Origin of the sequence: Clostridium algoriphilum, from assembly GCF_020443705.1 — a bacterium.
Classification (GTDB): domain Bacteria; phylum Bacillota; class Clostridia; order Clostridiales; family Clostridiaceae; genus Clostridium_AD; species Clostridium_AD algoriphilum.
This window is the reverse complement of sequence record NZ_JAIZZK010000028.1, coordinates 1-49320: the sequence shown is the minus strand read 5'-3', so window position 1 is coordinate 49320 and position 49320 is coordinate 1. Positions and strand designations below refer to the sequence as shown.

General features: G+C 29.7%; 47 protein-coding genes and 1 riboswitch. Of the genes, 36 read left to right on the top strand and 11 right to left on the bottom strand.

Going from position 1 to position 49320, the window contains the following annotated elements; translation table 11 throughout:
* The first annotated feature begins 133 nt into the window (after positions 1-133).
* Positions 134-874, top strand: a complete 741-nt coding sequence (locus tag LGK95_RS17250; RefSeq protein WP_226126153.1) for a carbonic anhydrase — start codon at positions 134-136, stop codon at positions 872-874.
* Positions 875-980: 106 nt separating this feature from the next.
* Here the strand turns inward: LGK95_RS17250 and LGK95_RS17245 are convergent, their stop codons facing one another.
* Positions 981-2180: a hypothetical protein gene (locus LGK95_RS17245; protein WP_226126152.1), complete on the bottom strand. Its 1200-nt coding sequence runs from the start codon at positions 2178-2180 to the stop codon at positions 981-983.
* A gap of 559 nt (positions 2181-2739) precedes the next feature.
* Complete coding sequence (locus tag LGK95_RS17240; protein WP_226126151.1) at positions 2740-2958, bottom strand: hypothetical protein; 219 nt, start codon at positions 2956-2958, stop codon at positions 2740-2742.
* Between the two features lie 615 nt (positions 2959-3573).
* Here LGK95_RS17240 and LGK95_RS17235 point away from each other — a divergent pair.
* From LGK95_RS17235 to treC, 6 genes are all read left to right on the top strand, one after another.
* Positions 3574-3951, top strand: a complete 378-nt coding sequence (locus LGK95_RS17235; RefSeq protein WP_226126150.1) for a GntR family transcriptional regulator — start codon at positions 3574-3576, stop codon at positions 3949-3951.
* Positions 3944-4639, top strand: a complete 696-nt coding sequence (locus tag LGK95_RS17230; protein WP_226126149.1) for an ABC transporter ATP-binding protein — start codon at positions 3944-3946, stop codon at positions 4637-4639. Before LGK95_RS17235 ends, LGK95_RS17230 begins: the two co-directional genes overlap by 8 nt.
* Complete coding sequence (locus tag LGK95_RS17225; protein WP_226126148.1) at positions 4639-5394, top strand: hypothetical protein; 756 nt, start codon at positions 4639-4641, stop codon at positions 5392-5394. Before LGK95_RS17230 ends, LGK95_RS17225 begins: the two co-directional genes overlap by 1 nt.
* Before the next feature lie 310 nt (positions 5395-5704).
* Entirely contained in the window at positions 5705-6415 is a 711-nt protein-coding gene (gene treR / locus LGK95_RS17220) for a trehalose operon repressor (RefSeq protein WP_226126147.1), read from the top strand.
* A gap of 231 nt (positions 6416-6646) precedes the next feature.
* Positions 6647-8083 (top strand): PTS system trehalose-specific EIIBC component, encoded by a 1437-nt coding sequence (treP, locus tag LGK95_RS17215; protein WP_226126146.1) that lies wholly within the window; start codon positions 6647-6649, stop codon positions 8081-8083.
* A 90-nt stretch (positions 8084-8173) separates the two neighbouring features.
* Complete coding sequence (gene treC / locus LGK95_RS17210) at positions 8174-9832, top strand: alpha,alpha-phosphotrehalase (RefSeq protein WP_226126143.1); 1659 nt, start codon at positions 8174-8176, stop codon at positions 9830-9832.
* Positions 9833-9896: 64 nt separating this feature from the next.
* Here treC and LGK95_RS17205 read toward each other — a convergent pair whose 3' ends face one another.
* Both LGK95_RS17205 and LGK95_RS17200 read right to left on the bottom strand, forming a co-directional pair.
* Positions 9897-10586 carry a response regulator gene (locus LGK95_RS17205; protein WP_226126141.1) on the bottom strand — a complete coding sequence of 230 codons (690 nt, stop codon included), beginning with the start codon at positions 10584-10586 and terminating at the stop codon, positions 9897-9899.
* Positions 10586-12163 carry an ATP-binding protein gene (locus tag LGK95_RS17200; protein WP_226126139.1) on the bottom strand — a complete coding sequence of 526 codons (1578 nt, stop codon included), beginning with the start codon at positions 12161-12163 and terminating at the stop codon, positions 10586-10588. Before LGK95_RS17200 ends, LGK95_RS17205 begins: the two co-directional genes overlap by 1 nt.
* 285 nt (positions 12164-12448) lie before the next feature.
* On the opposite strand from LGK95_RS17200, the gene LGK95_RS17195 reads away from it, so the two are divergent.
* Entirely contained in the window at positions 12449-13447 is a 999-nt protein-coding gene (locus LGK95_RS17195; protein WP_226126137.1) for a 2-keto-3-deoxygluconate permease, read from the top strand.
* Between the two features lie 709 nt (positions 13448-14156).
* On the opposite strand, the gene LGK95_RS17190 is transcribed toward LGK95_RS17195, so the two are convergent.
* The 4 genes from LGK95_RS17190 to LGK95_RS17175 all read right to left on the bottom strand — a co-directional run bounded on the left by LGK95_RS17190 (position 14157) and on the right by LGK95_RS17175 (position 17031).
* The gene (locus LGK95_RS17190) at positions 14157-14648 is read right to left on the bottom strand and encodes a flavodoxin domain-containing protein (RefSeq protein ID WP_226126135.1); all 492 of its coding nucleotides are present in this window, start codon (positions 14646-14648) and stop codon (positions 14157-14159) included.
* 68 nt (positions 14649-14716) lie between these two features.
* Entirely contained in the window at positions 14717-15154 is a 438-nt protein-coding gene (locus LGK95_RS17185) for a hypothetical protein (RefSeq protein ID WP_226126133.1), read from the bottom strand.
* A gap of 299 nt (positions 15155-15453) precedes the next feature.
* Positions 15454-16131: a VTT domain-containing protein gene (locus LGK95_RS17180; RefSeq protein ID WP_226126132.1), complete on the bottom strand. Its 678-nt coding sequence runs from the start codon at positions 16129-16131 to the stop codon at positions 15454-15456.
* A 384-nt stretch (positions 16132-16515) separates the two neighbouring features.
* Positions 16516-17031 (bottom strand): hypothetical protein, encoded by a 516-nt coding sequence (locus tag LGK95_RS17175; protein ID WP_226126130.1) that lies wholly within the window; start codon positions 17029-17031, stop codon positions 16516-16518.
* Between the two features lie 513 nt (positions 17032-17544).
* Between LGK95_RS17175 and LGK95_RS17170 the strand changes: the two genes are divergently transcribed.
* The 14 genes from LGK95_RS17170 (at position 17545) to LGK95_RS17105 (ending at position 33036) form a co-directional block, all read left to right on the top strand.
* Entirely contained in the window at positions 17545-18453 is a 909-nt protein-coding gene (locus tag LGK95_RS17170; RefSeq protein ID WP_226126128.1) for a carbon-nitrogen hydrolase family protein, read from the top strand.
* A 369-nt stretch (positions 18454-18822) separates the two neighbouring features.
* The gene (locus tag LGK95_RS17165) at positions 18823-20238 is read left to right on the top strand and encodes an APC family permease (RefSeq protein ID WP_226126127.1); all 1416 of its coding nucleotides are present in this window, start codon (positions 18823-18825) and stop codon (positions 20236-20238) included.
* A 436-nt stretch (positions 20239-20674) separates the two neighbouring features.
* Entirely contained in the window at positions 20675-21226 is a 552-nt protein-coding gene (locus LGK95_RS17160) for a hypothetical protein (protein ID WP_226126125.1), read from the top strand.
* A gap of 653 nt (positions 21227-21879) precedes the next feature.
* Positions 21880-23568, top strand: coding sequence for a GspE/PulE family protein (locus LGK95_RS17155; protein WP_226126123.1), 1689 nt, complete (start codon positions 21880-21882; stop codon positions 23566-23568).
* A 13-nt stretch (positions 23569-23581) separates the two neighbouring features.
* Positions 23582-24790: a type II secretion system F family protein gene (locus LGK95_RS17150; RefSeq protein ID WP_226126121.1), complete on the top strand. Its 1209-nt coding sequence runs from the start codon at positions 23582-23584 to the stop codon at positions 24788-24790.
* A 126-nt stretch (positions 24791-24916) separates the two neighbouring features.
* Positions 24917-25357 carry a type II secretion system protein gene (locus LGK95_RS22695; RefSeq protein WP_319001937.1) on the top strand — a complete coding sequence of 147 codons (441 nt, stop codon included), beginning with the start codon at positions 24917-24919 and terminating at the stop codon, positions 25355-25357.
* Positions 25358-25485: 128 nt separating this feature from the next.
* Positions 25486-26541 carry a pilus assembly protein PilM gene (pilM, locus tag LGK95_RS17140; protein ID WP_226126119.1) on the top strand — a complete coding sequence of 352 codons (1056 nt, stop codon included), beginning with the start codon at positions 25486-25488 and terminating at the stop codon, positions 26539-26541.
* A gap of 9 nt (positions 26542-26550) precedes the next feature.
* Positions 26551-27123 (top strand): PilN domain-containing protein, encoded by a 573-nt coding sequence (locus LGK95_RS17135; protein ID WP_226126113.1) that lies wholly within the window; start codon positions 26551-26553, stop codon positions 27121-27123.
* Positions 27110-28474 (top strand): hypothetical protein, encoded by a 1365-nt coding sequence (locus LGK95_RS17130; RefSeq protein WP_226126111.1) that lies wholly within the window; start codon positions 27110-27112, stop codon positions 28472-28474. The genes LGK95_RS17135 and LGK95_RS17130 overlap by 14 nt, the downstream gene beginning before the upstream one ends.
* 64 nt (positions 28475-28538) lie before the next feature.
* A complete protein-coding gene (locus LGK95_RS17125) occupies positions 28539-29465 on the top strand; it encodes a PilX N-terminal domain-containing pilus assembly protein (RefSeq protein WP_226126110.1) in 927 nt (308 codons plus the stop codon).
* A 23-nt stretch (positions 29466-29488) separates the two neighbouring features.
* Complete coding sequence (locus LGK95_RS17120; protein ID WP_226126105.1) at positions 29489-29857, top strand: prepilin-type N-terminal cleavage/methylation domain-containing protein; 369 nt, start codon at positions 29489-29491, stop codon at positions 29855-29857.
* 40 nt (positions 29858-29897) lie between these two features.
* Positions 29898-31277: an Ig-like domain-containing protein gene (locus LGK95_RS17115; RefSeq protein WP_226126104.1), complete on the top strand. Its 1380-nt coding sequence runs from the start codon at positions 29898-29900 to the stop codon at positions 31275-31277.
* 133 nt (positions 31278-31410) lie between these two features.
* On the top strand, positions 31411-31938 hold the full coding sequence (locus tag LGK95_RS17110) for a DUF3267 domain-containing protein (protein ID WP_226126102.1): 528 nt from the start codon (positions 31411-31413) through the stop codon (positions 31936-31938).
* Positions 31939-32085: 147 nt separating this feature from the next.
* Positions 32086-33036, top strand: coding sequence for an SIR2 family protein (locus tag LGK95_RS17105; protein WP_226126100.1), 951 nt, complete (start codon positions 32086-32088; stop codon positions 33034-33036).
* Positions 33037-33125: 89 nt separating this feature from the next.
* Here LGK95_RS17105 and LGK95_RS17100 read toward each other — a convergent pair whose 3' ends face one another.
* The 3 genes from LGK95_RS17100 to LGK95_RS17090 form a co-directional block, all read right to left on the bottom strand.
* Positions 33126-33386 carry a hypothetical protein gene (locus tag LGK95_RS17100; RefSeq protein WP_226126094.1) on the bottom strand — a complete coding sequence of 87 codons (261 nt, stop codon included), beginning with the start codon at positions 33384-33386 and terminating at the stop codon, positions 33126-33128.
* 68 nt (positions 33387-33454) lie between these two features.
* Complete coding sequence (locus LGK95_RS17095; RefSeq protein ID WP_226126093.1) at positions 33455-33826, bottom strand: SHOCT-like domain-containing protein; 372 nt, start codon at positions 33824-33826, stop codon at positions 33455-33457.
* Between the two features lie 22 nt (positions 33827-33848).
* Positions 33849-34214, bottom strand: a complete 366-nt coding sequence (locus LGK95_RS17090; protein WP_226126091.1) for a DUF2089 domain-containing protein — start codon at positions 34212-34214, stop codon at positions 33849-33851.
* A gap of 383 nt (positions 34215-34597) precedes the next feature.
* Positions 34598-34681: riboswitch (cyclic di-GMP riboswitch) on the top strand.
* Positions 34682-34752: 71 nt separating this feature from the next.
* On the opposite strand from LGK95_RS17090, the gene LGK95_RS17085 reads away from it, so the two are divergent.
* The 14 genes from LGK95_RS17085 to LGK95_RS17020 all read left to right on the top strand — a co-directional run bounded on the left by LGK95_RS17085 (position 34753) and on the right by LGK95_RS17020 (position 49236).
* On the top strand, positions 34753-35322 hold the full coding sequence (locus LGK95_RS17085; RefSeq protein ID WP_226126089.1) for a sugar transferase: 570 nt from the start codon (positions 34753-34755) through the stop codon (positions 35320-35322).
* A gap of 127 nt (positions 35323-35449) precedes the next feature.
* Positions 35450-36046, top strand: coding sequence for a nucleotide sugar dehydrogenase (locus LGK95_RS17080; protein WP_226126088.1), 597 nt, complete (start codon positions 35450-35452; stop codon positions 36044-36046).
* Positions 35928-36272, top strand: coding sequence for a glycosyltransferase (locus LGK95_RS17075; RefSeq protein ID WP_226126086.1), 345 nt, complete (start codon positions 35928-35930; stop codon positions 36270-36272). Before LGK95_RS17080 ends, LGK95_RS17075 begins: the two co-directional genes overlap by 119 nt.
* Complete coding sequence (locus LGK95_RS17070) at positions 36197-36508, top strand: glycosyltransferase (protein ID WP_319001938.1); 312 nt, start codon at positions 36197-36199, stop codon at positions 36506-36508. Before LGK95_RS17075 ends, LGK95_RS17070 begins: the two co-directional genes overlap by 76 nt.
* 176 nt (positions 36509-36684) lie before the next feature.
* Complete coding sequence (locus LGK95_RS17065; RefSeq protein WP_226126084.1) at positions 36685-37830, top strand: glycosyltransferase; 1146 nt, start codon at positions 36685-36687, stop codon at positions 37828-37830.
* Positions 37831-38034: 204 nt separating this feature from the next.
* Complete coding sequence (locus LGK95_RS17060) at positions 38035-38850, top strand: glycosyltransferase family protein (RefSeq protein WP_226126083.1); 816 nt, start codon at positions 38035-38037, stop codon at positions 38848-38850.
* A 257-nt stretch (positions 38851-39107) separates the two neighbouring features.
* Positions 39108-40889, top strand: a complete 1782-nt coding sequence (gene pelF, locus LGK95_RS17055; RefSeq protein WP_226126081.1) for a GT4 family glycosyltransferase PelF — start codon at positions 39108-39110, stop codon at positions 40887-40889.
* A 1-nt stretch (position 40890) separates the two neighbouring features.
* Entirely contained in the window at positions 40891-41322 is a 432-nt protein-coding gene (locus LGK95_RS17050; protein ID WP_226126080.1) for a hypothetical protein, read from the top strand.
* Positions 41323-41324: 2 nt separating this feature from the next.
* Positions 41325-42929, top strand: coding sequence for a hypothetical protein (locus LGK95_RS17045; protein WP_226126078.1), 1605 nt, complete (start codon positions 41325-41327; stop codon positions 42927-42929).
* Between the two features lie 11 nt (positions 42930-42940).
* On the top strand, positions 42941-44905 hold the full coding sequence (locus tag LGK95_RS17040) for a glycosyltransferase family protein (protein WP_226126076.1): 1965 nt from the start codon (positions 42941-42943) through the stop codon (positions 44903-44905).
* Complete coding sequence (locus LGK95_RS17035; RefSeq protein WP_226126074.1) at positions 44906-46090, top strand: carboxylate--amine ligase; 1185 nt, start codon at positions 44906-44908, stop codon at positions 46088-46090. It begins immediately after the preceding gene.
* A gap of 9 nt (positions 46091-46099) precedes the next feature.
* On the top strand, positions 46100-46948 hold the full coding sequence (locus tag LGK95_RS17030) for a polysaccharide deacetylase family protein (protein ID WP_226126073.1): 849 nt from the start codon (positions 46100-46102) through the stop codon (positions 46946-46948).
* 20 nt (positions 46949-46968) lie between these two features.
* Complete coding sequence (gene murJ, locus LGK95_RS17025) at positions 46969-48492, top strand: murein biosynthesis integral membrane protein MurJ (RefSeq protein WP_226126072.1); 1524 nt, start codon at positions 46969-46971, stop codon at positions 48490-48492.
* An 18-nt stretch (positions 48493-48510) separates the two neighbouring features.
* Positions 48511-49236, top strand: coding sequence for a glycosyltransferase family 2 protein (locus LGK95_RS17020; RefSeq protein WP_226126070.1), 726 nt, complete (start codon positions 48511-48513; stop codon positions 49234-49236).
* The last annotated feature ends 84 nt before the right edge of the window (positions 49237-49320 follow it).

Sequence of the window (49320 nt, the reverse complement as noted above, 5' to 3'; positions counted from 1 at the left end):
CAATTATAACAAATAGAGGGGGTCATTGTTTTTTTTATTATAAAAGTAGCTTAAACCCTTGCTAATGCAAGGATTCAAATAAATAAAACAAAGATAGTGTTAACACTATCATAAAAACAAAGGAGACGATATTATGAAAAAAACATTATCACGTATTTCAATTATTGTATTTATGGTAACATTAAGTATTGTAAGTGGTTTAAATGGAAGTATCATTGGCATGGGTGAACCTGTTAATGCAATTAAAACACAGCAAGTTAAAGTAAGCGAACTACCGGAGATAAAAAGACCAGATGCTTCACTTGCGTTATTAAAAGCGGGTAATGAAAGATATCAACAAAACAAACTATCGCAAGTTGATTTAAGTAGTGCAAAGCGAGAAACGTTAGTAAACAGTCAAAATCCATCTGCAGTTGTTATTACTTGCTCAGATTCTCGTGTACCACCTGAACTTATTTTTAATCAGGGACTTGGTGATTTGTTTGTTATTCGTGTAGCAGGAAATGTCATGGATAAAATTGAAGTCGGAAGTGTTGAGTATGCGGTAGAACACTTAAACACTTCACTTATAATTGTAATGGGACATGAACATTGTGGCGCTGTAGGAGCGGCGGTGGAATCAAATGGGAAAAAAGGACAGGGGAATATTGGAGCTATAATAAATAAGATAGAACCATCTATAAAAAAGATAAAGTCTCAAAATTTGCAGGGTGAAGAGTTAATTGAAGCAGTAAGCATTGAAAATATTAATAACTCTACGCGTGATATAAAAAAATCAAAAGTAATTAAAGAAGAATTAAAAAATGGCAAAATAAAAATAGTAGAAGCGAAATATATGTTAAATACAGGTAAGGTTGAATGGCTAAATAATTAATTAGAACTAATGGGACATTTGAAAACGTTTATATTTTAGGCTTTTTAATTAAACTGTAAAAAGTGACTATAGAACTTATAGTCACTTTTAATTTTGATATAATGCATTAGTTAGTTGGCTGTAGCACAACTAGGTTATTTCCTAGTTTAGGGTTTTTCCAATTAAGAACTAAACACGAATCTAATTTAGGATCATACATATTAACTGCTTCATCACTCATGAACATTTTTAAGTTAAAGGCTGCATATATGAAAGCTGCCTTTTTTTTATTCACACTGGCATATTTTCTCATATTAATTAATCCAGAAGCTGTGCCGGCTAGATTAAACGAAGGATCATATAAGCTGTTACGACTGTCAGAAACAATTAACTTCACATTTTCACGAAGTTTGGATACTAATTGTCTTAAAAGACTCATACCACGTCCTTGGGGAAGATCTACTTCTGTTATCCCATAACTTAAACTTTCACATACTTTACTCCAAAGTTCTCTATCACATTCTTTATCGATTTCTAAGCAATCTCCAAGGGTTATGGACTCAAGGTATCTTAGATCGTGGAACACATTACAATTTGCTATTAGGTCACAAAAATCAATTATAACAGGCTTATCTTCAGTTATTATAATATTATCTCCCTGAAAATCTCCATGCGCATATGCCGTAAGACACATTACAGTTAAACTATTCCACATATTTTCATTGTTAAAATAATAATATGGGTTAGGTAACAACATATCCGTTCCATCTAGAGATATCCATTTTATATTTTTGTCTATCCCTATTGATTCAAAAGCTTGTACATATTTTTTATCCATATATCTGTATGAAAGTTCATTTTTGACTATTTCCATAGGAGACATGTACTTTTTAACATGCTCTTTGTTCCATGTAAATAAAAACTTAGTTATTGTTGATATTATGTTATTTTTAAGTTTATCTTCATTTAAAATTTTGTCCAAAAACGTCTCACTATTATATATATCATCTCCAGCTAAATCATATAAATTAACATACAATATAGCTTTGCTTTTATCATGGATTTTATAACTAGATATAAGTTTGGCAATGTACTTTTGCATATTGTTTTCTGAAGCTAGTCCATAGGCTTTTTGAAATACTTCTGCGTCATCATTTTTAGTTACTTTTAAAATACCTACTTTATTAGCAGTCCCATATTCAACCATAAATACACCTGCTTCAGACCTTCCACTTTTAAATGTTTTTAATACTTGAAAAGGAGCAATTTTATCTTTAGATTCTTCACCTATCTTATTGATTTGATTTATTACATCTACAATCTTCATATGTTATCTCTAGTGCGCCTAAGTACTACAAGTACCACACACTAAAATTATCACTTCCTTTTTTCTATACTCTTTTCTTAATAAATTCTATTAAATATATTATATTATAATCATTAAGAATACACAAATCATTACTGATAAAAATTTAAAATTAATGAGTTGTTATTTTTATTGGGTAAATTAGGAAATAATAATTTTACAAAAAATAGTAGAATGTGTTCTCGAAAGTTTAAAAGCAGAATTGATTAAATACATCAACGCTGCTTTTATGTTAGTGTTCTTATTAATGACAGTGATGATGATGGTGGTGATGATGGTGATGATGATGATGATGATGATGATGATGATGGTGTTTATGGTGTTTCTTTTCACACTTTGACATGAAATCGCTCCTTAACATTCGTCAATATATGATATGTATCTTAATTCAATGTGACACTAAAAGTCTGCTATATATACAAGATTATTTATATTTCAACTTATTAAGAATAGTTAGTGGGGTACTTAAGTAATGCCAATAATCATTCATATCTATAAAAATAGAGTACATATGTACTCTCTATATTGGTTTAAAAGAAAAGGATGAGAAGTTTAATGCAGACGGGTTTATTACAGTTAAAGCTAGACCAAATCCAATAATTATAACTAGACTTGCTATTATTAATTTTCTTTGAGCTTTTTCTTTAATATCAGATTTTAGCTCTTTTATTGCATTCATTCTAGCCTTAGCAGCATGAAGTTCTTCTATATTAAATCCATTACTTTCATTTTTTTTCATATTACATTGCTCCTTTATGTAGCTGTATAATACATAATATGAAATAATAGTTTAAATAATACATGAAATTATTGCACATATAATATATTTTATAATATATGATAACTGTAGAAATATTACATTATTAATTAGAACTGCTACATTTTAATTATGAGGGAAAATAACATCAATGTAATTTAATGATTGACGTAACTAAGGCACCCCAAAGGGTGCCTTAGTTACGTGAAATTCTATAGGTATAGTGCTTTACATAAAACAGAAAAAAGAAGTCTGCGGAACCACAAATAGTTTGAAGTTCTTGTTTATTTATATCAACACCTCCTTATGGTGATATCTACAAAATAAAAATACTGCATTTAGGGGGAACCCAATGCAGCATTTTATTACTAATCAATCTAATCTTATTATTATGTTAAGGTTGGTGTATTTAAATTATAGACCATTTGTACAAATTTTATTCACTTCTTTTAGTAAATAGTGGATTTTTATACTTTTGAAGGATATTAACATAAATAGCATAATTGTCTATTTTTATATTGACACTCCTAATATTCTTGTGTACTATTAACATAGGTTACTAGAACATTAATGTAATTTCTGAAAGGAGCTAAAACCATGGATAAGGAATTTAATGATAAAACCCCTATATATTTACAAATTATGGACATAATAAAAATGGACATAGTTACAGGAAAGCTAAAAGCAAAAAATAAATTACCATCGGTAAGAGAAATGGCAACTAATTTGAATGTTAATCCAAATACACTTCAAAGATCCTACCAAGAGCTCGAAAGACTTGGAATTGTATATACTCAAAGAGGCACCGGAACATTCGTAGGGGAGGAAAAAAATATGGTGGATGATTTAAAAAATGATATGGCAAAGGAAGTTATAGATTCATTTATACTTAGAATGAAAAGCTTAGGCTTTACATCTAATGAAATAATAAAATTTGTTTCAAATGAAACTAAGGGGGTAAAACAAAATGGATAACATACTAGAATCTAAGAAAATATGTAAGTCATATATGAATAAGAAAGCTTTACGTGGTGTGGATCTTAATATATTACCAGGAAAAATTGTAGGACTTCTTGGTCCGAATGGTAGCGGTAAGACTACATTTTTAAAAATAGCTGCAGGCATACTCCATCCATCTTCAGGAGAAATATTGGTAGATGGCCATAAACCGGGTGTTTATACAAAGTCAGTAGTTTCTTATTTACCAGATAATGAGTACCTTTTTAAGTGGATGAAAGTAAAGGATGCAGTGATGTATTTCAAGGACTTTTATACTGATTTTGATGTAAAGAAGTCAAAGGAATTGCTTGAATTTATGAATCTTGATGAAAATAGTCCTGTAAAAAGTTTATCAAAGGGAATGAAGGAAAAGTTAAAGCTTACATTAGTACTTTCAAGAACTGCTAAACTTTATATACTTGATGAACCACTTGGTGGAGTAGACCCTACAGCTCGAGAAAAAATATTAAATGCTATAGTCAGTAACTTTAGTGAAAATAGTTCCATGATAATTACTACACATCTGGTAAATGATATAGAACGAATTTTTGATGATGTAGCATTTATATCTGATGGAGAGATAATATTAAAGGGTAATGCAGAAGAGTTACGAATGACAAGAGAAAAATCAATTGATGAATTGTATAGGGAGGTATTTCAATAATGTTTAAGCTTGTAAAATATGAATTAAGAGCAAATTTTATGACCATAGTTGGTATTTGTATAACAGTTATAATTGCTAACCTGCTTCTTATGACGAAGAAGGGAAACTGGGACATAGCAGTACCCGCATTGTCTACCTGCTTAATTATTGGAGCAGCAATAGTAATATTTATATCATCATTACAAATCATGAGTAAGTATTTGTACGAAAACACAGGATACCTCCTATTTACACTTCCACAATCTGGAATGTCAATAATGGCATCAAGGCTTATAACCTCTTTAATACAAATATCATTTGTTGTTTTAGTATCTGGTTTAATGAGCTATTTGACTTTGACAGACAAAATATCCTTCAGTTTTCTAAAAAATATTAAAATTAATCAAGTAATATATTATTCCATGAGCTATATATTTATGATTATTTCGTTCCTAAGTATTATCTACTTTTGTATGGTTATTGGGAAAGTGGCTTTAAAAGGTAAAAAATTAGGTAAAATAGGTTCTTTTGTAATTTTTATAGTATTATCTATGGTAATAAGTTGGCTATCATTTAAACTTACAACGATGCTGCCTCAAACACTTAACCTTAGTAATTTTTCAATATCTTCCAATGATATATTGAGTTCTGATTTCTCAGTTTCAGGTGGGGCATTAAATATTAATATAGCAAGTACCATATTTGATATTCTAACTTTTGTTGGCTTTTTCATGTATACTTCCTATCTTATTGATAATAAATTGGATCTTTCATAAGTTTATAAAATTCTAACATATTATAAATTTAATATAGGAATAGATTGTAAAAACACTTCTAAATTTTTAGGAGTGTTTTTGTTATAAGTGAGTTTATATTTAACACTTGAAAATCTATATTGTAAAAGGTTTTGGTTAGCACCATAAGAGGGCTACTTCTTGAACAACTTATGTGTTTTATGTTAAATGAGAAAATAAATCTTATTATAACTTTAACAGGAGTATTTTCACCTAAGTTTGGATGGAAAAAGATTTAGTATTTTTATGATATAATAGTTTTTACGAAGAGTTTATGTTATGGAGGACTAAAATGAAAAAACTATATACAGATATATATGATAATATAAAAAATGAAATTCATAAAGGAAGTTATAAAGCAGGAGAAAAACTTCCGTCAGAAAATGATTTTTGTAAAGAGTATGGTGTAAGTAGAGGTACTGTTAGAAAGGCTTTAGAGATGCTAGCAGAGGAAGGACTTGTTAATAGTCTTCATGGAAAGGGTGTATTTGTATTAGAAAATAATTTTATTACTTTTTCTGTTGGTGGCCTAGTTAGTTTTAAGGAAGCTAGTAAAATTAATAATAAAATATTTGTGACATCGGTACCTAAATTTGAAGAAGTTATAATTGATGAAGCTCTAAGCAAAAAAAGTAATTTACCTAGAGGGGAAAAAGCTTATAAAATATATAGAGTACGATGTTTAGAAGATGATCGAATAATTTTTGACATCAATTATTTTTTAAAGGATGTAGTGCAAGGATTAACTAAAGAAATTGCAGAGAAATCTATTTATGAATATATTGAAGGAAAATTAAGTATAAAAATAGGATTTGCGAATAAAATAATTCAAGTTGAAACTGCAACTACTACGGATAAATTAAATTTAGATATGAAATTTTATGATTTTGTTGTGGTTGTAAAAAATTATGTGCACTTAAATGATGGAAGCCAATTTGAATATACTGAATCTCGTCATCGCCCAGACCGTTTTGTATTTTCTGATTTTGCTCGTCGCCGATAAGGCGATTTTTTTTATGTTTTACGTGTCAGGTTAAGAAAATTTAAAATCGTTTACATTATTTTCGGAAAACTATTGACTAACTTGTATAGACAAGGTAATATAAAGATATAGGAAACTTGTATATACAAGTTCTGATAAGTATATAAATAACTAGTGTATATATGTAGTTATTAATTTTTAGGAGTGAAAAAAGTAAAATCTAAGGAATTACAATTATAAGGGGGATTTTATATGAGCAAGTTTTCAGAAGACTCAAAACAGTTATTGGAATGTATAGGTGGAAAAGAAAATATTATAGCGGTATCTCATTGTGCAACCCGTATGAGATTTGTATTAAAGGATGATAAAAAAGCAGATACTAAAAAGATTAAAAGTATTAAATCTGTAAAAGGAACTTTCGAACAAGCTGGTCAATTTCAAGTTATTATAGGAAATGAAGTGCCTGATTTTTATAATGAGTTTGTAAAAATTTCAGGAGTTGATGGGGTTAGTAAAGACAAAGCAAAGGTTGCAGCGAAAGGCAATATGAAGTTTGTTCAAAGAATGCTTGCTAATTTAGCGGAGATATTTACACCTCTTATTCCAGCACTTGTAGTTGGAGGGTTAATATTAGGTTTTCGGAATGTAATCGGTGACATTAAATTTCTAGAAGATGGAACTAAAACAATAACTCAGATATATCCATTTTGGGCAGGGGTTCATTCATTCTTGTGGTTAATTGGTGAAGCTATATTTAACTTCTTACCAGTAGGAATAACCTGGTCTATTTCTAAAAAGATGGGAACAACGCAAATACTCGGAATTGTATTAGGTCTTACTCTAGTATCCCCTCAGCTATTAAATGCTTATGATGTAGCAAGTACTGTTGCGGATAAGATTCCATTTTGGGATTTTGGAACTTTCCACATTCAAATGATAGGTTATCAAGCACAAGTTATACCAGCAATTTTAGCAGGATTTCTTTTGGCAATACTGGAGAAGAATGTACGCAAAATTGTACCAGAGTATATATCTATGATAGTAGTACCATTTCTAGCATTAGTGCCAACTGTAATAATAGCACATACTGTTTTAGGTCCAATAGGTTGGGCAATAGGTTCAGCTATTTCAAGTGTAGTGTATAATAGTTTAACTTCTGCCTTAGGGTGGTTATTTGCAGCAGTTTTTGGATTCCTTTATGCACCCCTCGTAATAACAGGATTACATCATATGACCAATGCTATTGATTTACAACTTATGGCTCAATTTGGCGGAACAAATCTATGGCCAATGATTGCACTGTCAAATATAGCTCAAGGTTCTGCAGTTGTAGCAATGATATTTATAAATAAGAAGATTAAACCAGAAGAAGAACAAGTATCAATTCCAGCAGCTATTTCCTGTTACCTTGGAGTAACAGAGCCAGCTATGTTTGGTATTAATTTAAAGTATGTATATCCTTTCCTAGCAGCTATGGCAGGGTCATCAATTGCAGCTGTAATATCAGTGGCATCAGGAGTTATGGCAAACTCAATTGGTGTTGGTGGAATTCCAGGCATACTGTCTATTAAGCCTAAATATATGTTGATTTTTTCATTAGCAATGATTGTGGCGGTTGTTGTTCCATTTATATTAACTCTCATTCTTTCAAAAACCAAGTTTGCAGCAAAGTTTACACCAGAGGATTAGTAGTAGAAAAATGACAAAATTAAAATGCATATAAAAGGGGATTCAATCCAATTCTTTTATATGCATTCATTAAAAGGAGCATCAGCATTTATGAAAGATTTTAAGAAAAGCGTAGTTTATCAAATATATCCTAAATCATTTAACGATTCAAGTGGAGATGGAAATGGTGATTTAAAAGGAGTTACTCAAAAATTAAATTACCTAAAAGAGCTAGGAGTGGACTACATATGGTTAACTCCATTTTATAGTTCTCCACAAATAGATAATGGTTACGATGTAGCAGATTATTGTAGCATTGATAGCAGGTTTGGATCTATGGAAGATTTTGAGGAAATGATTCTAGAAGCTAAAAAATTGGGAATTGATGTTATGCTAGACATGGTATTTAATCATACGTCTACAGAGCATAAATGGTTTAAGAAGGCTTTGAGTGGTGATAAAAAATATAAGGATTACTATGTATTTAAAGAACCCAAAAATGGGGATAAGCCAACTAATTGGATTTCTAAGTTTGGTGGTACAACTTGGGAATATGTAAAAGAATTTAATGAATACTATTTGCATTTGTTCCATAAAACTCAGGCAGACCTTAACTGGAAAAATGAAGAGTTAAAACAAGAAGTGTTTGATATTGTTAATTTTTGGATGGAAAAAGGTGTGAAAGGCTTTCGTTTTGATGTGATTAATTTAATTTCAAAACCGGAAAAATATGAAGATGATTTCGCGGGAGATGGTCGCCGTTTTTATACAGATGGTCCTAAAATCCATGAATATTTAAAAGAACTAAATAAAAAAACATTTGGAAAATGTGAAGATATTATTACGGTTGGAGAAATGTCTTCAACAACTATAGAAAATTGCAGCAAATATTCAAATCCAAAGGAAAAAGAACTATCAATGGTATTTAATTTTCATCATCTAAAAGTTGATTATAAAAATGGTGAAAAATGGAGTTTAATGGATTTTGATTTTAACCAGTTAAAACAAATTCTTAATGAATGGCAAGTTGGAATTGAGAAAAGTAATGGGTGGAATGCTGTATTTTGGTGTAATCATGATCAGCCACGTATTGTGTCTCGCTTTGGAGATGATAAAAAATTCCATAAACAATCCGCAAAGATGCTTGCAACAACAATACATATGTTGAGAGGTACACCTTATATTTATCAAGGTGAGGAATTTGGTATGACAAACCCATACTTTGATAAAATTGAGTTATACAAAGATGTAGAATCAATTAATTATTATAATATTTTAAGAGAAAAGGGTGTAGATGATAAAGAAATAATTAAAATTCTTCAATCAAAATCAAGAGATAACTCGCGCACTCCAATTCAGTGGAATGATAAGAAGAATGCTGGTTTCACAACAGGAACGCCCCATATATCAATATGTAAAAATTACAAAGAAATAAATGCTGAGAATGCGTTAAATGACGAAAATTCTATTTTTTATCATTATAAAAAGCTTATAGAACTTAGAAAAAAATATGATGTAATTGCATATGGCGATTTTAAGATTATATTAAAAGAAGATTCTCAGATATTTGCTTATGTTCGTTCATGGAAGTCTGAGAGACTTTTAGTTATAAATAATTTTTATGGGAAAGAAGCTACTTTTAAACTACCTAAAGATTTATTGCTTAATGGACAATCAACTATCTTAATATCAAATTATAAGGATACATTAAATAATATTCAAAAATTAACACTAAGACCATATGAATCTATTGTTTTTCATATAAAATAGAAGTTGGGAAAAAAGGGGTATCATAATAACTTTATAAAAAGTTATTATGATACCTTAATTAATTCTACGGATTTATCTTATATTTGTGTTGAGGTCTTCCTATCTTACCATATTCAATTAACATATGAACTTTTCCTTCTTTATTCATATATTCCAAGTATTTTCTGCAAGTAACTCTTGCTATTCCTAAAGTTTCACCTAATTCTTCAGCAGTAGTATAATTTTCCCCTATTTTTTCAACTTGTTGCCAAATTGTCTCGTAAGTATATCTATTTAATCCCTTTGTTATATCTTGATTGGCATTATTAAAATCTTCTAAGTTTTTGCTACTTGAAATATACTTGTCCAATTCATTTTGTTCAATTTCATTCCCTCTTTTAAAGTTATAGTATCTATCTTTAAATCTAAGAAGTGATTCTTCAAACCTTTCTAAAGTAAATGGTTTAATTAAATAATCTCTTGCTCCATATCTAAAGGCCTCTTGAATTCTATTAATGGTCTTATCTGCAGTGATTAAAATAACATCTGCATTTATTTCTTCGACTCGAAGCCATTTTAAAAAGTCAATTCCATTTTCCTTAGGAAGATAGATATCAAGTAGGATTAAATTTGGTTTATAATACTCCATAAATTTTTTTGCTTCTGTAAGATTGCTAGCGGCCTTAGCTAACGCAAAACCTTCCACTTTTTTTAAAAATTTTATATTAATATCAAGGACCATAGGGTCATCTTCGATAATCATTACTTGTATCATTAGTTCCAACTCCTTTTCATTGGTATACTTATATCCCAACTTGTCCCATTGTCTACACTAAACTCAATTTGTCCCTGCATTTCATCAATGATTTTTTTCACAAGATACATACCAATTCCGCGCTGACCAATTTTAGTAGAAGTACCAATGTCATATATGTTGTTTCTTATATCAATGGCAATCCCTGGTCCATTGTCCTTTATTTTAATTTTTAAATAATTTTCTATTTCGTAAATCTTAAAGTAGACAGTCCCGCTACCTGCGCTACTTACGACCTCAAAAGAATTTTCAATTAGATTTCCAATAACAGAACCCAATTCATCCTCTCTCATATCTTGTGGTAATTTATTTAGGCGACAATCAGAATCAATTTCAAATTTTATTCTGTCCTCTTCTGCTTTATTATATTTTGAAAATAGCAATGCTGCAATTGATACATTTTTAATCTTATCTGTAAGAATACTACTGATTTCTTTCCGATTTTTAGAGATATCTGATATGAATGATACAGCTTCAGTGTATTCACCAAGCTGTATCATTCCAGATATAGTATGGAGTTTATTCATAAATTCATGGTTTTGTGCTCTAAGGGACCAAGTCATTTTTTTTATTCCTGTAAGTTCTTCTGCCATTTTTTTAATTTCCGTTAAATCTCTAAAATTCATTACAACACCAATTACTTCATTTTTATTATTTTTAAGCGGATTATACTTGCATAAAATAGTTAAACCTGGTCTTACTTTCATTTCTATATTTTCATAATATTTTCCTGCCTTTAGAACTTCAGAAATCCTATTTTCATAAGAAAGGTTTGTAATATTCTTTCCGATATCTTCATTTGAAAGTTTTAAAATATCTCCCGCTGCTTTATTAAATAATGTTACTCTTCCTTTTTTATCAACAGCTAGAATCCCTTCTTTAACACTTTCAAGCACAGCTTCCTTTTCCTTTAAAATCCACGCGATTTCTATTGGTTCTAGACCGAAAATGCTTTTTTTTATATTTGAGGATAGCATAGTTGCTGCAATTACTCCTATTAATAATCCTAATATTATAAAAGGTATAAATTCGTCCATCTTTAAATAAATCTCATTATAAACTTCATTTATGGGGCTACCTATAGCTACAGCTCCAATTTGCTTTCCATCTTTAAATATGGGAGTAAATACTCTAAGAGAGGGCCCCAAACTTCCTTTTGCTTCAGAAACATATTCTTCCCCTTTTGTGAGAACACGTTTTTCATCTCCACCCTCAAATTTTTTACCTATTTTTAATTTTGTAGGATGTGAATATCTTATACCTTTCATATCCATTACTACAATAAATTCAACTTTAGTTTTACGTCTTATACCTTCTATCTGATTATCTAGTTTTTTTTCATTAATTTCATTGTTTTCTGTTAAGTAATTTTGTACAAGATAGCTCATTGAGACAGAATTTGCAATATTTAAAAGGTTGTGACCAAATTGATCTTTAAGTATTATTTTCATCTGATTAAAAGAAAGCATGGATATACTTCCAATAGTCAAAATTAAAATTCCTATTACAGTGGTTGTAATTTTTGTTTTTAATTTCATATATTTCTCCTCTTAAACTTTAAGACTTTAGGATACATTTACAGAAATTATACCATATTTACTTTTTAATATTTACTTGTTAAAAATACTGCAAAGTTTTTTTAATGACCACAATGTTTTTTTTACTTTTTAAATATTTAAACATAATTAATTTGTTGTTAAGATGAAATTAGTAAATAAGTATAAGAGATAACTGATGAAAACGTCTACAAATATAATGCAGAAGAAAATATATCTAAAAACAAAAGTATATCGCTAAATTATAAAAAATAGGAGGTTTTAATAATGCAAATACCAATTTTAAAAACAATGAAAAAGGCTCCAGGCGGGCTCATGGTAGCGCCATTAATATTGGGTGCACTTATCAATACATTTTTTCCTCATGCATTAACAATAGGTGGTTTTACACAAGCGCTATTTAAAGATGGAGCTCAAGGCTTAATTGGAATGTTCCTTTTCTGTATGGGATCTCAAATTTCTATTAAACAGGCAGGCGCTCCAATAAAAAGAGGTTTTGTTGCTGTAATAACTAAATTTACTATTGGTGCTGTTATAGCAATTTCCATTGGGAAAATGTTTGGCATAGCCGGGGTATTTGGTATAACACCAATGGTTTGGATGTCTGCATTTTCCAGTGTAAACACTGGTCTTTATGTAGCAATAGCTGACCAATTTGGTACTAAAGACGATGTAGGAGCAGGTGCAGTAATAGCATTAAGTGGGGGTGCATTCTTTACTATGATAGCACTTGGTGCAAGTGGCCTTGCAAATATTCCTATATTATCTATGATGGCGGTTATAATCCCAGTTATCGTCGGTTTTATCCTTGGTAATTTAGATGAGGATATGAAAAAATTCTTAGGGCAAGGTAGACATGCTTTAATACCATTCTTTTCTTTTGCGTTAGGTGCTGGAATGAATTTCCAAAACATAGTGAAAGCTGGAATTCCGGGAATAGTACTAGGAATAGCTGTTGTTGTAATCACTGGATTCGCAGGATACTTTATGCAATGTGCATTTGGTTATAAAGCAGGTGTTTCAGCAGCAATAGGAAACACTGCTGGAAATCAATTAGCTACTCCTTTAGCTATAGTCGCTGCAGATGTAAGCCTAAAACCTTATTTAGCAATTGCTACAGCACAAATCGCAACTGCAATTATTGTTTCAGCTATTTTATGTCCATTACTTGTGGGTTATTTAGATAAAAAGGTAAAGGCAAAATTAATATTAAAGGCAAAAGTGAAAAAAACTTATGATGATCTTGAAGCTCAAAGAGCAGTTTAAATATAAAGTTTTGAATTTTTTAGATTTTCAAATATCTTTAAAGAAGTTGAAGCGAAATGTTTCAGCTTTTTTATTGTCTAAATTAAGAATTTGTAGGAAAGATAGCCTTTAAATAAATAAATATAAAAATTATCTGAATATTCAAAAAAACACCTTTACAAGTTCTGATTACCGTGTTATTATGTATACAAGAAGAAGTTATTCTTCCTACAAATCCTAATTCATTAATCAAATTATAAAAACAATTTTTGGTTTAAGAAGTACATGGATTTAAAAGGATTTAAAAGGATTTAAAAAGATTTAAAAAGATTTAAGTTTAAACATTTAAAAAGATTTAAGTTTAAAGATTTGAGATTTGAGATTTGAGATTTAAGATTTAAGATTTAAGATTTAAGATTTAAGATTTAAGATTTAAGATTTAAGATTTAAGATTTAAAGATTAAGTATGATATTTGAATTGTTTTAATTATAGTCATTGAAAAAAATCAGTATAATGTTAATGTAATTTAAACAACCACAATAGAAGGGAAGGTGCGTTATTACAGATATAAAGAATGAATTAGGGTTTGTTTAGCAGTCAATTTATATTATTTATATAAATTGGCTGCTATAGTTTTTTGTAAAATTATTTTTTAACTTTACAAGTAATTAATGTGTAAGAATAAATTTAACTTAAAAAGTTAATTCTAAAAGAAAAGGGTTAATCACTTTACAAGTGACTAACCTTATTAATATTTTTTGCAAAAGCATCGATTTTTGTTTCTGATAACTCATGGATGCTTGTTTTTACACCTTTAAGTTTATTAATAACAAATTTTTCAAAAAAGTTTAATTTGTTCATATCTAATTCAAAGCCAAAAACCTCTTTGACTATTGCATGATCAAAGAGAGTGGCTGGAAAAGCAAATATTAGTTCCTTACTTACTAGGGCTTTATCTTTTTCACCAGCACAGATGAATAATCCAATTTGTTTTTTTAAAAGAAGTGGTAGGTTGATAAGTATAAAGGTTGAAAGCTTCTTTTGAATTTTACCCATGTAAATAGAACCACCTAAGATTATGATGTCATACTCTTCAAGTTGCGTAGCTGGTTCTAGCATAATATTTACTAGATTCACGTCACCTGTTAGTTTAGATTTTAATATATTGACTGCGTTTTCAGTTGTACCATGTTTGGTCGCATAAACTATTAATGTTTTCATATGGAGTCCCCCCTTATATAAATATAGATTCATCTATATCTCTCATAATTAATTATATCTCTCTACATTTATTTTCTTATGTCTTTATACATATCTAAAATGAGATTTGTAGGAAATAGACGTTTCTCAAACAAAATGATAATTGACAAATCAGCTTGAATTAACCCGATGATAAAAAATAAAACGTGTAGGAAAATAATTGCATTTAGCATTATACATTGTACAACAATCCAAATGACTAAAGCGCAACTAATAATACAACTTATATATCCTTGGAATCTTAAATTATAATGAAATAAAAAAGCACTAATAATATTTCCAAGCCCAATTATAATAAACAAGATAATTCCTGGTATTAAATAATTAGTAAATGGTGAATTTTTTAAAAACTCAACTGACATCCCAAATGGTTCTGTAGGATTAATAATAGCTACCAGTCCTCCAGCCATAGCTCCTATGCCTACAAATAAATGTAGTACAAACAATAAACGAGATACTATTTTCATAGCTATTCATCCTCCATGTCATAATAAAATCGATCTATAAAATAAATATTAAATATATTATATAGTAATTCCTTTTATTAGTATATTCAGCTGATGTTCAATTAAGTTGTCTTTCTGATTCTTATCTAAATCTTCTTGTGTAATGATGCGAATTATTAAACCGAAAACTGAAGACCACAGCACTTGTGCAGTAAGCTCTATATAGCTTTGCGAACTACTAAGCATTATGGTTTTAAATTCTAATGGAGTGCTATAAAAAGAGAAATAATTAGGAGGTAACCTGGAGAAGAGAAATAGTATTAGATTTCTGTACTAGGCATATCATTTTCGTTATTTTCTTCTTTTTTTTGCCTTTCATTTATAAATACTATAATTCCAGGAATTAATGAAACAATCATCATAGTTATTAACGCAAAAGAGAAATGATTTTTTATAAAAGATAGATTACCAGAGAAGTATCCTCCACCTAAGAATAGACTCACCCATAGTCCACCGCCAATCATGTTATTAGGTATAAATCTCAAATAATTCATTTGTCCTATACCAGCTACAAAAGGGGCAAGTGTTCTAACTATAGGAATAAATCTTGCTAATACTATTGTCATTTTACCATGCTTATCATAGAATTTTTGTGATCTCTTTAAATGTTCTTTGTTTATAAACCTTACTTTATTTTTCAATAATATTCTATTTCCAATATGCCTACCAATATAATAATTAGTAGTATCCCCAAGTACTGATGCAAAATATCCTACTACTAGAAGAGTAATAACATTCATTGATCCAATACCTGCTAGTGCTCCGGCAGCAAATAATATAGAGTCACCTGGCAAAAAAGGTGTAACAACCAAGCCTGTTTCAAAGAATATAATAAAAAAAAGAATAACATACGATAATATCCCATACTGATGTACTATTAAAGTTAAATATGTATCAATATGTATTATTGCACTTATAAAGTTTATTAAGATACCCATACTTTTCTCCTTTGTAGTAGATTATATTTTAGCACTTTTTTAATATACTGTTAGTGTAATTATAACAACAAATTATTGTATTAGTATCAAATAGTTATGTAAAGATTATGTTATTAATATTAATTCATAGTAATATAATGAGAATCTTTAATGTTAATTATGTACAAATATTTATCATTTAACCATATTTTTTTCTATTTTAAAAAGTTGTGCACTTTAACAACTTATTAATTAAGCATTTTAATATAAAATGGATTTAATTGGAGAAATATAATGTTGTGCATGAATACATTTACTAAAAATTCAATACAAGATATTATAATCGTGTACTCCTACAAAGTTGTGAAACTAAAAAAAGTACTCATCAAATAATGAGTACTTTTTTTATTTATAAAATAATCTTTTGAATAATCCTTTTTTCTTATGAAGAGCTTCTTCAGCTTCTGTTTTAGCCCTTTGTCTTTCAAGAGATTGAGTTAAAGTGTTAACTAATTGAATATCATGTTCTTTAATAGTTTCGGGTAAGGATAACACCATTTTATTTTTTTCCTGTTCTTGTTTAAAAAGGACCTGTGTATTCTCTAATAATTTATTAATATTATAGAGTTGTCCGTCTTTTACAGTTAATTGCTGTTTAATAAACTCAATATTATTTTTTAGTATTTCAATCATATCTTCTTTTATCACAGTAACCGCTGTAGCTGCCACTTCTGATTCTGCTTCAGCATTCTGATTATATTTTAGACTTTGTTTGATTGCTTCTAAGCCTTTCTCGTCTACACATGTTTTACCATTATGGGATATTATAAAAGGTGTTATTTCAGGTAATTTCATTTTAGCATAAGCAGTTACTTTACTAATCTTTAAATGTTTTGCAATTTTAAATGCATCATAAATCATTATATGCGCCTCCTAATTATCTATAGATAGTATTCTCCATATATTTCCATATTCCTCTTTTATTTAGAAAATATTTTATTAATTTTAATAATAATTTTGTAAAATTATATAAAAACTTAATTAAATATTAATGAGTAGCATTGGAATGTGCTGATATTATTGAATTTACAGGAGTTAAGCATTAAAAAGGTTATTGTTAAATTTAACAATAATATTATAAAAGTAAAAATTATATATAATTTTCTAGATAATTAATAAAAGCTCTATGTTTATAAAAAGTTAAATAAGTATAATTTTTAAGGTTAAGTTAATTTTTACACTTAAAATGAAAGATAATAAAAGCCTATTGCATTTTATAAACAGCACATATTTAGCAATGTTGATATTTGGTCTTTTATTAGCTTTTTATTTAATATTAAACTATAAATTAACTGTTTATTGAATTATTATGTTTGTGATATTTGTCATTATTTTGTATATTAATTGACAAATTGTTGATTTTACTTTATCATTATGAAAAACGACGGTGTAATATTATTACGTTATTCTATGGAAGAGATTTTTATATTATTAATAGGTTACTTTAATGAATGGAGCGGCATTTTTATGAAATTTAATGTATCTTGTGTTCAAATGAAGCCTGAAAGATATGATGTTAAAAGAAACATCAAAACAATGTGTGGGTTTATAGATAAGGTTATGGAGGAGAACGCAAATACAAATTTAATAGTTTTCCCTGAGCTTATAACTTCTGGTTATGAATGTCATGAAGAGTTTCATAAGATAGCAGAGGTTGCATGTGAATCCGATAGTATAAAGATAATTGGACAAGCAGCAAAGAAATATAAAACAAATATTATATTTGGTTTCCCGGAAAGGGATGCTGAAAATAAAGAAGTATTATATAACTCTGCAGCTTTTGTCAATGAGAAGGGAGAATTAGGAGGCACATACAGAAAAGTGCATTTGTTCGATACTGAGAAGAAATATTTTACACCAGGTAGAGATTATCCGGTTTTTGATACTTCCTTTGGAAAAATTGGAGTTATGATATGTTGGGACACTGCATTTCCTGAAGTGGCTCGTATTTATGCATTAAAAGATGTTGATTTGTTGGTTGTAAGTACTAATTGGGAAAAGCCTTACTCGGATGATTGGGATCTTGTAACTAGCGCAAGAGCCTTTGATAACTGCGTGTATCTTGCAGCTGCCAATCGAATAGGTAACGACGATAAGCTTAGCTTTTTCGGCCATAGCAGAATAGTTAGTCCTTTGGGTAAGTCAATAGCTGAATTAAATGAAGAAATTGAAGGAGTTATTTCGGCAGAACTTGATTTACAAGTACCTTTGAAATTAAGAGAAGAATATTATACTTTCTTTAAGGATAGAAGACCTGACACTTATGATTTGCTAGTAAAGTAAGCCTTTTAAATGCTAGAGGTTTAAAATAATAATACAAAAATGTTATTACTGACGATTAATAATGAAATGAAAAACATTTTAGGGAGCAATTCATGTGAAAAAAACTCATTCTATGGTTATAAAAAAATTAGCATCCGTTGGAAAATGTCCAGAATAGGGGGGCAATCCACTAATAATATAGCCATAGTTCGTTAAATGGATATTCATATAACGAACTTTATAAATAATAGTACGATATTTTACATTTACATTGTTTTTGATACAGTTGAAACGGAGAAAGAAAGCATATGGAGCAATACTTATTAATTGTTTCTATATGGCTATTATTACATATTAAAATTTATTCGATTTTTAAGGAGGAAGCTTTTAATGAAAGAACAAAATCAAGACCGTCAAATGGAAGAACAAAATCAAGACGGTCAACAGGTATTTAAACGTACTTTAAAATTACATCACTTAACTTTATTTGGTCTAGCTTATTTGGCACCAATGATTATATATGGAATTTATGGTGTCATTTCTACAGAGACCCATGGCGTCGAATCAGCTGCCTATCTTGTAGCATTAGTGGCTATGACTTTCACTGCTCTTAGTTACTGTCACATGGTAAAGGCATATCCTGTAGCGGGGTCCGCATATACTTATACGCGTAAATCAATCAGCCCCCACGTGGGATTCATGGTGGGCTGGGCAGTCATGTTGGATTATGTTTTCATTCCAATGGCAATTTGGCTCATTGGAGCTGCCTATTTTAACGCAGCTTTCCCAAGTATCCCGTCATGGGCGTTCGTTTTAGCCTTTATCTTCATCACGACTGCAATCAACATCATTGGGATCAAGATTGGCGCACAGGTAAACGTAGTAATGGTATTGCTACAACTTTTGGTCATTGCAGCTTTTGTCGCTTTCAGCGTTAAAGCTGTGATGCATGGCATGGGCACAGGAACCGTGTTATCAATCAGTCCTTTTTACAACAAAAATGTTCCGTTTAGCTTTGTAATGGCCGGTGCGGCTATTGCTTGTTATTCATTCCTGGGATTTGACGCTGTTACGACTCTAGTTGAAGAGGCCGTGGATCCATTAAAGAATATTCCTAGGGCCATCATGTTAACTACATTGATCGGAGGTTTGATTTTCGTAGTGGCATCATATACTACCCATATTGCGCACCCTGGCTATGCTTATAACAATGTAGGATATGCTGGATTTGAGATTGCCAAACAAGTTGCACCACCTATATTCTCTACTATTTTCATGATCGGCATGATTATCGCCCAATTTGCTTCGGGTATTTCGGCTCAAGCTAGTGGTGCTCGATTGATGTATGCGATGGGGAGAGATAATGTACTGCCTAAAAAAATATTTGGCGTACTGAGCGACAGGTTTAATACCCCGGTCACCAACATTATCATCACGGGCGTGATTGCATTGCTTGCGCTTAAACTCACTGTCGCCACCTCTACTTCATTTATCAATTTTGGTGCCTTTATGGCCTTCACGTTTGTGAATATTTCGGTAATTGTCCATTACTTCATCAAGGGAAATAGACGTTCATTTAAGGATACTGTTCTGTTTTTGATTTTTCCGCTTATTGGTGCGATTTGTTGTTTCTATCTATTGACGAACTTAGATAAAGATGCTTTAATTTTGGGATTCGGTTGGGCCGCATGCGGTTTCATCTATTTAATATTCCTGACTAAAGGGTTTAAAGTAAGCCCTCCGGGTGAGTTATCAATAGAAGAAATAAGAGCACAATGTGATGATAAAATAAAACAAGCGATGTAATAGCAACGAAGGAAAAATTGAAACGAAAATAGATAATATACAGGAAAATCTGAGATAGTTTCGTTTACATCGGGATTCTATTGAAGAACAAATTTAACTATTAAATGACAAGTACAATAAAACATGAGCCACATGATGGATAGTAATTCTATTCCATTCATGTGGCTTTTAAACGTAAACTTCCGAAGAGCTTATTAATGTGTATATAAATAAAAGAATAGTTAATATAATCTGAAACAGTGGTAGAAATAAAGTCTGTGCAGTTAATTAAGAATTATTTTTTATAATGGCCTGTCTTAGTTTAAGTTAATTGCACAAATTTCCTCCTAACTAACTATATTAATTATAAAGCGTTATATTTATTATAATAAATGCATTTAAGTATTAAAGTTTAGAAAGTTAGTTTACTATTGTGATAATATAGGGGGAAATTAAAATGGGATTTTTAGAGGAATTGAGGAGTGCAACAATAGAATCTATAAGTAAGGCTGCAACAAATGCTTTTTGCACGGTAGTTGTTTCTTCACAAGATGATGCAAAAATAAATGATATTAAGACTGAGCTGACAGCAATTGATGGTGAACTTGATGTTGCATATAAACAAATAGGAGAAAAATATTTTAAATATATTTCAGAAACCAAAGAATCACCAGTAATTGAGGTTGAAGACATACTTAATCTTATGGAGCCAAAACAAGAAAAAAGAAATGAAATGAAAGCACAATTAGCTGAATTAGAAAAGAAGGTAAAGGATCAAGTAATTCTACAGGAAAAAGAGAAATTTGAAAATGAATTTAAACGTCAAAAAGATGCTCTTGATAGAGCAAAATCTATAGATGTCATATCAGAAGATGAATACAATTCAAAGCTTAAAGAATACACTAAAAAACTAGAAAACTTCCAAGCTATAAGGAATGTTAAGAAACAATATGAACTTGGAATAATTAGTTATAATGAGTTACAAATGAAGTTACGAGAATTAACTTAGATTTTGACCTTAATAATTATAGACTACTGTTAATATATTTAAAAAAATGAAGATTAGTGTATACAGAATATCTAAAACATAAATTAAGTCAATAATAATAAAATAGTAGCTAGCATCATTGAGTAAACATAATTATATTGTATTCAATGATGCTAGTTTTTATTAGTTGGTATACTAAAATTGAATAGTATGAAAAACAATCTCATTTAAATTATATTTTTATTGAAATTCAAATTTTCTCTTTTAAAGGATTGGTTTTAATAAACAATTTGTAATAATTTAGACTATTGTGAGGATAGTTACAAAGCATTTTATACCCCCCTTAAAAATGACTGTAAGTCAGCCTCTCACTATCTTTAGATGGAATCAATAATATTTTAAAACATTATTGCATAGCATTAATAAATGCTATATAATGTATAATGAAGATGTTAATGGAAAATTCATATATTATAAAAACTCCGTTATGAGTGAGAAATATGCGTCCTCAAAATAAACACAAATTAGGAGATATTCTTGTTCAGATCAGAAAATAACTGAAAAACAATTGTAGTCAGTTTTGAATAAACAAAAAATATCTCTGGCAAGCGTACATATAAATACTTAAAATATATAAGAGGAAACAATGTGTAGTTAATAAAGGGGCACAGATAATGAAGAGTATGGCAAAAAAAAGATTAGGAGATTTATTAGTTGAATCAAAAAAGATAACTCAAGAACAACTTAAGAAAGCGCTTATAAAGCAGCAAGGTGGTGGGAAAAGGCTAGGACAACTTCTTATTGAAGATGGTACATTAAGTGAAGAAGATATTTTAGAGGTTCTAGAGCAGCAATTAGTTACAAAAAGAGTATATTTGGATATGGAAGATATTGAGCAAAAAGTTGTTCAATTAATTCCAGAAAGTATATCGAAAAAATATAACTTAGTTGCTTTTGGTATGGAAAACAATAAATTGAAGGTTGCTATGTCTGATCCACTAAATATATTTGCAATAGATGATGCTAAGATCTCTTCAGGTTTTGACGTTAAAGTATATATTGCATCAACAAAAGATATTAATAATACAATTAATAAATATTATACTAATCAAAATGCTAAGAAAGCCGCTGAGGATTTATCAAAGGCTCAAGGAACAAATGAAAGTAAGGAAGCTGACAAAGCACAATTAGATGATATAAAAAGTGCGCCAGCGGTGAGACTTGTTGATTCTATCATAAATGATGCAATAAAGCTTAAAGCTAGTGATATTCACATAGAACCTTTTGAAAATCACATAAAAATAAGGTTTAGAATTGATGGTACTTTAAAAGAGATATCAAGATACAAAAAAGATATATTTAGTGCATTTATAACTCGTATAAAAATACTTGCAGAATTGAATATTGCAGAAAAAAGAATTCCACAGGATGGTAGAATTTTAACAATTGTAGATGATAAAAAAGTAGACTTACGAGTATCAACTTTGCCGACAATTCACGGTGAAAAAATTGTTATCCGGGTGCTAGATAGAGAAAACTTCTTAGTAGGTAAAGAGAAACTAGGAATGAATGAAGATGATCTAGGTAAAGTACAAAGAATTCTTAAAAATCCATATGGAATTATTCTAGTTACAGGACCTACAGGTAGTGGAAAATCAACAACACTATATACATTATTAAGTGAACTTAATGACAACACTAAGAATATCATAACAGTTGAAGACCCTGTAGAGTACGTAGTTGATGGAATAAACCAGGTAAACGTAAATCCCAAAGCAGGGCTAACTTTTGCATCAGGGTTAAGGTCAATTTTAAGACAAGATCCTGATGTTGTTATGATAGGTGAGATAAGGGACAATGAGACAGCAGAAATTGCTACAAGAGCATCTATAACAGGACATATAGTATTAAGCACAATTCACACTAATGATGCACCTTCAGCAATTGTAAGGCTTATAGATATGGAGATACAACCCTACCTAGTAGCTAGTGCAGTAACAGCAATAATCTCACAAAGACTTGTAAAAAAAATATGTCCAATGTGCAAAGAAACTTACGTAGCAACTGAACTCGATAAAGAAATCTTAGGTATTCATTCAAATGAAGAATTATTGCTTAAAAAAGGCAAAGGCTGTGGGCACTGTAGTAACAGCGGATACTCAGGAAGAATAGGCGTATACGAAATAATAGAAGTAACCCGCACACACAGAGAGTACATCATGCGTAACGCTAGTGTAGATGAAATAAGAGACTTAAGTATAGAAAAAGGAATGATAACGCTAAAAACATCATGTACTGGCCTAGTGTTAAAGGGAGTTACAACGGTAGAAGAGCTGGTTAAAATAGCATTTTCGAAAGAATAAGGGAGGTGAGTATGTGCCTACATTTAAGTATAGGGTTATGAACCATCAAGGCCAAAAAATAGAAGGAACATTTAAGGCTAATAGTAAAAATGAAGTGTTAGATATGATAGAGGATAATAATTACTACCCTATAGAAATTAAAGAAACATTAGAACGTGAGCATCAGGATTTATTTGAATCATTTGAAAAAGTTAAAACAAAGGATTTATATATTTTCTGTAGACAGTTCCACACCATGATAAACGCAGGTGCTAACATTTCCAATGCATTAAATGTTTTAAAAAAGGAAACAGAAAATAAGAAAATGAAAAAAAGCTTAAATGAAATATATGAGGATGTACAGAAGGGAGTCTCACTTTCAGTAGCCCTTGGAAAGCATAAAGATGTGTATCCTGAATTACTTATAAATATGATTACCACTGGGGAAGTCAGTGGTAATCTAGATATAATAATGAGTAGAATGGCATCCCATTTTGAAAAAGAAAATAAAATAAACAACCAACTTAAAACTGCTATGGTTTATCCAACAGTGCTCGCAGGGTTAGCAGTGGTTGTAGTAATTTTTCTCTTAGCTTTTATAATGCCTACATTCACAGGGATGTTTACAAGCTCGGGGGTAGAGTTACCGGCTCCTACCAGGATAGTTATGGGATTGAGTCAATTTATACAAACTAAATGGTATATTTTACTTGTAGTTATAGGTGGAGGGATTTATGGCATAAAGAAATATGCTAAAACTCAAGCAGGTAGATTGTCACTAGATGGATTAAAGTTAAAATTGCCAATTATTAAAGATATTACAGAAAAAGCAATAGTATCTAGATTTACTAGAACTTTATCTACAGTAATTGCCAGTGGAGTACCTTTGGTACAGGCACTAGAGGTAGTTCAAAAAGTAGTTGGAAATAAAGTAGCAGAAAAAAGCTTAGAAGTAATTAAGCAAAAAGTACTAAAAGGTGTATCTTTAGGTGAAGCAATAGGAGAAGAAAGAATATTTCCAATAATGCTGCACTCTATGATAAAAATAGGTGAAGAATCTGGTTCACTAGACGATATATTGGATAAGACTGCAAATTTTTATGATGAAGAATTGGAAACATCACTAAAGAAAATGACTACAATGATAGAACCACTTATGATAGTAGTAATGGGAGTTGTTATAGGATTTATAGTTATTGCTATGATGTTGCCGATATTAGATATGTCTCAGACAGTTCAGTAATAGTTTGATTAATATGATAAAACTACAAAATATGTGCATGAGAATTATAAATATTAGTAATATCAAAATTTTGTAGTTAAGTCGTTATTATATATTTAAAATCTAATTTATTAGGGGGAATTATTAATGGAAATGAATTTAATGAAAATGGATGTAATTAAGAAAAAGAAAAAAAAGGGGTTTACGTTGATTGAGCTTATTGTTGTTATTGCGATTATAGGGATATTGGCATTGATTGCAGTTCCTAAATTATCTGGTTTTCAAGATAAAGCAAGAAGAACTCAAGTGGTTACTGATTCACACCAAATTACCACAGCTATTGAGTCAATATTAACTGAAGCTCCAACGGGTACTATTACTGCAGTTACAAGTGCACTTACTATTACCGCTGGTTCTTCAGATCAAGTTTTAAAAATGGCAGGTGTTGACCCAGCTACTTCTCCTAATACTAAAACATTAACATATGGTGTGGATGGTGGTTTCGTTCTAACAGAATTAATAAATGGAATAACTTATACTGCTAATAGAACAAAAGGATCAGCAGCAATTATTACTCAGGATAAATAAAATCTGTAATGAATCTGGGTAGAAAACAAGAACTTCCAGTTATGGTTACTACCTCAGGGTAAGTACAATAACTGGAAGTTCCTATTAAATATCTCAACTAAATAAACTAAAAAAAGAGGTGACTATTAATGTTCAACTCAAAAGTCTTATCTTTAGATATAGGTTCAAAAAATACAAAAATAGTTCTAGGAAGCCAAAGTAAAAAAAATGTTATTATAGAAAAAGCTATCACGATGATTACTCCAGAAGGTTGTTATAATGATGGAAATATTATAGATATAACTAAGTTAAAAAGTGAAATTTTAGATGTTTTGCAAGTTGAAAATATAAAATGTAGAAATATTATAATCACTACAAAAAGCACATCAGTTATAAATAGAGACATTGATGTTCCCATAGCTAAAAAGGAAGACATGGATGCTATTATTAAGTTCCAGATGGAAAGATATTTACCAATTGTGTTTGATGATTATATAACGCAATATACAGTATTAGAAGAGTTTGAAGACGAGGGTATAAAACAAGCTAAGGTTACAGTAGTGGTGTATCCTAAAATTATGGCGGAGGGATATTATAATTTAATAAAGGAATTAAAGGGTAATGCAGTAGCATTAGATATAAGTTCAAATAGCATTAATAAGTTATTTATAGAAGGTGTAAAAGTTAACGATGAAAATTACAGTTTAGAAGATACTGTTGCAGTTATAGATTTAGGATATGATTTTACAAATGTAAATATTATTTCAGATGGAAATGTGCAGTTTACTAGAATTATTAATTATGGTGGCGCTCATATAGATATAGATATTTCTAAACAGTTATCTATTTCAGAAGAAGAAGCAGAGAATCAAAAGCTTAAATGTTGTAATTTAGAGAGAGAATCTTTAAGTGATAAGCAGAGTTCAATAGTGAACGATATTGCAAAAGCACAAGTAAGAAATTGGATTCAAGAAATAGAAAAATTGCTTAATTATTATAAAAGTAAAGAACAAGGAAATAAAATAGATAAAATATATATTTACGGAGGAAGTTCAAGTCTTAAAGGTATAGAAACATATATAAAAGACACAATGAACTTACCTGTTACTCAAATACAGAACTTAAGTAATGTAAAATGTTCTAAAATAGATGTAAAATCGAGCATATATTTAAACGCTATTGGAGCGATAATAAGACTAAGGTAGGTGAAACTTATGAACGATTTAAACTTTTTTGATCCTTATATAGGAAGTAGAAAAGATTTTAAAAAAGAATATTTTTATGCTGTTGTATTATCTATAGGTTTAGTCTTATTCATTACGTTTACATACGTCTTTAATTATTTTAATATAAGGGAGTTAAATTCTGAAATTAAGTATACACAGCAAAATTTAAATTCGAAAGAAAATATTGTTGAATTAAAAGAAATAGAAAATGAGGATAAAAAGTTGGCAATAATGAATCAGTATTACGGTATAGTTTCAAATATTAGCGATGGTCTTAATGATAATAATTTTGTAGGTAACAAAGCAATAAATGAAATAAATTCCTGCGTTCCTAAAGGCTTGTATTTTAAAGTGATGACTTTGAATGCGAGTGGAGTGCAACTTCAAGCTGAAGCAAAAGATAGAGAATCTATAGCAGTATTTGAGCGCAGTTTGAAAAATTTAGATATTATAAAAGAAGTTAATATTACAAGCATAAATTCATCTTCTACAGACAATAAAATTTTAACTTTTAGTGCTAATTGTATTCTAAAGGAAGTTGATAATTATGAAAGTAACTAAAAGGGAACAAATGTTAATAGGAGCTTTATTATTAGTTTTATTAGGCTATGGGTTTTACCAATTTATTTACATAAAACAAAATCAACAGATAACTGAATTAAAAGCGAGTAGAGATACATCTTCACAAAAATGGGAGCAAGTTAAAGCAAAAATTGCATCAAAAGATCAAAAAATTGAACAGAACAAAATTTTAAATTCTAAAATACTTAGTAAAACAGATATGCTGTTTCCATCAATTAAACAGGAAGAAATCATAGTTATTTTAGACAAAATGATTAAAGAAAGTAATATTCAAACAGACGTATTAGGGTTCTCAGAAGTAAGTAGTGAAAATGCAACGACCGTAGATGCGAGCAAAACTGCAAATAATGTGGTCAATAGTACAAATGCTACCAATGAATTGGACAAGTTAGTAGGCGACTTTAATGGTACTTCTACAAAAGATTCTACTAGTGTAAACACAAACACCAGTAATTCTACTGCGAATACTGGTACGAGCACTAATAACTCAAAGCTTATTGGTGCATATAAAATGGAAGTTACACTTAACTTTAAGGGTACGTACGATGAACTTATAAGTTTTATAGAGAAAGTAGAAAATTATAATGAAAAGATAGTTATTAATAATATAAATATAACCGGAGCTCAGGGTAGCAATATATCAGGAACTCTTTTATTAGATTTTTATGGCGTTCCTAAACTTAATAATAAAGATGACTTTAAGTGGGATTATAAAGCACCTAGTGGCAATGGGAATCCCTTTGTTGGGTCATCTTCTTCAATACAGGTTAACAGTGCAGTAGTAACAAATAAAGTTGCAAACACGGTCTCAACAAGTGTAAACACGGTAACAAAAAGTGTAAACACGGTAACAAAAAGTGCAAGTAAGGTGGCAAAAGTTGAAGTTAAAAGTGACTTTAATTTGTATGCAAAACCTAAAATATCTAATAATTTGCACACTATAATAATTAAAAAGGCAAAAGAAGAGTCAATGAAATCATATATTTATGCAAACAATGCAGGAATAGAGTTAGTAGAGTTTTATTTCACGAAAATTGGATCTAAGTATTATTATAAATATAAAACAAGTATAGAATCATATCCCAAAAATTTTAATAATTCTATTGAATTTGTACCTAATGGAGGAAATATAGTTCTAGATATGGTTTCACAAAAAAGAGGCTCAAGTTCAGATTTATCAGGAGTAAATATTAAAATTACAAATGATACTGATAAAACTGTTGTTGTGAACATTTCAGGTGATGATAAAAATAAACCGAGGGTGAATATACTAAAAGAAAAAGGTGATATTTCGGTTGTTAGAAATTACATTAATTATATTAGTAAGTGAATAGAAATAGTTAGAACTTTGAGGTGACTTTATTGTTAATATGTTTTGAAAGGAGACATAACTTATGATACCAAAAAAAAATAAGGGGTCTGCCCTGATTGTTGTTATTATGGTTATGGCTGTTATGACTATACTTGGTGCGACCATATTAAATATTAGCCTTTCACAAACAAAGCAAGCATCTTATGAAGATAAAAGAATACAAGCTCATTACCTTGCACGTTCAGGTGCAGAAGCAACTTTAAGTGCATGGAAAAATGCTACGAGTAATAATAAACCAAATGGAAGTTGCAGCACTATCTATTTAAATAATTTAAACCAATTTGTCAATGTTGAGTCATCAAATATGATTGGCAAATTCGATGTTATAATAACAAAGCCAGACGGTGTTACTACCATAATCACTTCTGTGGGTAATGTTGGAAACGTTATACAAACAACAACTGTTACCATTACAACTGTTATCACTGAGATTACGTATACTCCAGGTCCTACAGTTTCTGGAGACAGTTTAAAATGGTATGACTCAAAAAGTGGGCAAGCAAGTGTAGGTAATCATACAACTGGGGATAGGGGAGTAACTGTATTGGTTAGCAATCCAGGATTAAAGCTTGTTCATGGGCTTGTAGATTACCAAGCAGATACAATAAACTTCACAACTGATATTTGGAACTTTAAATATCCATTAACATTAAATGCAGGTATGGTAATTTTTAATACTACAATAGATACTAATAGGAATGGTAGTAATGATGGACGTTTGATTTTGCAGGTTCTACCATCAGCTGGGGTAACTAGAGCTGATCAAATTGATAAAACTGTAAAATGGGGTCGAATAGAATATAATTCACAATGGTATTATTTTCAAAATAATACAACAATATTAACTGATAATGCTTTCAACAGTTTAGAGAAAATACCTATCACAGATCCTAACTTTCCTGGTTCATCTAAACAACAAATTTCAAGTTACTCAATAAAATGGAGTTAAGTAATGAAAAAGAGGTTGAGAAAATGAGTAAATATAAAAATTATTTGCAGAATGAAAAAGGTTTTACATTAATAGAGCTCATTATTTCAATAGCTATATTGGCTATAGTAACTACAGCTTTTCTCACAATGTTCACAAGTGGTATAGTTGGCATCTCAAATTCAGGTAAAAAAAGTTTTGATCATTATACAGCACAAAGTCAAATAGAAAGTAACATTAACGATTTAGAAGATCTACCTAGTAATGTAACAACCACGGCCCCCGGTACTAGCAATATTAGTTTGATCTTTCCAGGGAGTCCTAATATTTTTGTAATAAGTGGACGTCAGATTGATGTAAGATATACTTATGGGAGAATAACTAAGATATTAACTACCTTTATTACCAACTAACAAAGCGTGATCTGTTTTACTTAAAGGGAGGTGGGTCTAATTGAGTAATGATAAAAAAGAATTAGATTTTAAGGGTGGATTTACACTTATTGAATTAATTGTGACTATGGCAATAATTGGAATTGTATTAATGATGGCTTATTCTATTGGGGACTTTGGTAGCAAATCTTTTAATAATGGTTCTGAAAAATCAGACATACAATCAAATATCAGACTTATGGCTAATTATATAACAAAAGAACTTAGGTACAGTAGTAATGCAGTGATATTACCAGCGTTTCCTGACACTCCGGATCCTAGTAAAAAATATATTTATGTTGATAAAGGAATACTTAAGCAACATGACAATGGTGAAACAACAAATATATTAGGAGACACTTCAAATAATATTACTGCTACATTGCAATTTCATATTCAAAATTCCAAAACTGTATATTTTAATATTCAAGAGACTTTAAAAAATCAGACATTCCAATTAGGTTCTTCAATATTATTATTGAATATAGGTGATTATGCTTTGGTTAATGCGACTGGGGCAGTAATTTCGTATACAACTGAACCTAATATTACCAATATTAATGCTAAGCCTGTACAAGCAATAAGTATAACGGCACCACTAGGTTCAAATAGTATATCAATTAATGGTGGGATGTTGCAGCTTACAAGTAACTTGACACCAACTGATTCGTCTATTAAAACAGTAACTTGGTCTGTAAATGACAGTACTTTAGCTACGATAGATAGAAATGGTTTGTTAAAAACGGTTACAAATGATACAGGAAAAAGTATTATAGTAACTGCAACTGCACAGGATGGAAGTGGAGTTAGCACAAATTACACAGTGATAACGGCAGCGGCAGACTTATCGCCCCAAAAAGTAACGGCGTTGACAATTGATTCTGATTATAGTTGCATTTTCAATGATGGTGGAACCCTTCAAATGAGGGTAAATAGTATAACACCAGTGGATGCTGCAGATCCAACTGTAACTTGGTCAATTGACCAACCTAATTCAATAGCAGTAATTGATCAAAATACAGGGTTGTTAACTGTAAAAACAACAAATTCAGATTTAATTGTTGTAGTTACTGTAACAACAAATGACGGTTCAAAGGTAACTAATACAAAGAATATTACTGTTATACCTAAAGCAACCAGTATATATATTACAAATACTATTATAGATAAAGGGAGTTTTCAGCTTAGTTGTTATTTAAATCCGGGTGGCAATCTTGCAACAGTGTCCACAGGAGTAAAACAAATAACATGGAGTATTCCTGTCAGTAAACATGTAAGTATTGATAGTAATGGAAAAGTAACATTTCATGATAGTTCCGTCAAAAGTTTAAATGTTACAGTCATAGTAACATTTAATGATGGAACAACTAAAACAGTTACTAGATATATAACGAACTTATAAAGATATAACAGTTTAAAAAAGATAATGAGAATAATGTGTAATGCCTTCAAGCTTAATTCATAATTCTCTTTAATTAGAAAAAATCAGTTTAACAACCCAAAGACATGTCAATACTTCTAAATGAGGTGATGGCATGTCTTTTAAAATTACGTGGAAAACACATGTAATATGTACGTTAGTAGCTTTTGCAATTGCACAGCTCCTGGGGAGTATCGCAAGTGACATAGTAGAAAATTTTATTATAAAACCATTTATTTTTTATCCAACTAAAAATCTAATCGTTAATTTTTACATATATGTGTTACTTCTCATGATTCCAATATCTATTGTTCATGAGGGTATACATGGACTTGTATATAAAGCTTTTGGTGGCAAGGTTAAGTATGGATTTAAAGGGATTTATGCATATACGCAAGAGATATCAGAGATGCCAATAGATCGTGTTAAATTTCTAATTATACTTTTATCACCACTGGCAGTAATGTCTATATTGACCTTATTTCTACCTTTGTGGCTAGGTGGTATGATATTCTTTCTTAATTTATTAGGTGCTTCAGGGGACATATATATGTCGTTTAAGCTTATAAAGTATGACTCTAATAGTAAAATAGTTGATAGAATATATGGCTTTGATGTAGTTCAGGAAAGTCATGTATTTTAAGAAAGCCATGGATTGCAATAGCAGTTCATGGCAGTTTTATGTTTATGCTATATGGTTGTGAATTTAATTATAATAAATTAGAAATATATACATATAATTAGGGGTAAAGTATAATGATAATATCAATAAAAATGGGGTTATGTATAAATGAGAAAATATAAAAAGGTTATTGTTCTTGGAGCAGGATTTTCAAAATCATTATGTAGTTCGATGCCATTAATTAAAGATTTACTCGAGAATATGGAAGAAACTAGTTTGCTCAAAAGTTTTGTGATGGGGGCAAAAGCAAAACTACGTGACTATTTTGATGTAGAAAACTGTGTTAGTTATATATTATCAAGAGAAATATTTTTTAATGATAAAGAAGATATAGAATTTTATTCTTTAAGAAAAGAAATGTTAAAACACATATATACTGAAATGAAAGATTGTGAGCCTGATGCAGATAAAATGGACATTATGGGAAAGTTTTTATATTATTGTGATAAAGAGAACATACTACTTGTTACATTCAACTATGATTTGTTCATTGAAAAGATTTGTAAAAATTTATGCGAACGTGGCAGATTTGTAGTAAAGTACGGTATAAAATTAAATGAAGATCCGTATCAAGAAGAAATAAAAACTGATTCTGGAGATCTTAATGAGAAAAAGATAGAACTTTTAAAACTTCATGGATCTTTTAATTGGTTTAGTATGAGTAAATCAGACAATGCAGATATTGATGATGTTATATCACTCGGACAAAGTGATACTAATATTTTTATTGAGGATGTACCGTTTTTTGTTCCAATGTCCAATACTAAGCATAAATACTTTGCAGGTAATTTCTATAAACTTTTATGGAAAAAGATGAAATATTATATAGATAATGCTGAAGAATTAGATTTTATAGGTTATGGATTCCCTAAAACGGATTTTGATAATTTAATGTTATTTAGTTCCTATAAAGAAAAAGTGAAAAACATTGTAATATCAAAAACGTCAGAAGATAAAGAAACTAAAAAAAGGTTAGAAAAAATTTTTAGTAGTGCCCAGGTACACACAGATGGAGCAATTAAATATATTGAAAGAATAACAAAAGTAAAACATAATTAAACCGTGTAAAATAGATTAATGAGTACAGTGGTCAAAGCTCGAATGTACTCATTAATAAGCAGAGGGCATAAGTTTCATAGGCATAATCGCTACATAATTATTGTTACATCTGGTCCATCCCCAACCTTTACGTCCACAATTTTTAATCCTTTATAAGCTCTTAATACATCAATGCTTCTGCTAAGTTGTTTGAAATCAACACAATCAATATATTGGAGGTGACTTTCTGGAATAAATCTTCTGGAAACTAATAATCCAAAGCCACAAAGTCTGATAGCTGCTTTTACAAGGCCTAGTGGTGCAGGTATTTTCAGAGTTCGACCATTATTAAGCTTTACATATATCTTCAACTCTCAATCTTCCTTTCATTAATATATTGGGCGGCTTAAGCCTACTTTTGTCATTCAATTAAATAATGTTATTCTATAGAAACCTCAATTATATCTCCATTACCACTTTTTACTTCTACTATTTTACCTTCAAGACCTGAATCAATAGCTTCCATAATCATTTTTATATCTATTCCGTCTTCATCTGAAATACCTGGTATCTTAATATTGTTAACAGCATTTCCTATAGCTTTTAAGAATTTCACTGGAACATTCACATTTACAGTGTCCTTTGTAGCGGATAGAACTCTAACCTTTAGCATCTTGTCTAGATTTTTTGCTGTAATTATTGGTTGTGCATTAGCGGATTTGTTAATAGCGTCAATAAGTTCACTAGCTTTATCTACATCTATTTTACCCTCTTCTACCATTTTTAAAATTCTTTTAACTTCTTCTTTCATTCCTAATCCATCCTTTCAAATTTTAATTGTTTTTCATCATATTTACAGCTTGCTCAGCTGATATTTCACCTTTTTCAAGCATATCAATAATTTCTTTGCTATTCACTGTTGATTTTTTCACTTCTGTATAACCAAGGGCAGAAACTACCTCATCTAGCTTAGCTCTTACAGTCGGATAGGAGATGCCGAGTTCTTTTTCCACATCTTTAATATTACCCCTACATTTTAAAAAGACTTCCATAAAATTAAGATGTTCTTCTGCTAAGCATTCAAACTTAGAAAACTCAAATTCATTCTCAATGACAGTACCACATTTATTACATTTAAGTTTAGTAATCTTTAGTTTTGAACTACATATAGGACATTTGCTTATAACTCTATAACCCATGATCAATCTCTCCTTTTATATATTTTTATTATAATACCATACTTTGAATAAATCAATAGTGTGATTAAATAATTTAATTTTTATTGTGATTAATATTAACTTAATTAAAACGAATATTAATTATTTTAATATTTAATTTTAATGAATTAATAAAATGATTATCTGTATAATGAAGAAATTAGCCCTTAAAAACATTATGTCACAAGTGCTGAAACCTAACATAAGATACTGGTATAACACAATAAAATACTTGGAAGCAATGAACCATATTCTTTATTGGTCACTTTGAATATGTGGAGCTAGTAGTGAACCCACTCCTTTTTTATAGAGAAATCTATTGAATGGAGTTTTATTATTTTATAGCAATAATAATATAATCTTATTTCAAGTGGGAAGTTTATGATGTGTACTCTGATTTGGTCACCGTCGAGTACACGGAGACAATGGTGAAACCGGCCCAATCTAATTTATTAGATTGGGCCTTTAATTTTATAGATAATTTAGTAGGGTTTATTAAGCTGAAACAGGGAGGATATCTATGAGGAATATGGAAAATTTAATGGATATAAAATATTTAAGAAAAAAGGAACAATCAAATTATATATATAGATTTGCAAAAAGGTGTTTCGATGTAATAAGTTCTGTAGCTGGAATTATGCTGCTTTCACCTCTTTATTTAATAATTGGGATTCTTGTAAAATTAGATTCTAAAGGGACGATATTCTTTGCGCATGAACGCTTAGGCAAGGATGGAAAGATAATAAAGATTTATAAATACAGAACTATTGTAACTAATGCGCAGCAAATATTAAAGGATATGCCAGACTTAATGAAAAAGGAATTTGAAGAAAATTTTAAATTTGAGAATGATCCAAGAATAACTAAGTTAGGTAAATTTCTTAGAGAATCAAGTTTAGATGAACTACCACAATTAATGAACATTATTAAAGGGGATATGAGTGTTGTTGGACCAAGACCAGTAATTTCCAGGGAAATAAAGAAATATGGAATATATGGGGACAAGCTATTATGCAGCTTGAGGAAGGAAGATACACCGCTACGACAGATGCTACGAAAGCAGTTAGTGAGTGTAACAATAAATAGCTGAAGGTAGTGCATTTAGTGAGTTTAAAAATATGACTACAGTAGTTTGAGCAATTAACAATGAGAGTTTAAGGAGAGCAATAGAACTGATAAAGGTAGTTTGCAAAGCTAAAATAATTCCAGCTAGTAGCATGAAAGAAGTTGAAACTTCAAAAGTATTTGAAAACATTCAAAGAGACGTTAATATAGCTATGTCACAGGAATTTGCTAGATTTACAGAAGCTTTAGGCATGGTTATCTTTGAAGTAATTAAATTAGCAAATACGCATAAGAGGGTAAATCTATTGATGCCAGGAGCGGGGGTAGGAGGATATTTTATTCCGAATGCTTACCACTATCTAGCGCCAAAAACTAAAGAATTAGGGTTAAGTATGGAACTTCTAAAACTTGCTAGAGAGAAAAATGCTTTGATACCAGAGTTTATTGTTAATAAAACAGAAGAATTACTAAAGCAATCAGGAAAAGAACTTAAAGGTTCAAAGATAGCTGTTATGGGACTTGCAATGAAGAATTTTTCAAATGACGATTGGATTAGTCCCGCTGTGGACATATGTAGCATATTAATAGAGCGAAGGGCCATAGTTAGTGATCCATTGGTTACAACGCTACATGAGTTTAAGGTGGTCTTTAGTCCAATTGAAGAAGATTTTAAAAAAAGAAAATCCGGATATAATTCATCTACATTCGTCTATTGCTGGCTTTCTAGGAAGGATTGCATATTACGCTAATAAATTTAATATGGAAAAAGTTTTTTATAATCCACATGGTTTCTCATTTCTTCAACAAAACGAATCCAAACTTAAAAGAACAATGTTTTATGCATTAGAAAAATTCGCAAGTAGATTAGGTGGATATATCATAGGGTGTTCTAAGGGTGAATTTGTTATCAAAAGAACCCGGAGTTATTTAATAACATTGCAGAGTATTTTTCACAGTATGATTTTGTATGGGTAGGCGATGGGGAGCTTAAGGATAAATTAAAAGCCGATAATATACAAGTTACAGGGTGGTCAGATAGAAAAGAAGTTATAAGAGAGCTTATGGATATAGATATATTTATATTAACGTCACTTTGGGAAGGTTTATCTATTTCACTGCTTGAGGCAATGTATTTAGGGAAAGCAGTAATAGTAACAAACGTCATTGGTAATAAGATGTTATTAATAATAATGTTAATGGGTACTTGGTGAATGACTTAGAAGAATGTATAAAAGCAATTAAATTTATAACATCAATCAATATAATGTTTGATATTAAATTCAAAGAAAAAATATAATTGAAGAATATGATCAAAAGCAAATGGTTATAAAATATATAGATTTATACGAGTCAAACAATAAAATATACTGGTGAGGACGGTTATGTAATGATTTATAAAGTACTACATCTATTATCAACTAAAACACTAAATGGAGCTGAAAAAGTGGCATTAGATATATGCACAAATTTAGATAAGGATATCTTTAATCCTATAATAGTTTGTGCAGGAGATGAAGTAAGGGGCTATTTTGAGAAAGAGGCCATTGAATCTTTTAATATTAATATAAGTAATTTAAATATAAAAGAAATATTAAAACTAAGAAAGTTATTAAAGAATGAAAAGATAGATCTAATACATGCACATGATGTTCGTGCATCCATAGCTGCAAAACTCGCAAGTATCAATTTAAATATTGCTGTAATATCTCATATTCATGTTGAATATGAATGGTTAAAAAATAGATCTATCTTAAAAATTATTGATGGCTTATTTAGAAGCAGTTATAGTTTATCTTTAGCCTGTTCAATAAAAGTTAAAGAATTTTATTGTGCTTATAATCGAAAATGTAATAAGGAAAAGATTATTGCTTTGCCTAATAGTTTTAACTTTTCTGAGATTAATAAATTTAATGTTATACCATTTGAAGATTTTAAAGCTATAAATAATATACCAAAAGATAAATATGTATTTGGGTATATTGGAAGATTAATTAGTTTAAAAGGCATAGATTTGCTCCTAGAAAGTTTTAATTTATTTCAAGAGAGATATCCTAATTCAATATTAATTATAGTTGGAGAAGGCGTAGAAAAAGAAAAATTAATAAACCTCGCAAAAGAACATGATTTATCTACAAAAATTTATTTTAAGGGATATAGGAAGGATGTTTACAATTGGCTAAATATATATGATTCTTTTATATTACCGTCTAAAAGGGAAGGACTTCCATTAACTATATTAGAAGCTATGGCCATGAAAAAGATCGTTATTTCTACATCCATTGGTGGGATACCTGAGTTAATAAAGAATAATTATAATGGAATATTGATAGAAGAAAGGAGCCCTCAGCTTTTAATGAAGTCTATGGAATACGTTTATGAAAATGAGGATGAAGTAAGGCAAATTGTAGAAAATGCTTATAATAATTTAAGACTTAACTATGGCATTAAGGATTATATTAACGATCTTCAAAATATCTATAAGAGTTTACTTAAGCTCCCAGAAATAGATAGTAGAAAGGATATATCATTATGATTACTTTTTATAATAAATAAAAGATTAATAAAAGAGACAATTGCAGTAATAGATGAAGAAAGCCAAATAAATGAAAAGATAATTATTCATTGTAGAGGCATCTTTGGCAGTCTGATTGGGTTAAAGGTAAGAAGAAAGTTAGAAAATTCTTTTAATATTAGAGTAATTTCAGATTTTCGGGGAGCAGTTATTGATGAGTACTTATTGAGGCATAAAGACAAAGGCATTCTATATAAGATATTATTAAAGTTTTTAATGATTTATATAAATAGTATCCAATCCAATGTATGTAAAGATTCGGATTATGTGTTTTGTGTTTCTAAAAAATTAGAAGAGTATCTAAAAAGTAGGTACATTATTAATTGCAGTGTTTCTATAATTCCAACCTGCATAGATGTTGATAAAAGTAGATTTGATATAGATGAGAGATCAAAAATAAGAGATGAATTTAAAATAGATAAAAAATTTGTTGTTGTATATTGTGGAGGTGCTCAGAGTTATCAGAGCCCTAAAGAATTATTAATTGCTTTTCTTAAAATAAGTAAGAGGATAGATGAAGCATTCTTTTTAATATTGACTAATATATTAGATAGAGGTTCTTACCATATTGAAATTGGTTTATTTTCAATAATACTTTTAATTTATATATACATATTTTTCATTATGTATAAAAAGAATTTTATGAAAAAAAGTAGTGATAAAAGAATCGTAATTATGATTATTTGTTTAACTCTAATTAACAGCTACATGCTACTCGAGCCTGTGTTTTTATATATGTATTCTGCGCAGTCGTATTCCTTATATTTATTAATATATTTGGATGTTGAGTTAATGCTAATAATATTTTTAATTTTAAGAAGGTTTAATTATGAAAAGAAAATTATTATTAGTGTGGTTTCTGTGTTTAGTTTGATGAATGCGATTCTGGGATGCCTACAATATATAACGGATAAAGTTTTAATTAATTTTAAAGATCCAAGGCGAAGTGAACTTTGTTTTAGAAGCATGTTTTATAAATGAAATATAATAGTAACTATGGTAATTACTATAGCAATGAACAAAAAAATCACGTCAATATAAACTAATATCTATAGAATAGACATTTTGAAAAAGTGTTTTAACTATGGATATTTTTTTGTGAATATAAAGTAAATTATTTCAAAAGAATTTGTTAGTTTGATAACAAACATTAAAGTAGCACAAGAGTATATATAATTACATATAATAAATTGTAATGGTTAATTTTTGGATATTAATACTTAGATAGGGATGAGATAATGAACGATAAAATGAAAGTAATGATGACAACTGAAGGCACCTATCCTTTTCACAATGGAGGCGTCAGTACCTGGTGTGATTTATTAATAAATAACTTAGAAAAAGACATCGATTTTGTAGTTTATAGCATAATGATGAATCCTTATGTTACTCAAAAGTTTAATTTACCTAATAATGCAGAATTAATAAAGGTGCCGCTTTGGGGAACTGAGGAGCCAAGTGAGCATTTGAATACACCTTTCTCTGAAATATATAAATCTAATATGAGGACTACAGATGAAGTAATAAGAGAAAAATTTTTACCTTTATTTGTGGAAATGATTGAAGAAATTTTAAATGATGGAAAAGATTCTGAAAAATTCGGGAGAATTTTATGTGATTTATATAAATATTTTCAAGTATATGAGTACAAAAGGAGTTTTAAATCTGAGATAACTTGGGAAAAGTATAAAGAAATAATTCTTAAATATTCCCAAACAGATAATAGTAAAATCCATTATCCGGGAAGCTATTCTCTTATTAATAGTCTTAGTTGGATATACAGATTTATGACAATTTTGAATACCCCAATTCCCTTTGTTGATGTAACTCATTCAGCTGCAGCAGCCTTTTGTGGAATACCATGTGTATTAGCAAAGTTAATGTATGGTGCTCCGTTTATTTTAACGGAGCATGGAGTATATTTGAGAGAACAGTATTTATCTTTATCAAAGAGAGGATATTCTTCTTTTCTTAATACTTTTCTGATAAGGATGATTCACTCTGTAGTAAATTTGAACTATCATTATGCCGATCAGGTTTCTCCGGTATGTGATTATAATACAAGGTGGGAACAAAGATTTGGTATAACTAGAGATAAAATTAATGTAATTTATAATGGCGTGGATGAAAGCTTTTTGGTTAATAAAGGGAATGAGAGCAAAAGAACAAATCCTACAGTGATATCAGTAGCACGAATAGATCCTCTTAAAGATATAATTACATTATTAAATGCAGCTGCACTTGTAAAAAAAGAAATTCCTAATGTTAAGTTTGTTGTATATGGGTCTATATCAGTTCAAGAATATTATGAAGAATGTATTAAAGTTAAAGAACAGTTGAGGCTCGGCGATAGTTTTATTTTTATGGGGCATACAACGGATGTTTCAAAGGCATACCATTCTGGAGATATTGTTGTACTATCCAGCATATCAGAGGCATTCCCATATTCAGTAGTTGAGGCTATGATGTCTGGAAAGGCAGTAGTCGCTACTGATGTAGGGGGGATTAAAGAAGCCATTGGTGATGCTGGTATTGTGGTAACACCTAGAAGCCCAGAAAAATTAGCAATAGCTATTAATAAACTACTTTTGAATACTGAGTTAAGAGCAAGCTTAAGTGAAGATGCCAAGAATCGAGCATTAAACCTTTTTACAATCAAAAGGTTTCAGCAATTATATTTCAAAAACTACTTAAAATTAGTTTTAGATACTAGCAGTGTCAAAAGAAATAATATTGAGCCTGTTAAATTTAACATAAAAAGAAAAAAAGGGACATTATCCATGGAAAAAGGATTAGCTCTTTTGGATAATGGTTTTGTTCAAGAAGCGATAACGCAATTGAAAGTTGCTCTTCAGGAAGATTTTGAATCAGTTGCTGTACCTTTTATACTTACTAAAATTGCAGAGGCTTATAACCAATTAGGTAATTATGATATGTGTTTGAATGAGGTTGGAAGGACTAAGCTAATAATTGAAGTAATAAGAGAAAAAGAATATGCAGGTAGGAAAGGAGTGATGTAGCATGGATGGTAATTTAAAAGAATTATCTGAGAGGAAAGATATAGAAGAAGAAATTAACGAAGTTGATCCAAAATTAAATTTTTGGGGAGTTGATTTTGAAAAAATAAATTCTGATAGTTACTATGAGCCGCAAATAAAAGAAGAGACTAATAAAAACATTAATGATAAAGAAAAAGTAGAAAATGGAGATGTTACAGTAGTTTCTGAACAAGTGAAAGAAAAAGCAAATAAAACTTTAGAAAATAGAATTGAAAATATACGTTTTAAATATTTAGTAGGTAAGATAGTAGGAGCGGATTTGATGGATAGTAAAGGTATAGTTATTGCTAGTAAAAACTCATTGATTACAGAAAAATTGATAAATATTGCTGATAAACAAGGAAAATTATCAGAACTAATATTAAATATGATATTTCCTGAAGAATCAGAATAATCATGGATAAAAACATAGTAGTGAATCAACAATTTGAAAATTCTAATATAAAAACGTTATTAAATGAAGTAATGGAAAAGACAATTAATCCAGAAGATTATTATGAGATTGCAGCTATTCTAGAGTCTTTGGGTTGGAATGATAGTAGCGCTTCTAAGTCTTTTGGTGTATTAGATATATTTGAACTTTCTAAAATACTATGGGACATGATAAATAACAAAGCTTATCTTCAGCCTTTTATGGAAGAAAAGAAAACTAGTGTGCGTAGTAACATGGTTCTAATAATTAAGAGTTTTCTTCGCGGTTTGATTTTTGCGCTTCCAATGACTATTTCAGTAATTAGTATGCTTACATTAAGATTTTCTTTATGGTCTTATGAGAATTCAAGTACAGAGCTCGCAACTAGTATAGCTATAGGAACAATATTAAGTTTCGTAACTATTGGAGGTTTTACTCAGGTAATAGCAAGGCGAGGTTTTTATTATATAAGTCAGGATTTTTATAACATGGCTAAAAGAATTACCTATTATTTTGTTAGAGTTGGATATGTAACCACTTTTGCTGTTGCTTTAATATTAATTTTATTTAATTCCTTTTTTGGGTATCTTCCTTATAGAATGATTATTGTAGCATCTTTTTATTATATATTTCTATGTTCTAATTGGCTTATTATCACAATTACTTATATATTAAAAAGAGAATTTACATTTACAGCGTTATTGTCTTTTGGAATCCTTATAGTATTTATTTTATTTAAGATTTTAAAGCTAAATATAATAGTTTCACAAATAATATCATTATTTATTATATCTATTCTAAGTTTTATTTTAATAAATTACTTTTTTAATAAGGATGAAAAAAAGATGGAAAAGGGAATTGCGCCAGCTCTACCAAGAAAGTCAGTAATGATTTATAGTTTAGCCCCATACTTTTACTATGGTTTTTTGTACTTTAGTTTCTTGTTTATTGATAGAGTAATAGCTTGGTCTACTACTGGTGATTATATGCCCTATATAATTTGGTTTAGAGGAGATTATGAATTAGGTTTGGATTTTGCTTTACTAATGCTTTTGATACCTATGGGGATGGTTGAAGTTACGGTAAGTAGATTAATGGAGAAATTAGAAGTTGCACAGAAAAATAGTTTTAATGATCAAGGAACGATCATAAATAAAAAGTACCTAAACTTTTATATTAGAAATGTTATTCTTGTATCAATTTCGGCTATATTAAGTTCAATATTTGTATTTCTGATTGTAAGATATTTAAATAACGATTCTTCCCTTTTAACAAATTCAAAATTTGTATTTAATAATGTAACATATTTTGTATTTATTGTGGGCCTTATAGCCTACTCGATTTTGTCAGTTGCACTTTCTAATGTTGTAATTTTATTTTCATTATCTCAGCCTAAATTAGTTACAAAGGCGATGGCTTATTCTGTACTCATCAATTTCTTTGTTGGTTTTCTGTTAAGCAGGTGGTTTCATTACTATTTTGCTGCTTTGGGACTACTAATAGGAGCAGTTTTCTTCTGCATTGCAACTTGTTATTGTGTAGTTAAGGTTTTAAATAACTTGGACTATTATCTTTATGCTTCATCTTAAGGGGGTTACAGATGTATTCAAGTTTACCAAATCATTTATATAATATAATACATCTAATATTAGCTTTTTATCTATTATTTATGCTTTACCCTAAAATAGTATTAAAACGGAGTTATGAAACAAAGCTTGAAGACATAATATCAAATTATATTTTAATGGTTTTTTTATTTATTTTAGTAGGATATTTATTAGTAGTTGTTAAGCTTTATGAATTTTTAGGTATATCTTTGATTTTACTCGGAATTTTTATTCATTCATACTTAAGAAGAAATGAAAAAATAAAAATAAAGGCAAGGTTATTAAAGTTCATCGAATTAATGTTCGATTATGTCGATAAAGTGAAAAATATAAAAGTCGACTTAATAAATTTAGTTAAGGTTAAGTTCAGCAAGATTCATAAAGATTTCGTTAATAGTTTTAAGAATAAATTCGTAGCGTGGAATGTAGTTATGCTCCTTATTGCTTTAGGATACTCTACTTATTTACGCTTATATGATGCTTATTTTAATGCTGCACCAGCAATGGCGGACTCTTATACTACGCTAAAATGGATGAAATTTATAAATAATAGAATATTATTTCCAGATGGAATTTATCCTCAAGGGTTTCATATTTACTTAGCAACGCTTCAGAAATTTGCATTTATAGATCCTTTATATGTCCTTAGATACATTGGTCCTATAAATTGTGTGTTTATAATCCTTGGAATATATTTTGTATTATCTAGGATTACTAATGATAAAACGTCAGGCATCGTTGGATCCATTGTATATGGTATTTTAATTTCATTCATGTACAGTGATTGGCAAAGGCAAGCAGCAACAAATTCTCAGGAATTTGGATATTTATTTGTTTTGCCAACACTATATTTCTTTGCAAAATATATAAAAGATAATAAAAAAAGAGATTTTATAACTGCCTTTGCGGGGGTATCAATTACAGCCTTAGTTCATACTATATCTTATGTTTTTATTGCTATAGGTGTAGTAACCTTAATAATAATAGCAATATTTATTAATTTTAAAAAATATTGGAGACGAATTAGGTTGGTAATAGGTATTGGTTTTGTTAGCGGGTTTATCGGAATTGTTCCTGTGGGTATAGGTATGTTATTAAAGAAGAAGTTTAATACATCCTCTCAGAGTTTTCTTACAGAAAAAGCTAGTGTCCTTGGATTTCATATATTATCAAAAATGGATTATATTGGACTTGTTTGTCTATTTGTAACTCTTATTTATATTTTATTTAACTTTAAAAAATTAGAAAAAAATATTTTATATGTATTCATTCTAATTTTAAATTCAGTATCTTTTTTAATATATTATTTAGGAGGGTATTTCACCCAAAATTCCATAGTAGCAACTAGGTTTATAGATTTTTGGTGTTTAACAGAACCATTAATTATTGGTATGGCTTTTTATGTTGTTATAAGCGTATTAAAGAACATTAAAATAAGAAATGCACTTGCATTAATTTCATGTATGGGTTTTATTTTATTTTGTGCTTTTTACCTAAAACCAAAGCCAATAATACCTTATAAAATGGAATATAATAGCAATGTGGAGCAGTATTTAAAAATAAGTGAAAAGTTTGTTCCTACTGATTGGATGATTGTTTCTCAATCGGAAGGTTATGCAGTGGTAATGGGAAAAGGGTATCATTTAATGATTGGTGATTTCTTAAATTATTTTAACCCGCAAGCTAAATATTTAATAGATAAGAGAACAAATATTCTTGTAAAGACCCCGGATATATTCTTATACCAAGAGAAAAATGTATTTGTAACAACATTTACAAAGGAAATAAATTATCCACTTAGAAAACTCCAAGATCAAGAGTTACAGACTTGGGTGGTTAAATATAAAAACACACATTCTAATTTATCAATTTATTACGAGGATAAAAACATAAGAATTTATAGAATCCATCAGGAGTTAACACGTACTGATATACAGAGTAAAATATGGGGGAGTTAATTGAAGGGTAGGATTGATATGAAAACAGTATTATTAACTAATGGTCAGCAAAGGAAAACCCTAGCAGTGGTTAGGTCCTTAGGTAAAAGAAATTTAAAAGTGATTGTAGCTGAAGAAACTAGGTTTAATCCTTCAGCTTTTTCTAAATATTGCAATAAAGTTTTGGTTTGTCCTAGTGCTAGCAAAGAGCCAGATAAATATTATTCTTGGTTATGTAGAGTTATAGTAATCTATAAATGCGATGTAATGGTTCCAATGGATGACGATGTATTTGAAATAGTAATGAAAAATTCGAAGGAACTTCTAAAAATATGCAGCATTGTATTACCTACTATGCAAAACTATTTACGCGCTTGTGATAAAAGTAATGCAACAAAACTTGCGGAGGAAGTGGGAGTACCTTGTCCCCAGACCATTCATCCCAAGAAATTATGTGATCTACTCAGTTTAATTGAACCTATGAAGTTTCCATTAGTAATTAAACCAAGAGTTAGTTCAGGTTCAAGGGGAATACGAATTGTAAACAATAAAGAGGAATTTATAAAGGATTATCAAGAAATACATGGAGTATATGAGTTCCCAATTATCCAAGAGTATATTGGAATAGGGGACAGGTATGATGTATGCTTACTTTTTGATAATGATAATAAGTTAAAAGCTCAATTTGTTCAAAAGGAAATAAGACATTTTCCAATAGACATAGGGCCAAGTACTATGCAAGAAAGTGTTGAGGCGCCGGAAGTACTTGAATATGCATTGCGTATTATGAGAAAGTTGCCTTGGAAGGGCGTTGTTGAGCTAGAATTTATTGTAGATGAAGGGGATAATAAATTTAAATTTATGGAGATTAATCCGAGATTCTGGGGGTCGCTTCAGATGGCAATAACAGCAGGAGTTGATTTTCCGTGGATGTTATATAAATTAAGTGTCGAAGATGAAGTAGAAGAGGTATTCAAATATAAAACAGGTTGCATGTGCAGTTGGCTTTTACCAGGGGATATCCTTCACTTTATAGGTAATAAGGACAGAAAAAAAATGGACCCACCTTTTCTTGCAGGAAAAAAATATGGAGTTCAGGATGATATTATCTGGGGAGAGGATCCATTGCCAGCACTCGGTTTTATACTTGCATGTTTTAGATACTTATTTGATAAAAACATGTGGAAATTAATTTTTAAAAGGTAGGTGGTAATTATGAATAATGTTTTTACAATAGATGTGGAAGATTGGTATCATACAATGGATTTTAATTTTCCACAAAGTACTTGGGATAATTATGAGGATAGAATTGAATATGGCTTAAAATCAATAATGGAGGTTCTCTCAAAACACAATGTTCGTGCAACGTTCTTTGTGCTTGGATGTGTAGCCCAAAAACATCCAGAACTTATAAAAGAAATAGTAAACCAGGGTCATGAAATTGGTTCTCATGGAACGAATCACAGAATGGTAACTACGCAAAGCAGAGAGGAATTTAGAGTTGACGTAGCAATGTCAAAAGAAATATTAGAAGATATTACAGGAGTCCAAGTTAAGTTATACAGATCTTCCTCTTGGTCAATTGTCCCAAAAACCATATGGGCTTTAGAGATACTCGCGGAAGAGGGTTTTATATGTGATTCAAGTATTCAACCTTTTAAGACCCCCCTTTCTGGATTTAAACGTGCGCCGATGCAACCCTTTTATCCAATAATAGACGGAAAAAAATTAAATATATTAGAGTTTCCTCCCTCAGTTCTTCCTATTTTCAATACTTGTTTACCGTTTTGTGGAGGTTTGTATTTGAGAACTTTCCCTATTGAATATATAAAGTATGCTTTAAAAATGGTGAATAGGAAAGCTCCTGGAATGATATATACTCATCCTTGGGAGGTTGATATAGGGCAACCAAGGCTTAAAGTACCTATGCATATAAAGTTTACTCATTACTATAATTTAAAGAGAACTTTAAATAAACTGGATAATGTTTTGAAAAATTTTAAATTTATAACATTAGGAGAATTAATTAAGGAAGGTAATTATCAAGCAGTAATATTAAAGTAATTTGCAAAGTGAGGCTTAAGTTGAAGAAAAATTTTAATTACTCTAAATTAGTAGTAATTATTGTTGTTATAAATATAATTCTAGCAGTGCTTGCACTACTTAAAGATATGTTTATGGCCTCTTATTTTGGGACTACTGTTAATGCAGATGCTTTTACCTTATCATTTTTTATAACTGACATGTTGGGTAATAATCTCATAGCTAATGCAATAGCCGTAAGCTGTGTACCACTTTTTACAAAAATCTATGCAGACAACGATGAATACAAGCTTTATGATAATTTGATTAAAGTAAATATAAGTTATTTTATTTTAACTTTAATTTCATTTCTGATGTTACTTATATTTAGAGATCAAATCATTAGTAAATTAGCTAGTGGATTTACTAATGAGACAATTAATATTTCTATACAATTATTAATAATTTTGTTACCTATTATTTTAATTTATCCAATCGTTACTTCAGGTATTTCATATCTTCAAGTTAAAGGAAAATTTATTATCAGTTCTTTGGCGGCGATTCTATATAATTTTATATTTTTACTTGGTATAGTTTATTGTGCTTTTTTCAAAATACCTGTGAGTAAAGGGCTTTTTATAGTTGCTTACTCGGTAGTTGCTGCGGTCTTAGCAATGGTGATTCTTCTATATTGGAAGATTATTAAAGAGAAGAAACCAAGTAGGAGAAAGGATAAAAAACACCTAATGAAGAGAGGCGAGATATATAAACTGTTTATACCATATTGCGCTATTTTACTGCTTTCGCAATTTGTTTTATATTATGAACGTTATTTAGCTTCGTTTTTTCAAGGGGGAAGTGTTGCGGCTTTAAATTATGCATATAGATTATCACAATTTCCAATATGGGTATTTGTTTCTGCTATTGCTACAGTTTTATTTCCTAGGATGGCAAAGCATAATAGTGAGGGTGATTTAAAATCTTTAGCAGAAGTTTTTAAAAATGCATTATTGTGGGTTTTTATATTAACCATGCCTGTAACATTTATTCTCTATATATTAAGAAATCCCATAATATCTATTCTATTTTTGAGGGGAGCTTTTGATAGTTCGTCACTTAAAATCACATCGGAAATACTAGCAGGTTATAGTTTGGCAATAATTGGTTTAAGTATTTCAGCTCTATGCATGAAACTATATTTAGCTAGAGAGGAGATAAAGACTCCACTTTTAATATTTATTATATCTTCAATTATAAATATTATTATAGACTTCTTTCTTGTTAGCAGAATAGGAATTAAAGGTGTTGGATACGGGGCCGCAATTAGTTCAATTATTAACGCTACTTTGATGTTGCTTCTGATAAAAATTGAAATTAAAGATTCTTTTCATAAGATTACAATAAAGTTACTAAAATGTGTTGTTTCTAATTTGATTTTAATTGTCATATGTGTTTTTGGACTCCAAATTTGGAATTTAAATATTATTAGAATGAACTTAATTTCACAACTTGCATATATTGGAGCAGTAGCTTTATTAAGTATTAGCGCGTATGTGATAAGTTTAAGATGCTTAAAAGTAATCTAGATTAGGGGGATTTTTGATATGACAGATGGTTTAGTTATTATTCCAGCTTATAATGAGGCAGAAAATATTGCAAAGGTTCTAAAGGAAATAGAACAACTTCAATTAGGATTAGACGTTTTAGTTATTAATGATGGATCGAAGGATAACACAAAAGAGGTGGTAATAGAAGCTGGCGGACATGTAATATCACATCCATTTAATTTAGGTTATGGGTCGGCTCTTCAAACAGGATTTAAGTATGCAAAGAATAATAACTATAAATATGTAATTCAGTTTGATGCAGATGGTCAGCATTATCCTAGAAATTTAATAACTATGAAAGAGGAAATATCTAAGGGGAAAGCTGACATTATAAGCGGATCTCGGTTTTTAGGAAATACTACTCAAAAATTAGGCTGTTTAAAGCTATTTGTAATGGGTTTGTTAAGATTGATTATCAAATTGACAACCGGAACAAAAATATCAGACCCAACCTGTGGTCTTAAAGCGCTGTCTAGGTCTACTTATGAATATTATTCAATTATGGGAAATTATCCACCTGATTACCCAGATGCAGATGTTTCAATTCAGATGATTAAGCTTGGTTATAAGATAAAAGAAGTCCCTATAAATGTACGAGAAAGAGAGCGTGGTGAAAGTATGCATTCTGGATTAAAACCTATAATATATTTAATGAAAATGTTTCTAAGTATAATTATTATTTTACTTAGAAGTGCATTTAAGATAGTGTTAACTAACTTATGAAAAAACAGGAATGTAAATATTAGGGTTTTAATTGCACGTTGAAAAGTGAAAAAATACTTTGAAGAAATACAATGCAGTTTTGTT

Coding starts and splice junctions, on each gene's coding strand:
- LGK95_RS17155 (WP_226126123.1), top strand. CDS start 21,880: ATGAAGAGTATGGCAAAAAAAAGATTAGGAGATTTATTAGTTGAATCA.
- LGK95_RS17120 (WP_226126105.1), top strand. CDS start 29,489: ATGAGTAAATATAAAAATTATTTGCAGAATGAAAAAGGTTTTACATTA.
- LGK95_RS17075 (WP_226126086.1), top strand. CDS start 35,928: ATGAGTTTAAGGTGGTCTTTAGTCCAATTGAAGAAGATTTTAAAAAAA.
- LGK95_RS17240 (WP_226126151.1), bottom strand. CDS start 2,958: ATGAAAAAAAATGAAAGTAATGGATTTAATATAGAAGAACTTCATGCT.
- LGK95_RS17205 (WP_226126141.1), bottom strand. CDS start 10,586: ATGATACAAGTAATGATTATCGAAGATGACCCTATGGTCCTTGATATT.
- LGK95_RS17230 (WP_226126149.1), top strand. CDS start 3,944: ATGGATAACATACTAGAATCTAAGAAAATATGTAAGTCATATATGAAT.
- LGK95_RS17185 (WP_226126133.1), bottom strand. CDS start 15,154: ATGAAAATAGTATCTCGTTTATTGTTTGTACTACATTTATTTGTAGGC.
- LGK95_RS17090 (WP_226126091.1), bottom strand. CDS start 34,214: ATGGGTTATAGAGTTATAAGCAAATGTCCTATATGTAGTTCAAAACTA.
- treR (WP_226126147.1), top strand. CDS start 5,705: ATGAAAAAACTATATACAGATATATATGATAATATAAAAAATGAAATT.
- LGK95_RS17245 (WP_226126152.1), bottom strand. CDS start 2,180: ATGAAGATTGTAGATGTAATAAATCAAATCAATAAGATAGGTGAAGAA.
- pilM (WP_226126119.1), top strand. CDS start 25,486: ATGTTCAACTCAAAAGTCTTATCTTTAGATATAGGTTCAAAAAATACA.
- LGK95_RS17135 (WP_226126113.1), top strand. CDS start 26,551: ATGAACGATTTAAACTTTTTTGATCCTTATATAGGAAGTAGAAAAGAT.
- LGK95_RS17040 (WP_226126076.1), top strand. CDS start 42,941: ATGTATTCAAGTTTACCAAATCATTTATATAATATAATACATCTAATA.
- LGK95_RS17045 (WP_226126078.1), top strand. CDS start 41,325: ATGGATAAAAACATAGTAGTGAATCAACAATTTGAAAATTCTAATATA.
- LGK95_RS17085 (WP_226126089.1), top strand. CDS start 34,753: ATGAGGAATATGGAAAATTTAATGGATATAAAATATTTAAGAAAAAAG.
- LGK95_RS17190 (WP_226126135.1), bottom strand. CDS start 14,648: ATGAAAACATTAATAGTTTATGCGACCAAACATGGTACAACTGAAAAC.
- LGK95_RS17175 (WP_226126130.1), bottom strand. CDS start 17,031: ATGATTTATGATGCATTTAAAATTGCAAAACATTTAAAGATTAGTAAA.
- LGK95_RS17065 (WP_226126084.1), top strand. CDS start 36,685: ATGATTTATAAAGTACTACATCTATTATCAACTAAAACACTAAATGGA.
- LGK95_RS17105 (WP_226126100.1), top strand. CDS start 32,086: ATGAGAAAATATAAAAAGGTTATTGTTCTTGGAGCAGGATTTTCAAAA.
- LGK95_RS17110 (WP_226126102.1), top strand. CDS start 31,411: ATGTCTTTTAAAATTACGTGGAAAACACATGTAATATGTACGTTAGTA.
- LGK95_RS17170 (WP_226126128.1), top strand. CDS start 17,545: ATGAAAAACGACGGTGTAATATTATTACGTTATTCTATGGAAGAGATT.
- LGK95_RS17235 (WP_226126150.1), top strand. CDS start 3,574: ATGGATAAGGAATTTAATGATAAAACCCCTATATATTTACAAATTATG.
- LGK95_RS17050 (WP_226126080.1), top strand. CDS start 40,891: ATGGATGGTAATTTAAAAGAATTATCTGAGAGGAAAGATATAGAAGAA.
- LGK95_RS17250 (WP_226126153.1), top strand. CDS start 134: ATGAAAAAAACATTATCACGTATTTCAATTATTGTATTTATGGTAACA.
- LGK95_RS22695 (WP_319001937.1), top strand. CDS start 24,917: ATGGAAATGAATTTAATGAAAATGGATGTAATTAAGAAAAAGAAAAAA.
- treP (WP_226126146.1), top strand. CDS start 6,647: ATGAGCAAGTTTTCAGAAGACTCAAAACAGTTATTGGAATGTATAGGT.
- LGK95_RS17080 (WP_226126088.1), top strand. CDS start 35,450: ATGAAAGAAGTTGAAACTTCAAAAGTATTTGAAAACATTCAAAGAGAC.
- LGK95_RS17030 (WP_226126073.1), top strand. CDS start 46,100: ATGAATAATGTTTTTACAATAGATGTGGAAGATTGGTATCATACAATG.
- LGK95_RS17125 (WP_226126110.1), top strand. CDS start 28,539: ATGATACCAAAAAAAAATAAGGGGTCTGCCCTGATTGTTGTTATTATG.
- LGK95_RS17225 (WP_226126148.1), top strand. CDS start 4,639: ATGTTTAAGCTTGTAAAATATGAATTAAGAGCAAATTTTATGACCATA.
- LGK95_RS17020 (WP_226126070.1), top strand. CDS start 48,511: ATGACAGATGGTTTAGTTATTATTCCAGCTTATAATGAGGCAGAAAAT.
- LGK95_RS17195 (WP_226126137.1), top strand. CDS start 12,449: ATGCAAATACCAATTTTAAAAACAATGAAAAAGGCTCCAGGCGGGCTC.
- LGK95_RS17200 (WP_226126139.1), bottom strand. CDS start 12,163: ATGAAATTAAAAACAAAAATTACAACCACTGTAATAGGAATTTTAATT.
- LGK95_RS17095 (WP_226126093.1), bottom strand. CDS start 33,826: ATGAAAGAAGAAGTTAAAAGAATTTTAAAAATGGTAGAAGAGGGTAAA.
- LGK95_RS17165 (WP_226126127.1), top strand. CDS start 18,823: ATGAAAGAACAAAATCAAGACCGTCAAATGGAAGAACAAAATCAAGAC.
- LGK95_RS17130 (WP_226126111.1), top strand. CDS start 27,110: ATGAAAGTAACTAAAAGGGAACAAATGTTAATAGGAGCTTTATTATTA.
- pelF (WP_226126081.1), top strand. CDS start 39,108: ATGAACGATAAAATGAAAGTAATGATGACAACTGAAGGCACCTATCCT.
- treC (WP_226126143.1), top strand. CDS start 8,174: ATGAAAGATTTTAAGAAAAGCGTAGTTTATCAAATATATCCTAAATCA.
- LGK95_RS17160 (WP_226126125.1), top strand. CDS start 20,675: ATGGGATTTTTAGAGGAATTGAGGAGTGCAACAATAGAATCTATAAGT.
- LGK95_RS17180 (WP_226126132.1), bottom strand. CDS start 16,131: ATGGGTATCTTAATAAACTTTATAAGTGCAATAATACATATTGATACA.